The organism is Paenibacillus illinoisensis NBRC 15959 (genome assembly GCF_004000925.1).
GTDB classification, from domain to species: Bacteria; Bacillota; Bacilli; order Paenibacillales; family Paenibacillaceae; genus Paenibacillus; species Paenibacillus illinoisensis.
The window spans coordinates 1-57,671 of record NZ_BIME01000010.1 but is presented as its reverse complement, the minus strand read 5'-3'; the positions used below and the strand labels follow the sequence as shown (position 1 = coordinate 57,671).

54 protein-coding genes, 2 tRNA genes and 1 pseudogene (1 of these 57 running past the window's edge) are annotated in these 57,671 nt (G+C 47.4%); 5 read left to right on the top strand and 52 right to left on the bottom strand.

All coding sequences use genetic code 11. The annotated features are described in order from the left end of the window. The 8 genes from PIL01S_RS21505 to PIL01S_RS21470 all read right to left on the bottom strand — a co-directional run. Positions 1 to 480, bottom strand: the start of a protein-coding gene (locus PIL01S_RS21505) for a rhamnogalacturonan lyase family protein (protein ID WP_127539303.1). It extends 1,410 nt beyond the left edge of the window; only the first 480 of its 1,890 coding nucleotides appear in the window; its start codon is at positions 478 to 480; its stop codon lies beyond the left edge, outside the window. Positions 481 to 716: 236 nt separating this feature from the next. After that, positions 717 to 2,234: a sulfatase family protein gene (locus PIL01S_RS21500; RefSeq protein WP_127539302.1), complete on the bottom strand. Its 1,518-nt coding sequence runs from the start codon at positions 2,232 to 2,234 to the stop codon at positions 717 to 719. Between the two features lie 30 nt (positions 2,235 to 2,264). Beyond that, complete coding sequence (locus PIL01S_RS21495; protein WP_127539301.1) at positions 2,265 to 4,670, bottom strand: AraC family transcriptional regulator; 2,406 nt, start codon at positions 4,668 to 4,670, stop codon at positions 2,265 to 2,267. A 43-nt stretch (positions 4,671 to 4,713) separates the two neighbouring features. Further along, entirely contained in the window at positions 4,714 to 5,586 is an 873-nt protein-coding gene (locus PIL01S_RS21490; RefSeq protein WP_127539300.1) for a carbohydrate ABC transporter permease, read from the bottom strand. A gap of 55 nt (positions 5,587 to 5,641) precedes the next feature. Next, positions 5,642 to 6,613, bottom strand: coding sequence for an ABC transporter permease (locus PIL01S_RS21485; protein ID WP_127539299.1), 972 nt, complete (start codon positions 6,611 to 6,613; stop codon positions 5,642 to 5,644). Positions 6,614 to 6,637: 24 nt separating this feature from the next. Next, complete coding sequence (locus PIL01S_RS21480; RefSeq protein ID WP_246058511.1) at positions 6,638 to 8,221, bottom strand: extracellular solute-binding protein; 1,584 nt, start codon at positions 8,219 to 8,221, stop codon at positions 6,638 to 6,640. A 190-nt stretch (positions 8,222 to 8,411) separates the two neighbouring features. Next, a complete protein-coding gene (locus PIL01S_RS21475) occupies positions 8,412 to 8,594 on the bottom strand; it encodes a hypothetical protein (protein WP_218029846.1) in 183 nt (60 codons plus the stop codon). A gap of 88 nt (positions 8,595 to 8,682) precedes the next feature. Continuing rightward, positions 8,683 to 9,210, bottom strand: coding sequence for a GrpB family protein (locus tag PIL01S_RS21470; RefSeq protein ID WP_127539297.1), 528 nt, complete (start codon positions 9,208 to 9,210; stop codon positions 8,683 to 8,685). Positions 9,211 to 9,423: 213 nt separating this feature from the next. Between PIL01S_RS21470 and PIL01S_RS21465 the strand changes: the two genes are divergently transcribed. Further along, entirely contained in the window at positions 9,424 to 9,705 is a 282-nt protein-coding gene (locus PIL01S_RS21465) for a SunI/YnzG family protein (RefSeq protein ID WP_127539296.1), read from the top strand. 111 nt (positions 9,706 to 9,816) lie between these two features. Here the strand turns inward: PIL01S_RS21465 and PIL01S_RS21460 are convergent, their stop codons facing one another. From PIL01S_RS21460 to PIL01S_RS21415, 10 genes are all read right to left on the bottom strand, one after another. Further along, positions 9,817 to 10,779 (bottom strand): glycosyl hydrolase, encoded by a 963-nt coding sequence (locus PIL01S_RS21460; protein WP_127539295.1) that lies wholly within the window; start codon positions 10,777 to 10,779, stop codon positions 9,817 to 9,819. Positions 10,780 to 10,870: 91 nt separating this feature from the next. Next, on the bottom strand, positions 10,871 to 11,881 hold the full coding sequence (locus PIL01S_RS21455; protein WP_127539294.1) for a carbohydrate ABC transporter permease: 1,011 nt from the start codon (positions 11,879 to 11,881) through the stop codon (positions 10,871 to 10,873). 29 nt (positions 11,882 to 11,910) lie between these two features. Beyond that, complete coding sequence (locus PIL01S_RS21450; protein WP_127539293.1) at positions 11,911 to 12,810, bottom strand: carbohydrate ABC transporter permease; 900 nt, start codon at positions 12,808 to 12,810, stop codon at positions 11,911 to 11,913. Then, entirely contained in the window at positions 12,807 to 15,392 is a 2,586-nt protein-coding gene (locus PIL01S_RS21445; protein ID WP_127539292.1) for a DUF5696 domain-containing protein, read from the bottom strand. The genes PIL01S_RS21450 and PIL01S_RS21445 overlap by 4 nt, the downstream gene beginning before the upstream one ends. A 14-nt stretch (positions 15,393 to 15,406) precedes the next feature. Then, the gene (locus PIL01S_RS21440) at positions 15,407 to 16,027 is read right to left on the bottom strand and encodes a YIP1 family protein (protein ID WP_095359181.1); all 621 of its coding nucleotides are present in this window, start codon (positions 16,025 to 16,027) and stop codon (positions 15,407 to 15,409) included. Then, positions 16,008 to 17,474, bottom strand: coding sequence for an NHL repeat-containing protein (locus tag PIL01S_RS21435; RefSeq protein WP_127539291.1), 1,467 nt, complete (start codon positions 17,472 to 17,474; stop codon positions 16,008 to 16,010). The genes PIL01S_RS21440 and PIL01S_RS21435 overlap by 20 nt, the downstream gene beginning before the upstream one ends. An 11-nt stretch (positions 17,475 to 17,485) precedes the next feature. Then, positions 17,486 to 18,349, bottom strand: coding sequence for a carbohydrate ABC transporter permease (locus PIL01S_RS21430; protein ID WP_017689719.1), 864 nt, complete (start codon positions 18,347 to 18,349; stop codon positions 17,486 to 17,488). A gap of 2 nt (positions 18,350 to 18,351) precedes the next feature. Then, complete coding sequence (locus PIL01S_RS21425) at positions 18,352 to 19,263, bottom strand: carbohydrate ABC transporter permease (RefSeq protein ID WP_127539290.1); 912 nt, start codon at positions 19,261 to 19,263, stop codon at positions 18,352 to 18,354. Positions 19,264 to 19,338: 75 nt separating this feature from the next. Next, positions 19,339 to 22,266 carry an extracellular solute-binding protein gene (locus tag PIL01S_RS21420; protein WP_127539289.1) on the bottom strand — a complete coding sequence of 976 codons (2,928 nt, stop codon included), beginning with the start codon at positions 22,264 to 22,266 and terminating at the stop codon, positions 19,339 to 19,341. A gap of 118 nt (positions 22,267 to 22,384) precedes the next feature. Further along, positions 22,385 to 23,767 (bottom strand): ABC transporter substrate-binding protein, encoded by a 1,383-nt coding sequence (locus tag PIL01S_RS21415; protein ID WP_371859979.1) that lies wholly within the window; start codon positions 23,765 to 23,767, stop codon positions 22,385 to 22,387. 520 nt (positions 23,768 to 24,287) lie between these two features. Here PIL01S_RS21415 and PIL01S_RS21410 point away from each other — a divergent pair. Then, on the top strand, positions 24,288 to 25,325 hold the full coding sequence (locus PIL01S_RS21410; RefSeq protein WP_127539288.1) for a LacI family DNA-binding transcriptional regulator: 1,038 nt from the start codon (positions 24,288 to 24,290) through the stop codon (positions 25,323 to 25,325). A 90-nt stretch (positions 25,326 to 25,415) separates the two neighbouring features. On the opposite strand, the gene PIL01S_RS21405 is transcribed toward PIL01S_RS21410, so the two are convergent. From PIL01S_RS21405 to PIL01S_RS21305, 21 genes and pseudogenes are all read right to left on the bottom strand, one after another. After that, entirely contained in the window at positions 25,416 to 26,594 is a 1,179-nt protein-coding gene (locus PIL01S_RS21405; protein WP_127539287.1) for a DUF4272 domain-containing protein, read from the bottom strand. Between the two features lie 73 nt (positions 26,595 to 26,667). Then, complete coding sequence (locus PIL01S_RS21400) at positions 26,668 to 27,888, bottom strand: RtcB family protein (protein WP_127539286.1); 1,221 nt, start codon at positions 27,886 to 27,888, stop codon at positions 26,668 to 26,670. A gap of 186 nt (positions 27,889 to 28,074) precedes the next feature. Beyond that, the gene (locus PIL01S_RS21395) at positions 28,075 to 28,497 is read right to left on the bottom strand and encodes a hypothetical protein (RefSeq protein WP_246058510.1); all 423 of its coding nucleotides are present in this window, start codon (positions 28,495 to 28,497) and stop codon (positions 28,075 to 28,077) included. A gap of 76 nt (positions 28,498 to 28,573) precedes the next feature. Continuing rightward, a complete protein-coding gene (locus tag PIL01S_RS21390; protein ID WP_127539285.1) occupies positions 28,574 to 29,011 on the bottom strand; it encodes a GNAT family N-acetyltransferase in 438 nt (145 codons plus the stop codon). Positions 29,012 to 29,063: 52 nt separating this feature from the next. Then, the gene (locus tag PIL01S_RS21385; RefSeq protein ID WP_127539284.1) at positions 29,064 to 29,489 is read right to left on the bottom strand and encodes a GNAT family N-acetyltransferase; all 426 of its coding nucleotides are present in this window, start codon (positions 29,487 to 29,489) and stop codon (positions 29,064 to 29,066) included. Positions 29,490 to 29,657: 168 nt separating this feature from the next. Further along, complete coding sequence (locus PIL01S_RS21380) at positions 29,658 to 30,791, bottom strand: leucine-rich repeat domain-containing protein (protein WP_127539283.1); 1,134 nt, start codon at positions 30,789 to 30,791, stop codon at positions 29,658 to 29,660. Continuing rightward, positions 30,785 to 31,765 (bottom strand): S-layer homology domain-containing protein, encoded by a 981-nt coding sequence (locus tag PIL01S_RS21375; protein ID WP_127539282.1) that lies wholly within the window; start codon positions 31,763 to 31,765, stop codon positions 30,785 to 30,787. The genes PIL01S_RS21380 and PIL01S_RS21375 overlap by 7 nt, the downstream gene beginning before the upstream one ends. A gap of 131 nt (positions 31,766 to 31,896) precedes the next feature. After that, positions 31,897 to 34,524, bottom strand: coding sequence for a LuxR C-terminal-related transcriptional regulator (locus tag PIL01S_RS21370; protein ID WP_127539281.1), 2,628 nt, complete (start codon positions 34,522 to 34,524; stop codon positions 31,897 to 31,899). Between the two features lie 178 nt (positions 34,525 to 34,702). Further along, positions 34,703 to 35,227, bottom strand: a complete 525-nt coding sequence (locus PIL01S_RS21365; protein WP_127539280.1) for a hypothetical protein — start codon at positions 35,225 to 35,227, stop codon at positions 34,703 to 34,705. 553 nt (positions 35,228 to 35,780) lie between these two features. After that, positions 35,781 to 37,706 (bottom strand): FtsX-like permease family protein, encoded by a 1,926-nt coding sequence (locus tag PIL01S_RS21360; RefSeq protein ID WP_127539279.1) that lies wholly within the window; start codon positions 37,704 to 37,706, stop codon positions 35,781 to 35,783. Continuing rightward, positions 37,703 to 38,458, bottom strand: a complete 756-nt coding sequence (locus tag PIL01S_RS21355) for an ABC transporter ATP-binding protein (protein WP_127539278.1) — start codon at positions 38,456 to 38,458, stop codon at positions 37,703 to 37,705. Before PIL01S_RS21355 ends, PIL01S_RS21360 begins: the two co-directional genes overlap by 4 nt. Positions 38,459 to 38,558: 100 nt before the next feature. Further along, complete coding sequence (locus PIL01S_RS21350) at positions 38,559 to 39,563, bottom strand: sensor histidine kinase (protein ID WP_127539277.1); 1,005 nt, start codon at positions 39,561 to 39,563, stop codon at positions 38,559 to 38,561. After that, complete coding sequence (locus tag PIL01S_RS21345; protein ID WP_127539276.1) at positions 39,560 to 40,249, bottom strand: response regulator transcription factor; 690 nt, start codon at positions 40,247 to 40,249, stop codon at positions 39,560 to 39,562. The genes PIL01S_RS21350 and PIL01S_RS21345 overlap by 4 nt, the downstream gene beginning before the upstream one ends. A gap of 159 nt (positions 40,250 to 40,408) precedes the next feature. Then, complete coding sequence (locus tag PIL01S_RS21340; RefSeq protein WP_127539275.1) at positions 40,409 to 41,149, bottom strand: SDR family NAD(P)-dependent oxidoreductase; 741 nt, start codon at positions 41,147 to 41,149, stop codon at positions 40,409 to 40,411. 2 nt (positions 41,150 to 41,151) lie between these two features. Further along, a complete protein-coding gene (locus PIL01S_RS21335; protein ID WP_127539274.1) occupies positions 41,152 to 41,889 on the bottom strand; it encodes a class I SAM-dependent methyltransferase in 738 nt (245 codons plus the stop codon). 300 nt (positions 41,890 to 42,189) lie between these two features. After that, a complete protein-coding gene (locus PIL01S_RS21330) occupies positions 42,190 to 42,702 on the bottom strand; it encodes a GNAT family N-acetyltransferase (protein ID WP_127539273.1) in 513 nt (170 codons plus the stop codon). Between the two features lie 12 nt (positions 42,703 to 42,714). Continuing rightward, on the bottom strand, positions 42,715 to 43,239 hold the full coding sequence (locus PIL01S_RS21325; protein ID WP_127539463.1) for a YfiT family bacillithiol transferase: 525 nt from the start codon (positions 43,237 to 43,239) through the stop codon (positions 42,715 to 42,717). A gap of 90 nt (positions 43,240 to 43,329) precedes the next feature. After that, positions 43,330 to 43,758: pseudogene (locus PIL01S_RS21320) on the bottom strand (GNAT family N-acetyltransferase); the annotation flags it as partial. A 29-nt stretch (positions 43,759 to 43,787) separates the two neighbouring features. Further along, entirely contained in the window at positions 43,788 to 44,339 is a 552-nt protein-coding gene (locus PIL01S_RS21315; protein WP_127539272.1) for a hypothetical protein, read from the bottom strand. 20 nt (positions 44,340 to 44,359) lie between these two features. Next, complete coding sequence (locus tag PIL01S_RS21310) at positions 44,360 to 44,800, bottom strand: hypothetical protein (RefSeq protein WP_127539271.1); 441 nt, start codon at positions 44,798 to 44,800, stop codon at positions 44,360 to 44,362. Between the two features lie 30 nt (positions 44,801 to 44,830). Continuing rightward, positions 44,831 to 45,517 (bottom strand): class I SAM-dependent methyltransferase, encoded by a 687-nt coding sequence (locus PIL01S_RS21305; RefSeq protein ID WP_127539270.1) that lies wholly within the window; start codon positions 45,515 to 45,517, stop codon positions 44,831 to 44,833. Positions 45,518 to 45,743: 226 nt separating this feature from the next. Here PIL01S_RS21305 and PIL01S_RS21300 point away from each other — a divergent pair, with 226 nt between their 5' ends. Further along, positions 45,744 to 46,517: a sporulation protein gene (locus tag PIL01S_RS21300; protein WP_127539269.1), complete on the top strand. Its 774-nt coding sequence runs from the start codon at positions 45,744 to 45,746 to the stop codon at positions 46,515 to 46,517. Between the two features lie 169 nt (positions 46,518 to 46,686). Beyond that, positions 46,687 to 48,060, top strand: coding sequence for a hydroxysqualene dehydroxylase (locus PIL01S_RS21295; RefSeq protein ID WP_246058509.1), 1,374 nt, complete (start codon positions 46,687 to 46,689; stop codon positions 48,058 to 48,060). A gap of 109 nt (positions 48,061 to 48,169) precedes the next feature. On the opposite strand, the gene PIL01S_RS21290 is transcribed toward PIL01S_RS21295, so the two are convergent. The 3 genes from PIL01S_RS21290 to PIL01S_RS21280 are packed head-to-tail and all read right to left on the bottom strand — an operon-like array spanning position 48,170 to position 49,608. Next, positions 48,170 to 48,460 (bottom strand): hypothetical protein, encoded by a 291-nt coding sequence (locus tag PIL01S_RS21290; RefSeq protein ID WP_127539268.1) that lies wholly within the window; start codon positions 48,458 to 48,460, stop codon positions 48,170 to 48,172. Then, positions 48,460 to 49,014, bottom strand: coding sequence for an AAA family ATPase (locus tag PIL01S_RS21285; RefSeq protein WP_127539267.1), 555 nt, complete (start codon positions 49,012 to 49,014; stop codon positions 48,460 to 48,462). Before PIL01S_RS21285 ends, PIL01S_RS21290 begins: the two co-directional genes overlap by 1 nt. A gap of 24 nt (positions 49,015 to 49,038) precedes the next feature. Next, on the bottom strand, positions 49,039 to 49,608 hold the full coding sequence (locus tag PIL01S_RS21280; protein ID WP_127539266.1) for a DMP19 family protein: 570 nt from the start codon (positions 49,606 to 49,608) through the stop codon (positions 49,039 to 49,041). 230 nt (positions 49,609 to 49,838) lie between these two features. Here PIL01S_RS21280 and PIL01S_RS21275 point away from each other — a divergent pair, with 230 nt between their 5' ends. Then, entirely contained in the window at positions 49,839 to 50,996 is a 1,158-nt protein-coding gene (locus PIL01S_RS21275) for a glycosyltransferase family 4 protein (protein WP_127539265.1), read from the top strand. Positions 50,997 to 51,092: 96 nt separating this feature from the next. Here PIL01S_RS21275 and PIL01S_RS21270 read toward each other — a convergent pair whose 3' ends face one another. The 10 genes from PIL01S_RS21270 to PIL01S_RS21230 all read right to left on the bottom strand — a co-directional run bounded on the left by PIL01S_RS21270 (position 51,093) and on the right by PIL01S_RS21230 (position 57,658). Continuing rightward, complete coding sequence (locus PIL01S_RS21270) at positions 51,093 to 51,755, bottom strand: HAD family hydrolase (protein WP_127539264.1); 663 nt, start codon at positions 51,753 to 51,755, stop codon at positions 51,093 to 51,095. Between the two features lie 51 nt (positions 51,756 to 51,806). Next, on the bottom strand, positions 51,807 to 51,938 hold the full coding sequence (locus PIL01S_RS30070) for a hypothetical protein (RefSeq protein ID WP_281280815.1): 132 nt from the start codon (positions 51,936 to 51,938) through the stop codon (positions 51,807 to 51,809). A gap of 84 nt (positions 51,939 to 52,022) precedes the next feature. Next, on the bottom strand, positions 52,023 to 52,799 hold the full coding sequence (locus PIL01S_RS21265; RefSeq protein WP_127539263.1) for a Cof-type HAD-IIB family hydrolase: 777 nt from the start codon (positions 52,797 to 52,799) through the stop codon (positions 52,023 to 52,025). 144 nt (positions 52,800 to 52,943) lie between these two features. Then, positions 52,944 to 53,513, bottom strand: coding sequence for a GNAT family N-acetyltransferase (locus tag PIL01S_RS21260; protein ID WP_127539262.1), 570 nt, complete (start codon positions 53,511 to 53,513; stop codon positions 52,944 to 52,946). A 32-nt stretch (positions 53,514 to 53,545) separates the two neighbouring features. Next, positions 53,546 to 53,962, bottom strand: a complete 417-nt coding sequence (locus PIL01S_RS21255; protein ID WP_127539261.1) for a hypothetical protein — start codon at positions 53,960 to 53,962, stop codon at positions 53,546 to 53,548. A 15-nt stretch (positions 53,963 to 53,977) separates the two neighbouring features. Beyond that, positions 53,978 to 54,679 (bottom strand): hypothetical protein, encoded by a 702-nt coding sequence (locus tag PIL01S_RS21250; RefSeq protein WP_127539260.1) that lies wholly within the window; start codon positions 54,677 to 54,679, stop codon positions 53,978 to 53,980. 80 nt (positions 54,680 to 54,759) lie between these two features. Further along, positions 54,760 to 55,539 carry a hypothetical protein gene (locus PIL01S_RS21245; protein ID WP_127539259.1) on the bottom strand — a complete coding sequence of 260 codons (780 nt, stop codon included), beginning with the start codon at positions 55,537 to 55,539 and terminating at the stop codon, positions 54,760 to 54,762. A gap of 658 nt (positions 55,540 to 56,197) precedes the next feature. Beyond that, positions 56,198 to 56,806 carry a transglutaminase-like domain-containing protein gene (locus tag PIL01S_RS21240; RefSeq protein WP_127539258.1) on the bottom strand — a complete coding sequence of 203 codons (609 nt, stop codon included), beginning with the start codon at positions 56,804 to 56,806 and terminating at the stop codon, positions 56,198 to 56,200. 696 nt (positions 56,807 to 57,502) lie between these two features. Then, positions 57,503 to 57,575 (bottom strand) — tRNA-Lys (locus tag PIL01S_RS21235). 9 nt (positions 57,576 to 57,584) lie between these two features. Then, positions 57,585 to 57,658: transfer RNA gene (locus PIL01S_RS21230), tRNA-Trp, on the bottom strand. Between the last annotated feature and the right edge of the window lie 13 nt (positions 57,659 to 57,671).

The following is a 57,671-nucleotide window of genomic DNA, read 5'->3' as shown; positions in this document are numbered from 1 at the left end:
TGATGGATTGGACGTTATGTCTTGCAACGGAATGCGGAAGTAATTTCGAATCTCAGGGTCGGCTGCGAGCTCCACTTCGGCAATTTTCCCCTGCAACGTCCCATTCACGTAAGATTTCACAACATACGTATGACTCTGGGTTACATCTACATCCTCATCTGTGTAGTTCGTTCCTTGGGCAAGTGGGTGATCATTCAGCTTGATCTCTTCGGACCCTGTACGGCGATAAATATCAAATGTAACCTGCTGTGGTTCGGTACCTAGCAGACGCCAGCTAAGATATACTTTGTTCTCACCCAGATATACGGCAGTAAGACCTCTTCCCAGATCTTCAACCAGGCGCGGCGCAGACCCTCCTGCAGCATGTGCCCGAGGTATACTGCCTTCCGGTGAAGTTATACCAGACAACACTATCAATCCGCCCAAAAGCCAGGTTAACCATACTCTATTTTTTCTTACTGCAGTCGTTATAGATTTCATCAACGGTTCCCCTCCATGATTTGGATTAACCTAACACTATGCATATCAAAAAAGGCAAAGCCTGCTATCTCCGCCCCATGTCTCAGTCGAGTGAGATCGACTGATCTGGTTTAGTGATAATTGCTTTGCCTCCGGCTGCCCGGTCAACAGCTATTTCTATCCAACCTGTTTTTACGTGTACAATGATATGAGTTTTCATTAGGAAATGTCAGTGAGTATTAGAGCAACGATTGCTCTCACGACTCTAACGGCTTGGTTCCTCCACGATCGTAGAAAAAAGGGCCCTTCGCCCAGCTAACCGCCAGATGCATCAGCAGCTCCGTCTTCAACTGCTCCCTGATGCTGGCATGCTGCTGTTCTTCATACAGATTCGTCCATTCATGCGGATCAGCAGTCAGATGATATAATTCGCCTCTGGTTTCATGCACTCTGGAGGCAGACTCCGCAACAGAACCTTCAATGTACAGAATAAGTTTCCACTCCGCTGTCCGCCACATATAGGCTGGCGCTGAATGGGGCGCCGTTACACCTTTGCCATGAAATTCGCAAAATGTTCCGCGGTGCCGGAGATTGCCCAGCAAATCCACTCCGGGTAACATCGGGTTCGCGTCAAGTCCGGCTGCACGCGTTAACGTCGGTACCAGATCCACCAGCTCCGCGGGCCTCCGGTCCATTGTTCCCCGCTTGTCAGTCGGGATATAGGTACCCGCCAGGATGAGCGGCACTCTTACGCTACTGTCATACAGATTATATTTGGTGAAGCGGTACTGCCTCTCCCCCAGCATTTCTCCATGATCCGATACAAATACAATCAGTGCATGGTCCAGCCTTCCCCGTTTCTCCAGCTTCTCAAGAGCCTGTCCAAAATAATGGTCCAGCCAGGAGCAATTCGCCCAATACCTCAGCGTGGTCCTCCGCCGCTCTTCCGGACTTCGTTTCTCCCATACTCTCTTCTTGTCGAGATACGCCTCACGACTATTCTCGTTCAGATCATCCGAAGCTGCCAGATGCGTAGAAGCTTCATCTTCCCATGGCGGCTGAGGAATGTCCGGAATATCTTCCAGATTGTAAAGTTCTTCAAACTCCCCAGGTACATTAAATCCGGCATGCGGTTTCAGGAAGGACAGATAAAAAAACAACGGCCTCTCCGGGTCTATACCCTCTTCCAAAAACTGCAGTGCCTGCTCGGCTACCCATCCGTCACGATGCTGATTCATGGGAATCTGGCTCGTAAGACCTGTGTAACCGTTGACGTTTTCCTCCCCGCCGCCAAAGTCCTTCGTCTCCTGATGGTATGCTTCAAGCGCCTCAGGATGAGAATCCCCCATCATCGTAGCCCCTTGCTCGTAATGACCACTCTGCCGGGAGAGGCCGATGGCTCTCACTTCGAACCCTCGCGTAGAGGGTTCATCCACGCCTTCGCCATGATTCCAATGGGTTTTCCCGAATCCGGCGGTTTGATACCCTGCACGCTGCATTAATGCTGGCAGCGGCTCGGACGGCAGTTTGTCTTCCTCAAAGAGACCACCGTAATTCGTGCGAACTCCAAGCTGTGATGGATAATATCCCATCATCATCGAACTACGGCTTGGTGCACACATGGGGGATTGGCATACCGCTTCACGGAACGTAATCCCTTCGGAAGCAAGTCGGTCCAGATTCGGCGTATGAATATGTTCGTTAAATGTTCCAATGCAGTCCCATCGCTGTTGATCCGTCATCAGAAAAATAATGTCGGGCTTGGCCTGTGACACGTTACATTCCACTCTCCTTCGTCCGGAAGATTAAACGGAGCAGTTGCCCCGAGTATGCTCACTCTGCTTACGAACGTCCTCCCGATATCGACTGGGCGTCGTTCCCTCGCTTTTCTTGAACAATCGGTTAAAATAACTGGGCTGATAACCAACCTGCTCTGCAACTTCATTGATTTTGACGTCTGTGGATTCGAGCAGTACCTTTGCCCGACCTAGTCTCACCTCTGTCAGATAGTCCACAAAGTTCTGTCCGAATGCCTGTTTGAATGCCCGGCTTAACGTGTAGGAGTGAATTCCGTGAATGTCTGCGAGTTCATCCAGCGATAACGCTTCTGCATACTGTTGTTCGGCATGCTCCTTGATCTGATGCACAGCCATCTGTATCTGCTTCTCCTCCTTGCCGGTGAATTCCTCCACGCATACATGCACGATTCGTTCCTTGAACCATGAGAATAACTCATCCAGGTCACGCAGCTGCAGCACCTCTTCATACAACGCCAAACCGAATAGTTGAACCGGATCTTCGCCTAACTGCAAAAGGGTGTGTTGGATCCGGGCGAGCAGTTGAAGAACTGCCTGTCTGGCCTGATTCTCTGTCGCTTCTACATGGGCGTAGCTGCCAATGAACAATCGGAAGCGCTCCATGGCTGTTCCCTGATCGCCGTTACGTAAGGCCGAGATGATGTCCTGTTCCAATTCAAGCGGATACGTTCCCTGTTCCTTCCGATCCTGTTCTTCCTTTTCATTCATATTGATGATGCCTGCACCTGAAGAAAACTGCCTTTGCCTCAAAACAGCTCTCGATTCTCTGACAAGCTGCGGTATATGAGAGGCATCGGACGTGATCTTGCTGATGGAGATCGTCATACGTGCATCCAATTCAGACTGCACGATCTCCAACCATCGCTGCCCTACTGCAATGAATTGTTCCCGGAATGCAAGAGCCTCCGGTTGGTCATCAGGAGAAATGGCGAGCAGCAGAGCGATCGACATGTCGTGATAATTGAGTATTTCTGTGGGGTAGGGGAAATCTTCGAGCTGCGTTCCCAAAATCTCGGCTGCAGCCAAGCTAATCCATTCTGGTGATTCATTCCGATTGAGGTAGCTGCCCTCTTGAAGGGTAACAGCACTCGGACGTATATGAGCCAGCATAATCATGAACTGCTCGTCGTGGAGATTCCATCCCACTTGGGACAGACGTTCCCGCCATTCACGGTCACTGGGTAACAGCAGATGACCTAGCGTCAGCTGGATCAGCAGACTCTCTCTCGCGAGTGGCAGATGTTCCTCCAGCCGCCGCTGGAGGGATTCACGTTCCCGATTCACGCCAATCCAGTGCTGTTCGATATGCTTGATTTCATCCAGCTGCACGGACGAGCTAGACGCTGCCACCTCATTTGGCCATGAAGTCCGAGCAGGAACAGCAGCTTCTTCAGCCTCACCGTTTGCAGTAAATATTCGCAGCAATCTCGTGAATGGCTTGTAGAGCTGAAGCGAACCAATCCATGATAGGAGCAGGGCCAGTAACAACCCACCTCCGTTAATGAGCAGGACGATTCGGGGTACTGACACAATCGGAGCTACAATTTCATTCAACGGAGCCGCAGATACGTAAGTCCAATCTGTACCCAATCTGCGAAAAGTGCCGGACTGAATCGAATAGGTCATACCCTCGTATTCCATCAAGAAGGAGCTGGGCTTCTCTTCAAGCTTGAGCACATGTTCACGGACAGCTTGCTGTAATCCACCCAGATTTTGGTCCTGTGGAAGCAAGGGTACTCCCTGTTCATTCAGCAAAAAGGTCGTCCCGCCCTCATATGGAGACAAGGTCTGCAGCATGCTGCCAAGCTGTTTGTTATCCAAAGTAATGGTTAACGCACCCAGAGCATCATCACTTCCACTCGGAAGCCGGTTCACCATCATCATGGAGGAGCCATCCATGGAACGTGACCAATAGGTGGCCCGCGGCTGTTCAGTCAGGCTGTTGTACGTTTGAATTTCCTTAGGGTCGCTCATAAAATCATACCGCTCCGAATCCATCTTTACCGCTCTGGGTTCTTCAAGATACAGTTGAACCTTGCCAATCAGCGTATTGGAATTCTGAATCATCAGCAGCAATCGATAGAGCTCATGAACCTGCTTGTACTTGTAGACAAAATCAAGCTCCTTCAGACGGTTATCGAACACCGGATCGAAGGCCCACTGTGAGAAAGTCAGTTCAAGCGCATCCAATTGTTCGCCGACCCATGCGGTGCGTTGTTCAAATTGCCGCAAATGCGTTTGCTGCAAAATATGTTCCATTTTGATAGTAATCCATCCATACAGCAGCACTCCCGTAATGACCCCCGGAATGCAAGCGATCAGCAGAATCATCATCAGGCTGCGCCTGAAATATCGCCCTTTGGGCAGAGGATCTCGTGTACGCTTGAATAACACTCTCTGTACCTCCTTTCCGGGAATACCCGCCTTGAATGCAGATTTATCCTTTCACTGAGCCAACCATGGCTCCTTTCGCAAAATGCTTCTGAATAAATGGGTACACCACCAGCACCGGCATAATGGCTACAATGATGGCGGCCATCTTCAACATCTCTGTCGGTGGTGTCTCTACCTGCTGTCCAGGTGCGACCAGATCAATATTGGACGCGTTCAACAGCATGTTTTGCAGCAGCACCTGTATAGGCCACTTCGCAGAATCATTCAAATACAATAGTGCCGCGAAAAATTGGTTCCAATATCCTACTGCAAAGAATAAGCCAAATGCCGCAAGTGCAGGCATCGACAAGGGGAGCACAATGGTGTACCAGGTCCGGATCGCACTGCAACCATCGATGGAGGCCGCTTCACTGATCTCCGCAGGCAGGCTGTCGAAGAAATTTTTCATGAGCAGCACCGTCCAGCCATTGGCAAGCGCAGGCAGTATCAATGCCCAGATGTTATTGATTAGCCCGAGCTCCCGGACCAGCAAGTAATTCGGAATAATTCCCGGGCTGAACAAAATGGTCAGTACGATCAGGAACATCAGTACTTTTCGGAAATAAAACCTCTTCTGGGACAAGGCATAGGCCAGGGAAGAGGATACGGCCAGACTGCACACTGTACCTACAGTTGCTAGAAAGGCACTGTTCCCCAGCGAGCGTGCGAAGGCAGGCGTAGACAGCAGATAAGCATAAGCTTCCGCAGACCAGCGCTGCGGGAAGAGTACAATTTTCTTTTGCAGATACTCTCCCGGATCGGTGAACGAAACGACAAAAACATAATACAGCGGAAAAAACATCGCCACCGCCAGCAGCCCAAGAACGATTGCATTCAGAGACTGACCGATCCTCTCACTCCATTTCAAACGATGCATCCAAAACCTCCTCCCTCCCACTAGTTTTTATTGACACGGACCGGAATCACAGGCACTAATAGACCCCTTCTTGACCCATGCGCTTCACCAAACGGTTTGCAATCACTACGAGCACTAGGCCGACCACTGACTTGAAAAGTCCAACCGCTGTACTATAGCTGAAATCTCCCTGTTCAATCCCCGTACGGTATACATAAGTGTCAAACACTTCAGCCACTTCAGATACAGCGCCGTTGTACATCAGGAAGATTTGCTCAAATCCTACCTCCATGATGTCCCCCAGTCTTAAAATGAGAAGCACGACGATGACACTCCGGATGGCAGGGAGCGTAATGTGCCAGATCTGACGCAGCCGTCCCGCCCCATCCATTCGTGCTGCCTCATACAGCTGGGTATCCACACTTGCCATGGCAGCGAGAAACACGATCGTACCCCAGCCGGCTTCCTTCCACATCGCCTGCAACGTGACCATGATCCAGAAGCTGTCCGGGTTCGTCAGAAAGTCCACCCTCGGCCAGCCCCATAAGGTAAATAGCTCGTTGACCAGTCCCGTCCCCTTGGCGAACAGAAGGAGTGTTAGTCCCGCAATAATGACCCAGGAGAGGAAATGCGGCATATAGATCACCGTCTGAATCAATCGCTTGTACGTCACGTTACGCAGCTCATTGAGCCCCAGCGAGATCAGAATCGGAAATGGAAAGAACAAGATCAGATTCAGCAGGCTGATTGCCAGTGTATTTCGAAACAGCAAGGCAAAGTCTGGATTGGCAAACAAGGTGGTAAAGTGCTGTAACCCAACCCACTCACTGCCCAGAATTCCCCGGAAGGGGGAATAGTCCTGGAACGCAATGACGATGCCCCACATCGGGATATACTTAAAAACGAGAAAGAACAGGATGCCCGGTAGAGCAAGCAAATATAACGATCGATCACGCCGCAGCGCGGAGAGCCATTTCGTCCGTCTGTTTCTTTTGGATGAAGTCTGCTTTCCCTTGTGTGTGCTAAGGTGCTGCTCGGTTACGCTCATGGGCTGCAGCTCCTCCTCTCAGATTCATTGTCCGTTTCTTTTCTTGTAAGCCTCCGTCATCTCATCACTCATGGCCTGGACATTTGGATCACTCCGCAAAGATTCCACAAAGGTATCCCAAGCTTCGATGGGCTCGCGGCCCAAAATGATTTTAGCCTTGAGATCCTGTATCTTCTTGTTTAATTCGGGCAGAATCTTCTGTCCAGTTTCCGATTGAAGTCCGGCGGATAGATCGGCTACACTCGTTTTGTCCCGTTCGGCCTCCACTTTTTTGAATAGTTCATTCGCCTGGGTCTCTTCTTCTGTTTCACCCGTGGTATCCCAGGGCAGATCAATAACGTTAACGATATGATTAAAATCCGAGGCGTTGTCCGCCGTTAATTTCTCGGTACTTGCTACTTTTTTGCCATCGACCATTTCATAATGGGTACCTTCAATCCCAAACTGCTGAATTTCAAACACTTCCGGGTTCATCCAGGTATCGACGAGTTGGAGAATCCGTTTCATCTTCTCTTCCGGTACGCTTGCAGGAATCGCCAGAATGCCGTTGTAACCCGAGCCTTTTGGGTTGTAGCCATTCAGATTGGTCAGAGGGTAGAAGTCCGTATACTTGAAGGAAGGATCGACTTTCTTCAGATCATCGGCATAGATTTTGCGCATCGTGCCTGTCTTGTCCACAATAATGCCTGCCTGGTTGCGCTTGAACAATTCCCTTGCCTGCGTCAGCTTGAGCGACAGAAGATCCTCGGGCATCATGCCGCTGCTGTAGGCTTTCGTCAGATATTGAAGGGATTCCCTGACCTCGGGCAGCAGCTCCCTGTATACCAGTTTCCCCTCTGTTTCATCCCACTTCCAACTGCTGTTGCTTCCGATAAAAGAATTCTCAATGGCGCCCAGCACCGGGCCGAGATTGCCACCCCAACCGAGATCATCCGGACTGACATAAGCGGCAAGTGCTGTGGTATCTGCTTGTCCGTTGCCATCAGGATCCTGTTCCACGAATGCCTTCATCACATCGAATAATTCATCTGTTGTCTCCGGCACCTGAAGGTTTAATTTGTCGAGCCAGTCCTTCCGGATAATGAAAAAGGAATCTCCCGTCACCGGCCTAGGGCGCGGTATGCCATAATTGTTGCCGTCTGCTGCCTTGGTTGTTTCCCAGGCAATATCGGGAATGCCCTTGCTCAGGTTCGGATATTCCTGGATATATGGCGTGATATCCCAGAACGCTCCTTGCTTGACCATCTTGGTAAAGGTGCTTCCAAACGGATCGTTAATCATGATGAGATCAGGAATATCGCCAGAAGCGAGCGTCAAGTTCAGCTTGTCGCTATAAATATTGTTCGAAACCCACTGAATGTTCATCTTGGAGTTTGTTGCTTTTTCGATCGCCCGTTTGATTACATTGTCATCCGCCGCTGGAACCGCACTGGGTGTGATCGTCATGATGCTAACTTCCAGTGGATCATTCCCATTGCCGCTGCTGCCACTTTTACTCGTTTGCCCCGCTTCTTGACTTCCGCATGCACTAAGCAAGACAGACATGACCAATACAACGGATATAATCCAGTTCAAATTACGGGTGCTACGGTTCCCCACATTTAACATAGGCTTCCCCATCCTCCTTAGTCTCTTAAACCTATCGTATTAATCGGATTAACGATTAAAAAAAGGGCTTTGACTGACCCTGGAATGAGGTTATTCCCAGTCACCTCAAAGCTTTCACTCACTATAACGAACACCCGTATTTCCTGCAATTGCACTTTTTTGCACTGGTAATCCTGGCAGTAAATAGACCTTAAATACCTTGGTACGGTTGGATGATCAGCTCATCCCACACCTGGACTTCAATATAACGTTCCGGGCCCATTTCACCATTCCGGTTCCATTCCTGAGGCCATCCATAGAACTGAATGACCTGCAGAATTTCATCTTTGGTGTACACCTGCTTACGATACGGCTTATCATCCGAATAACGCATGGTTGGGAAGAGGGCTGATATGCGTTCAGGTCTGTCATACAGATCACGCCTTCGTCAGCGATATAAGTACACACTCTTTATCAAGATACTAGCGTCGTCTATCCTCGTACAGCATGGCCTTCTGAATGATAGATTGAATAAAAGCAGCCTTAGCTGCGGTGTATCCCACACGATCATGTCTGAATTGCTGTTCCAACATTTTCTTCAACGCGTAATACTCTTGCATAACTTCCGAGTCTCTCCTGAGAGCATTGCGAAACAGCAAGTTATCCTTCCATTCCACGCTCTTGTACTTGTAGACATGAAGATGATGCGTACCTGCTCTCCATTGTCCTTTTCGGAAAAACAGACGCTCCGGAAAATCCGGCTTGGGCACATACTCGTACCCCAGTTCTCCCAATGCTTCCATATGTACTGCCTTCACATCGTTCAACTCATGTACTGCTGCCATCATATCGATTAGTGGTTTCGCGCCCAACCCCGGCACAGACGTACTCCCAATATGTTCAAAATCCACGCAGATCTCTGTCAGCACCTTCATGATTTTATTGCGTTCTACGTGATAATCCTCAACCCATCTTGGGTCATATTCCGATACGACCACTTCTTCTCTCATAGCGATTCAGGCCTTCCTGTCCCTTACATTTATTAGTCATAGTGTACATCATGTGAACAATGATGGAAATAACTGTTGTAAATTAATTCGGTCTAGCCTTAAATGGTTTATTTAACATCATTCGTTATTAACAAGGAAATATTAACCATTTAATGATAAACTAATAAAAAGGCGGTTCGATTTAACTTATGACTGATCAGGAGGACATATACAATGTTAGGTGTGCAAGTAGAGAAAGAAAGAGATCAACTGATTATTCGCTGGCAGTTTTCTAAAATTAGAATTCCGATCACAGATATCCAATCTGTTACCCTTGATGAAACTTATGGTGGAAGTGAGCCTTCAGCCATTCGAATCGGTGCAGCGTATGGCGCTTCTGAAACCATCCTAATCCGCACAACCCATCAATCTTACGTCCTGTTCACTTCCAATGAGACTTTATTTCCGAAGATCAATGCTCTGATATCCAGCTCAGCGAGTAATCCTTACATTTGATTCTTATCCAGCACCCATAAAAATCACGATAAAAAAGCGCTGGCATCCGCATAATTTCTTATGCCATGCTAACGCTTTTTAGGTTCACGATACGCTGAACGCCTTGAACGACTATTTCCAACTCCACTCAGGCAACTGATCCAGAGTTATGACATAGTCGCTGTTGTACACTTCTTTTAAGAAATCCACAGTATTATGCTGGCCACCCCTCAGGAATTCACCTGTCCAGGTACAGAACCAGCTCCAATGAATGCCCTGCTCCTCCATCTGCTGTGGATCAGGAATGGAGCCGTTCTCCGCGAGTGCTATCAATTTGCTGTCACTCACCAAATTTCGCAAGTTCTCGTAGCGTTCTGCAAGTGGATCATGGTCCCCTGCCTTCGGATATACATCCACGCTCACAATATCCACGACATCATCGCCCGGATACCATTCCGGTTGTTCCGAGTTCCACACCCAGATGAGATTGCCCAGCTCATGTTGGTTGACCAATCGATCATACAGCAGACGATACAACTGTTTGGCAGGCTCAGGCCCTTTCGCTCCCCACCAGAACCACCCTCCTTCAGCTTCATGAAGTGGGCGGAATAACACGGGTACGCCTGCATCCTTAAGCTCTTGCAGATGCCCGGCGATCACATCGATATCCCGGATCAACAAGGCATACTCATCCGATTCGGGGTGAGCCAGCGCGGAGGCGAGATCGAACGTTGTGGCCTCCGTATAAAATCCCCGCCACCACTCTTTGCCGGGTTCATCAATCAGCTGGGACGGTGCATTCCAGTGCCAACACAAGGTCACGATCCCGCCTTGCTGATGCCATGCAATCATATCTCGTATTTCCTCGGAGGTCGCCCCGCGCTCTGTTCTTGAAGGTGAGTATTCCATCAGATCAAACCCAATCACAGCTGGTTTCCTTCCCGTATTCTCATTAATCCAGTTCAGGTTGCTGTATTCCTGCTGTCCCGAAAGTACTGCCGACCCGTAACTCTTGACCAAGTACCTCATCAATTCCCTGGCCTCGGAAGTCGCATCTTGATTTACCAAGGTACTGCTTATCTTTTGTTCCGTCATTGAACATCCTCCATTCCAAGGCAGGGTACATAGCGACCCAAATATCAAAATCAACCGAATTACGTATCCTATATGACTACGCCAAACCCTCTTAACCAACAACGCCAGAACGCTCAATACTTTCCACGAAATAACGCTGTACAAACAGATACAAAATAATCAGCGGCGCAATCGCCAGCAAAATGCCGGTATCCACGATCATGGCGACATAGTTCGGATCAGCCTTCATGCCGGAACTCGAACCAAAACCCATCAGTTGAGGAATCAACTGATTCGCCTGAGCCGGTAAGGAAGCGACCTTGAGTGAGATTAATGGACTTTCACTCATGAACAACGCGGAATAGAACGTATCATTGTACTGCCACACAAAAGAAAACAGGATGACCGTGATCAGTGGTGAAATGGCGTTGGGCAGCATGATTCGGGCAAATGTACGAAATCCGCCCGCACCATCAATTAGCGCAGCTTCTTCGATCTCTTTGGGCATACCCTTGAAGAACTGCCGAAAAATATAAATGAACAGCCCTGCCTTCAGCCCTCCAGCCGTCGCAGCAGTAATCATGGAAGGCCAATAGGTGTTTAACAGATTGACTCCCTCCCTGCCCGTAAACAGCTGTATGATGCCCAGAAAGTCGAAGCTGCGGAAATGCAGATACATCGGCACCATCAGCGTGCTTGTCGGCACTAGAATGGTGAGAATCACCAGCACAAAGAGGACATTGCTGCCTGGAAAAGTAAAGCGGGCAAATCCATATCCGGCAAGCGCACAGGATATTGCCGTCAACAGCGTTGTTATGGTAACAAACAGCAAGGTGTTCGCGAGCAAGGGCAGGTAATCCATTACCTGTGCCGCCAGCCTGATATTGTCCAGCGTAAAATGCTGGGGAATCATATAAATGGTTGGATTATAGATGTCTTGTTTATCCTTGAACGCAACCGAGATCTTAAGAAATAACGGATACAGAATAATAAATGAAATGCCGATGATCAATGCATATCTGAATATGGAATACAGGAGGTCCGATGTTTTATTTCGAACTCGCTGCAGTTGATAATTCTGCTTCGGAACCACCACCATGCGATCCGTTCCCGACACAGCCATAGTCTGTAGCCCTCCTTTTACATGATCCGTCAGTTGTAATGAACCCGCCGTGACAATACCCAGCCGACAACGAGCAGCACAAGGCCGATCACCAGCGTATACAGCCAGGACATCGCCGAGCTCAGGCCAAAATTCTGGGTCTTAAATGCCGTTTGGTAGATGGCTTGTGTAACCGGACTTCCGGCAAATGAATCAATAATCGTATAAATGACATTCGTCAATATCAGCGGACTGACCATTGGAAATGTAATTTTCCAGAATGATTCATAGGCCGTTGCCCCTTCGATTTTGGCTACTTCATACATGGAACCGGGTACGGACTGCAGGGCGGCGAGAAAGATCAGAATCTGAACGCCTGAGCGGCTAATGATCTCGTAAATTCGCATGATGGCTTCTACGATGTAATCCACATAGGCCATCGGCAGTCCAACATCAGCCAGCATCCGCACGATGGAAACCACGTTAAACGAAGCTCCTCCATCAGCCGTCGATTCAACGGCGCTGGCGTCGCCCATCAGATTGATCAGACCTGCAGATTCGGCTGCCGCTACCGCACTGGAGGCCAGAATAACGGGCAGGAAGAAGATCGCCCGAGCCATGGTTCTGCCCTTGAACTTCTGATTGAGCAGGGTCGCCGTAAACAGACTGAAAAACAATATCATGGGCACATTCAGCAGCATCGCCCCAACCGAATCAATCAGGATTCGATTAAAGGTGGCATCTACGAGAAGTGCATCCTTAAAATTTTTCAGACCAACAAAGTCAAGGACGTATCCTCCTGGAGCCACTGACAAATTGCTGAAGCTGAACCGAATCGATTGCAGGAGCGGCGTGGCAAAAAGGAAGATGAAACCAATGAGCCACGGCGAGATAAACGCAATACCGAGCAGCGCTCTCCGTGATTTCAACGATAAACGCAGGGTTCTCATCGGCCCACTCCTTCCACGGCATAGTCGGCTTCCCCAACCGACACTCCGTCTACAGTTACCCGATCGTCAGTGTAGTTTATAAGGATAGACGTACCGCCGCTGTACGTGACCCGGACCACGCCTTCCTGAATTCGTTCATGCCCGGTAATCTGCTGATTCCCCAACCCTTTCAACACCTCATCTGCTTCCTTGTACAGATCAACCGCATCATCTATCCAGTCTTCGTACGCGGTAGCATAAGCCGAATCATAATTCGTCAACTTCAGCCTGGATGATGGTTCATGCGTCCATTGGAAATGGGGGGCTGCACCAAGTTCAAGACTTCGCAGCAGCTGCTTGCGCAGGTCCTGATCTCCTGATGTATTCATGGGAGATGCTGCGTAGTTCATATAACCATGAATGACCATTTCATAAAAAGGAACTTCCTCATCGGTAATGTTGAACCAACTGGAGCCTTGAGGCACATCCACTACATGCTCCGCATATCCCCATGCATAGGCATTAGCCGATGATAACATCATGCTCGGATACGCCTGCTGCAGCTTGCCAAGCTGCTCCTTCACAATGTTCTTGGCCGTCTCGCGGTGAATTACACGGCTATCCCGATAATCGGAAGTAAGGACCTGCCCGAGATCACGGAGTGACAATCCGCCGAGCGCAAGTTTTGTAATTTTCCCGGCAAATTCGCTGATTACATAAGGAAGCTTGGCAGCGGAGAGCAGATAATAGCTGTCCTTGCTCTGATCCATTCGGTTGAGAGCAGGACTGTAAGGATACAATTCTGCGGTCTCCTTGGTTACAAACCGGGCCGCATCAGAAGACGGCGCAAAACGCGAGTCATCATGATAGATCCGCTGGAATGCCACATCAGGGAATAGCGCTCCACCAGACTGCTGCAATTGGGCAGACAATTCCTGCAGCTCAGAACGACTGCCTACCTCACGATCCAGCTTCACTTGGGTCGGTGTATGGTGGCTGAACCCGCCACCGAACCAACCCTGATACCGCATCTGTATGCGGCTTACACCTTCCTGCTGTAACGTTGCTGCCATGTGAGCTGCCTGTTCATACGTCGTCATGGCTAGTGTGGTCCGATAAGGCACACCCAGAAAAGAGGCCTTTTGGTCGACTGCACCGAGTACACTCACATAGAACGGCAGCTCCGTCTGTTCTTCCAGCGGTTTCAGCACACCCCCATCCACCAACTGCTGCTGATAAAGGCGAGCCATACCGGAATAACTGGCATCTTCTCCATGCAGGAAATGATATCGGACCTGGATATCTCCGCGAAAAGGATCTTCACTCAGCAGTTGAATCTCCTGCATGTTCTGCGAGGTATACATCTCCAGTTCATCCTCCCCACGCAGGGAGAAGGTCGCATATACATGGTTGTAACTGTTCTGCCTGCCTCCGATATCGGCAGAGATGCTGGCCATTGCGTCTCCTTTTTCAATCACGGCAAACCAGGCATGCTCCCCATTCTTGAGGCCAAATACAGGCATATGTGCTGATTCGCTGACCTGGGGCCGACTGAGCGAATTGTCGTTAGGGTCTGCACCGTATACACGCTGTACATACTGCTCTTCCTTGACCTTTCCGTTATTCAGATGGATTAAACTGCCTGACCCGTCCGGCACGAACATATACCCTTCGCCTTTGGTATCCGCGGCACCAAAGTATGCGAGCAAATCCATGTTACGAATACGATATTGACCACTCTCTTCCACTTGACTCAGAGGTACGGTCACTACCAGCGAGCCTTGATCCAGCCGATATTCCACCGGGATGACGAAGCTGGGCTTATCCGAAGCACCACCGCCTTCAACCCCATTTTCCTGATTGTCATAAGCAAGATCGTCTGCGGTGTAACCCGCTGTTTCAAAGGCATCCAGCATCTTGTTCAGGACAAGCTGCTTCGAGATCTGTCCATCCAGCCTTTCCAGAACATCCGGATTGTCCTTGGTTGGATAGTAACGGGCAGAAGCATACCTTGCGGCGGTGGCATCCAGTTTCGAAAGAACCTTCTCCTCCAGGCGCTGTTTGCTAATCAATCTGGGCAATGCATCGATACCGAGCGAGGTATCTCCAAGTGTGTAAGTAATCCGGATTCCCCCATCCACATTGGCAGCAACAAATTGTTTGTTGGTAATACTGGTGCTGAAATTCGGAAAGTTCTCCAGTGTACCTATCGCATCCCGGAAGGAGATGTTTAGTTGGGACGACAGGACTTCTTTCTCATAAGCCGAAGCCAGACCATCTTGCGTGCGTCCTTTCGGATTGCTGTACCAGATCTCTCCGCTAGCCCCGTCACGCACGGCGATCTCGGTTGTCTCCTCGTTATAATAAAGCGCCAATTCCTGGTCCTCAGCGACCAATTGCATGCCTGGCACACCCTGCGAGGTATCCGCTAGATACTTCAGTGTCTCTGCTTCGGCTGGCATCGTCTCTGTTGTTGCTTCCAGATAAGCTGCTACTTCTATAGCGGGTACTCCCCTGTTGTTGATATACAGCAGTCCGGCTGTCATCAGAATCACAGCTGTGCCACTGGCCAGCACCGTATATAATCGTTGCCTTTTGATCACGGATGCCGCCTCCTTTAGGTCCGAAAAATCAACTCGCGGTATATGTTATAACCGAATTCATATAATTGCTGCAGCATACTGAACACGAGTGCTCCGAGGAAAACGATAATCCCCATCACAATGAGCGTCAGCAGCATCGTAATGATCGTTTTGAACACCGTATATTGGTGCACCGTCATCGTGCCAATGAACAGGAGCAGCAGAAACCAGAAGAATGCAATGCTGTTAAACAGGTAATAAAAAGCAGTTTCCTCCTGCACCATGAACCGGCTGATGACGATCATTGGGGCATAGATCAGAATAACCGGTATGAGCGAGTATCCTGTCGCGAGAAAGATTTCCCTGAACTTGCCTTCCCCTTCCATCAGCGTCGTCACCGACCAATTGGCAATGCACCATAGGAAGAACGGCACCGCAACCGTCGCGATCTCCACAATACTGTTGATGGTGCGAGGATCCGTAAAATTGACGAGAAATCCCGCGTATTGCTTTTGCAAAGTCATCATGATGATGGTGAGCGCGAGTGCCAAAAAGGCAACAAGCATCCGTCCCCGGTTATCCGACTTGAGGTCCCAGTATGCATCGATAGGGTGAAAAATGAGATGCAGCGGAAACTTAATGTAATCCTGCTTCACGGTCAATCTGCCTCCTCCGTTTCCATTTAACCGCCACCCGGGCCAGGATCAGAATGAAAATCAGTACCATACCTGCGGTCAGGAACGTGCCGAAATGTTCCTTCATCATCTCCCGCCGGTACCTTTTGAACGCCACCGAATAACTCTTGCGGTCCATCCCAAGCTCGAAGTAGCCGAGAGCCTCCTTATTTTTCTTCTCCATGAGCAAGGATTTGCCGATACCGATATAGGCAATATCATAATTGGCGTTCAGCTTCAGTACTTCTTGCCAAATATGCACAGCTTCCGTATCCTCACCCTGATAATGAAGGGCAACCGCCTCATTCACGTTGGTTCCAAACCGAGTCGGCTCATAGACCACCAGGTTGCTCTTCCCCCGGTCAAGAACCAGCTGGTGATCGCCGGATTGCTCAATGGCAACGGGTGTTTTGAGCGTGCCTACCTGATTTCCTTTGCCACCATAGATGTAGAGCAGATGACCCTCATCGTCGTAAGTGAACACCCGATTCTGTGTCGCGTCCAGCACACTGTACATGCCGTTGCCCAGCACTTTCACATCAATAAGCTTGGATGGCCCCGTATTGTTGCGGAACCGGATATCCCCCTTGACGTCAAAATAACCAAACCGCTTCAGCACATCTTCTCCGGACGGATTGAGTCGTTTGATCGGCTCATTCGAACCAGGATCGATATTGGTTGCGTAGACAAACCCTTTATGGTCGATATCCGCGTTAGAAAACTCCGTCGGTACAAACAGGACCATCTGTGCCCGCTGGGCCTTGGTGGAGAACATGCGCCAGATATATTCGCCGTAGTCCCGCTCCACCTTATTGGTGCCGACGTATCCGATAAACTTCCCCGTCTCGTCAAACTGCATAATTCCTTCGTAAACGCCTTGAGCTACTACATAAACCCGGCCCACATGGTCAACCGTCAACTTCAGCGGCTGGAATTGAAAATTCGTCGCCAGAACATCCGACTCGGGCGCCTTGATTATATGATCCAATTGCCCCTCTGCATCCAGGATCACGACCCGATTGTTCCCTGTATCTGCGATATAGATTCGCTCCTCTTCATCCACAAACAGTCCACCAGGAGCATTAAATGTTTCCTTGCTGCCTTCTCCCGTGAACCCGTCCATGACCCGAAGAAGCTTATACTCTGCATCCAATATAACAATCCGGCTGTTGCCGCTATCCAAAATATAGATCTGACCGGATGGAGATACATTCACATCACCGGGATCCTTGAACTCCCCGATGCCCAAATCGCTGCCCGAGATGGTTCGCTTGGGCAGATAGGCGTCCGGGGAAGGAACGGCTTCTCTCCAGGAGTTGTAGTTATAACTCTCATACGGCGCCGAAGAAGCTGCCGCAGGCACCGCATTCGCCAGGAGCAGAGATACTGCCGCCAGGAGAACAAGCCATCTTTTCACTGTGCGTGCCATATCGCTCCCCCTCAATCCTTCATGCCCGAGCTCGCCATCGTCTCAATAATGCGGCTCTGCGAGAAAATAAACAGTGTGATCGGCACACTCATCAGAATAAGTGCCACCGCAGCACCTGCTCCTGCCCGGGATATTCCGCCTTGAATAATCTGTCCTGCTGCGTAATGCAGTGTCTTGAGCTGCTCGCTGTATATGTAGCCGTTGCCGTCACTACCCCATAACATCTGGAACAGCAGGATGATCAAGGTCAGCCAGGCGGGCTTCACATTTGGCATCACAATCGACCAGAAGATCCGGTATTCACTCGCACCATCAATCTTCGCCGCTTCCAGCAGGGCATCCGGAATCTGCTCCATGAACTGTTTCATCAGATACAGACCAAGTGAATAGGCGAATGCCGGAATGATAACGGCCCAATACGTGTCTATCCAGCCGAGCCAGGACATGATCATATAATTGGGAATTGCTGTTACGGCAGGGGTGAACATGAGCGATAGCACAACCACCTGGAACATGAACACTTTGCCCGGAAATTTATGCTTGGCAAGCGGATAGGCCGCTGCTGAAGCCAAGAGCACATGGCCTACAATGCCAATGCCCGTAATAAAAACGGTATTGAATATATATCGTGAGAAGGGCACCCACGAGTCGCTCAGCAAATTCAGCAAATCCGTAAAGTTGCTGAACGTTGGATTTTTGACAAACAAGGTCGGCGGAAAGGTAAAAATCTCATCCAGCGGTTTGAATGCATTGTTGATCGCATAGATCAGCGGCAGTACCATGAAGGCACCAAATACGAGCAGAAGGGCAAACAGGGAGAGACTGCCTGATAACGAGCGATTCACCCGCTTTTTGCCTGTCGCAATTGCAGCCATAGCTATTCTCCCACCCTTCGCAGCAATTTCTGTACCAACAGGTTAGTGCCTACCATAATCATGAAGAGTACGGTTGCAATCGCCGAAGCATAACCCATCTCAAACCGTGTTGTACCAAAGTCGATCAGGTGAGTGACCACCGTCTCTGCCGCATAGTTCACGCTCGGAAATCCAGCTAGTGCGATGGAAACGTCCGCCACGGCAAACGAGGTCGTGAGTTGAATGACCGCACCGAACATCAGCTGCGGCCGCATCGAAGGCAATGTAATATACCAGAGCTCCTGCCAGCGATTTTTGATCCCGTCCACCGCGCCTGCTTCATACAGCGTCCGGTCAACCGTCTGCAAACCAGCGATGAACGCCAGAAACCCTGTGCCCAGGCTCAGCCACAGCTGTACCAGAATGAGGATGGGCATGATGTACGCCTCCGACTTCAGCCACTGGATCGGCTCCAGCAGGAAGCCCCATCGGATCAATAACCCATTGGCAATACCGTAGCGATCGCCCGAGAAAATCATCAGCCAGATAAAGTAAACATTCCCCGAAATGGATGGCGCGTAGAAGATCAGCGTCATGAACGCTCTCCATTTGGGAGTTAATTCGTTAATAATCCATGCAAACACAAAACAGGCAATGTAACTGATCGGTCCGGTAATAATGGCAAACAGCAGCGTATTCTTGATGGCAATCAGGAATACGTCATCCTCCAAAAACAGCCGAGTATAATTCTGCCAGCCAATAAATCGCGGAAACTCCAGCATGTTGAAATAGGTGAAGCTGAGTATGATAGAGATAACAACCGGGATCACGGTAAACATGGTGAACAGAATCATGTAGGGAGCCAGCAGGACATAGGAATGCTTGCTGGCTTTCATCTCCTGGAGCTTCCAGCTCCACCATGATTTCATGCCCATCCTTGAAGCCTTCTCAGGAGGACTATGTTGACCGTCTCGGAGTGATATTTGTGACACTGTTAACCCTCCCTCTGCTTACGGAAGACCAAATTCATTACGTTTGATCCGAATCTCGTCCTGAATATACTGGGTGTAGTCCATGATGGATTCTCTGGCTTCTACTTGACCAACCACCGTTTTGTAAAAGGCATTGAACAGATGGCGTCCGGTAAAATAACCGCCTGGCACTTCGGGAATTCCCTTCACCGTTTCAAATTGTGCCTTAAGATTGGCATAATCCTCAGCTGGCCACGGCAATGAATCAAGCGCTTTGATGTTGGCCGTTGGATAACGCGCAGCAGCGCCCATCAGTCCTTCCATCTCGCGGCCGAATTCAGCCTGTACCGGTGTGCTGGTCCACCATTTCATGAACTCCCACGCGGCTTCCTTATCCTTGGCGCTCTCCAGCATCATGACTGCGCTGCCTCCGCCTGGCACATCGCGATTCAATGTTCCATCCGCCTGTACCGTACCCGGGACAGGAACGAAGCCCCATAGTCCGCGAATCTCCGGTGCAAATACGGATAGCTGGTTATACATCGTGTAATCCGTCAAGCCGATCGGCATCTGCCCTGTTCTGAAGCGGTTCGCAAAATCATATTCCCGCTCCAGCTTGTAATCGGTATAGAACTCTGTCCACTGCTTGAATGTCTCTATCCCGATGCGGGAGTCCAGATCGGATTCCTTGCCATCGTTGCGGTAGAAGGATCCTCCATTCTGTAGAAGCATCGTTGCGTACTGCGAGTTGGGCGGAATGTTGACACCCTGCATATTGGCCTGAGTCACAACCGGCATGCCGAATTCCATATGGTTTTTGCTCAGAATAGCCAGCAGGCTCTCGACGTCTTCCCACGTTTGAGGGACTTCAAGTCCCAGTTCTGCGAGCACGTCTTTCCGGTAAAAGAGCATATTAAAAGTCTGTGTCTCGGGTAGGGCATACACACCTGAATCATAGACGTAGGGGATGATGGCACTTTCCCTGAACTCCTGTTCTACCGAGGTATAGTCAGCGAACTTGGTCAGATCCACTGCCGAGTTCCGCATGGCAAAGTTTACCGGTAGATCATTGCCGATCTGCATCGCTACATCCGGTCCTTCACCAGACAAGGTAGCCGGCAATAACGTCCCCATGTTGACCAGCTTCAGATTGACGTTAATGCCGCTCTCCGGCGTAAAGGTCTCATCAATCATTGCCTTCATCGTATTGGCCTGGTCACGTCCACTGCCGATCCAAACCGTCACCGTACGCTGGTCTTCCGAAGTGGCAACATTGCCGATTTGGTTATAGTCAATGAAGAACGAATGATAGAATGTCTTCGCTTCATGACTGACCTTCGCCAGCGCTCCCATCCCTTTATGAGGGATACTGCTGTCGATGGACGCGACATACAGGGCATCAATTTCAAGCGGCTGCTCCCGTGCCTGCTGCACCCATGTTCCGAGCCCACCCGTATTCGTTTTGTAAGCTGCAAGCCTTCTTGGGATGGTATCCGGCTTGTCAATCATCTCGTCCAGCTGCTGCGCCATCGTCTTGATCAACGCTTCCTGATCACTCGACTGGCCGGATAGAAGGCGAAGCTGCGCTGCCACGTCCTTGAGTCGTTTACTCTCCCCGGCAAATACCTCCAGCAGGTTCGGAATTTGCTTCTCCACCCGGTAATCCCGGAATTCATCCGGCTTGGTGCCTGTGATCATCAGAATTCGCCGGTACATGGAGTTCAGGTTATACAGACTATCCTCTACATTGCGGATCAACGGTGCGAAGTCACCCAGGCTGTTCTCCAGCCGTATGACATGTTTGCCTTTTTCCAGCTGAAATTTGTAGGGTTCCTTCCCGCCCATCACATCCACGCGATAGTCGCTTTGGTAACGGAAAGGTGCTTTCGCCATCTCGGCAAATGGGACCTCACCATCGATGGTCAGCTTGCGCGTGGAATAGATGCCTTTGACGAAATTCTGCTGTGCAGTAAAGCCGATATGATAAAGTCCACTCTCCGGCACATCGACCTCCCACTCAATCCACTGTCCCGGCAGACGCCAGTTGTAACCACCAATCGTATTGACGCGCACCTGGGAAGCACTATACGGGAATACCGCTGAACTGGATCTCTCGCTGGTCGGGTACAACGTTGGTGAGGATTTGGCAATCGCCGCTTCTCCTTCAATCCGAATGAGTACATCTTTTGGCTGTCCGGAAGAATCCGTCTGCTGTGCCCCTGCGGTTTCCGCATAAGGAAGGACATTCTTCTCGTTGAAGAGCCGCAAGGATCGTAAGACCATCGGTTCACGCGTAGATTTCAGCGTTAGGGTGTGTTCCCCTTTTTCCAGAAAAAACTTGAATGGTGCCTGCTCGTATCCATCTGAATCCTGGAACGTCTCTTCCATCCAGCGTGGTTTCTCCACCTGTTTCGGACGAAGATCATTTCCCTGATTATCCTGCTCAGCGGTTTCTTTCTCACTGCCCCATACGCGGTCAAATTGCAAATAGGCTGCTTCCGCAAATGGAAGTTGACCGTCAATATAGAGTGCACGCTCAATCGCGGAACTTTTGCCTTCTACAGGAAAATAAACTGCCGAGAGATTATACATTCCGGTTTCCGGCACATCGACAACCCAATCAACCTCTCCTGTCTCACCGGTATACAAGGAAACCCCTTCCTTGCCTTCATAATCGATCAGTTTGCGGACCTCTTCACCCTCAGCTCGTATGTAGTCCCCTACTTCAATGGTGATATCCACCTCTGGCCGCAATGCTTCACCTGCTTGGATTACATATTGTTCGTATCCCTTCTTCTGCCTCGTCTGCTGCAAGATTGCATCCACCTCAATAGCTGGCAGACTGCCAGGCGGGACATCTGCACTCTCCACATCCGTACCGGAGGCGAAATACAGCAAAATGCCAGCTGCAGCCGCTACGAGTACAGTAGGCAGGATCCATCGGTTTCGTTGTAGAATTCCAGCCATTCTACGAGTCCTCCTCATTTAGGCTGATGCCAGCAACACCCTGATTGGAATTCAGAGAAACGGGGTTTCGTGCATAATTACAGGCACCGGAAACCCCTCTCTGAATCACTTGCTGGTGTTATTGCTTGCCAAGTTTATCAACTGCAGCCTGTGCCTGAGCCTTATATTTCTCGGCTGTCGCTGTAACGGACGCGTTGTTTTTAATGATGTCGTTCACATAATCTCCGATGGGATACCCTGCGTAGGCATCATCGAGCAGGATACGTCCCGTTCCGGCAATATGCTCACGAATCATGGCAATGTCCTTCTCGTCGGTATAACGGCTCTCCAGGTAATCCTGACCCGGATACTCTTCAATCTGCGGTATGTCATAGGTCTCTTCATAAATCTGGTAGACAATCTTCGGATCTTCCACACCTTTCGGGATGAATTTCGCTGAGGCTGCATTGTTGGCGTACGTTACATCCTTGCTGCCCTGAGGTCCGTTCGGAATGGGAACTACACCAGCGGCAAAGGTGATATCGCCCAGCTGCCATTCAGCGGCTGTGAATAAGGCAACGTCTCCATCCTTGAATGTATTGCTTTCCTCCCAGTTGGTTTTGTCGCCCGTTTTGACCTTCACGACATTCTCCACGTTATAGAGGCGTTTAACGAATTCGGCAGCCTCAATGGTTTTGGGATCGGACAATCCTTCTTTTGCATTTTCGTCATCTACGATCGTGCCGCCATTGGCAGCGGTAAAGTGACGAAGCACGTCAATCGGCCAGCCGGAGAATCCGTATACGTCAATTTTGCCGTCGTTATCCGTATCTTTTGTTGCCTGTTTGGCCAGTTCCATGAATTTGTCCCAATTCCACTCACCCTGGTTATAGAGCTCCTGTGGATCAGGCAGCGACATTTTTTTGAACAGGTCGCGGTTATAGTGAAGTCCCAGACCAATGCTGATTGGATTATCGAATGAGTAGTAATCACCGGCGATAGCTGGATATTTAGTAATCAAATTGGCTTCTTGATTGATGTTGTTCTCGGCTGTGGTGAATTCGGAGATCGGCAGCAGCTGCCCTTTGAGGATGGCGGGAAGAGCGGACTTGTATTCCATCTGGACGATGTCTGCGAATGGCTCGCCAGCCAGCGCAGTCGTGGTGAATTTATTCATGTATTCTTCGAATGGGACATTGACAAACTCGATTTTCACGTTATATTTTTTTTCGACTTCAGCAATCTTATCGAGACGGGCCTTATCCGATGCTGTCTCCCCCGCTGGCGTCAGATCCCACCAGGCAGCAACCTTGATGACACGTCCACCGAGATCCGGTACATTTGCTGCCACCTCTTCTGTCCCGCCTTCTGTCTCTGTTCCGGCGGTTTCGGTTGTCGTGCCCGAATTGGCGGTCCCCTCTGGCTCTGTGCCATTTTGCACTGTCCCACCTCCACTGCAAGCGGATACAAAAAGGATCACAGCCAGTAACATCAACGGCAGAACGTTCCATTTTCTAATCATGTTTTTTACAACCTCCCCGAATGTGTATGCCTGAAATGGTCATGTCAAATCGCTAGCACTCACTCACCTAATGAAATCAGCACACCACCACCATTTGTTATTTTAACGTTTGGTTTGAACAAACAAAATTTAACATAGCAAAATGTAAGCGTCAACATTTTATTGTTAACATTTTCTAATTTATCTGATATTATGCTGATATAACCCATAATAACGCTGATAACAAGCATGGTTGAAAGTTTTTTCCTGTCCTAATCTTCGCTTCACGATTTCCACTTCGTTAAAATTTGTTATTATATAAAAATAACAAATAGATAATAACGAATGACATATTATGATCTTTTCTCTCACCAAACTTCATCATTCCAGTTTCATCTCCAACTCAAAACGATAGAAACACTAACATTTTTCATTCTGCATCCGTTATTAGATTAGAGGAAATATATCATGATATACTGGAATCAGTTTCATGCTACATGGTCAAGAAGACGGCAGAACTAAGAAATGTAAGGATGGTATGATGAAGACGAAGGTAACAATTCAGGAAATTGCACATTTTACGGGTCTGTCAAAATTTGCGGTCTCACGTGCGCTCTCGGGTAAATCCGGTGTGAGTGATCAGACACGGGACATTATCCTTAAGGCCGCTGGCAAACTTGGATATTTCAAAGATAACAGCCTGTTATCTGGCGATATGAACAACAGCAATGAACTTCACGATCCACAACACATGCGTTGGAGCGGAACGATCCTCATTTTGTTTCCAAATGTTCGTTACCAAAACCAGGATTCTGTTTACTGGGGACCCGTCTTTAATGGGATATCATCCAGACTGAACCAGAAAGGGATCAATATTCTTACCCTGACGGAGCCTTCTGCAGACCAATTATTTACACTGCTAAATCCCGATGCCATTCGGGGCATTATTACGGTGGGTTCGATTACCACCCCCATTTTGCTTGAAATTAAGCGCCTGGGGATTCCCGTCGTTATGGTTGATCATCTCGATCCGGTCTTCCACAGTGACAGCATTTTTACGGACAACTTTACTTCGATGCGTGAAATCATGCTATATCTGCTTCGCAAGGGTTTCAAGAGCTTTCAATTTGTCGGAAATATCAGCGATGCTCACAGCTTCTATGAGCGATGGATCGCGTACACTTCTGTGCTCATGGGCAACGGTATAGACCTGAATCAGATACCGGAGTTGTGCAGTCCAGCCGTCGATGATTTCCGCCAAACGTTTACGTCGGTGGTTCATGAGGCCAACTTGCCAGAGGTGTTTGTATGTGCCAATGACTTTTCCGCGCTCTACACGATAGAAGCACTGGAGAGCATGGGAATAACCGTACCTGATCAATGTGTTGTCACCGGTTTTGATAATTTGTACGACAATATTCCAGTGCTTGCTACGGTCAATGTAAACAAGGAATTGCTTGGTGCGCGTGCAGTGGACCAGATGTTGTGGCGCATTGTAAACCCCGAGAGTAATGTGGAGAAAAAATTGATCTTGGCAGACGTCATCATTCGGGAGCAATATAACCGGCATAGCGGGTAACACCCAAACGACAAAAAAATCCCCCACGCAGTGTTTAACTGGTTGGGGGATTTTGGAATTATGCCTACATATCAAAGTCCGCTATGCGTATTACGTATCCGTCCGTACCTCGTCCCATTCCTGATCCATATAACAAATGAGCCAATTCAGTGCACGGTGACGCTCATAGGCTACTCCACCATTCAAGCCTGCAGGAGGGGTCTGCTCATTAATCCGACTGTTCACACATACCCAGTTGTAACGGTAGATCAGGTCGGCCGCATCGAGAATTTCACTTTTGCTCCGCAGGGATGCACCCGCGAGGAAGTCCTCGAAGCTGTCCTTTTGCTGCAAATAACCTACGGCCTGTCCAACGTTACATAGATCTACTGGAGCTCCCAATTCATCGACATAACCAAGCGCCCACAGCATGACATGGTAAGCTTCGTATCCCCACGAAAAGGTGATGACTTCCTGCTGCTTCGCTCCATGCTGCTCGATAAATCTTTTCTCCGCTGGGGAGAAAAATGAGGCTGCATCGTACTTGTCGATGACCTCCTGAACGAGTGCTGCCGTGTCCTCTGCACTCTCTCCTGCACCGAGGCATTCACCCTTGAGTGCTGCGATACATAAGGCTACCGCTCGTTGTGCCACTTCTTCAACGCTTCGGATCGTTGTATGCTCATCTCCAGCCCTTGCGGGTAAATGCACATTGAATGGAATCCCCTGCGCTGCCATAATGGACTCGGAATTTTCCTTGCGGCGAGTGCCTGACTCGGACGGTGGTCTGACATCATCCAAAAGACTGGTGTGTGCTGTCACGTGGTAATCCTCTACCTCGGATTCCCCATTCACGTCCAGCAGCAGCTGTCCTTGTGCGTTCAGCAAGGAGCCGCCTCCCCAAAAAATAACCGCATCCAGCCCTTGAGCAAGCTTCAATAATTCCTGGAAAAACTCCTCCGATATGTCCTCTTCGGTCTCAATGCCAACGACCATGTTCAGGGTCGAGCATTTGATCAACACTTTTTCCTGCACTGCCGGATTACGTCCTTCAATCTGACTCAGAAACCCCATCATACCTTGAATCATCGAGGTGAATTCTTCGGGGTGTGTCTGACTTGTCATGATATTGAAGCCCTTGGTTTTCTTGCTGAGCCACTTTTTGCGGATAACCTGAATATGCGTCTTGTCTTCCTTACGTACGATCTGATCCTGTGGATAGATGGATTGAATAATTTCAAACAGCTGATCCAGGTCAAACTGGGAGCTGTATAATGCGCAGTTTCTCATGGTGCTCACCTTCTTCTATTAAGTTCAAGTAATTCATAATTAAACAAGTACTCCGGGAAAAGAACCTATTTCACTAGTCCTTATATGGATCGAATTCATTGCCACCAGCCATGGCAACACCGACAGGGCGCAGAATATGATTGATTTTCAGAGTGTCTGCATGAGCATTCAGGACATCCTGCAGCTTTTTATACACAAACGGGCTTTCGTCTGTGCCTGCACCCCTCAGCTCGACACCATATGCACGAATGGCCGCATGCATCTGTTCTTCACTGATCTCTCCGCCCATGCGAGTGCGCAGCTTGTAGTTCATTTTCCCGGCAGCCTGGGTACGACTCATGATCCGTCCAGCCCCATGCACCGTGCTGCGGTAGGATTCCGTGTTCTCCTCGCTGTGGATGCCCTCCACAATCACTGAGATATCTCCCATGCTGCCTCCGACAAAACCTAGCTGTGCGGGTGCCAACGGGGTTGCTCCCTTACGGACGACGACCACGTCTTCGCCCATATGCTGTTCTTTCCAGGCAAAGTTATGATGGTTATGCACCGAGTACTCCGCACTCGCTCCAAGAATACCAAGGACCTGTTCTATAACATAATCTCGTCCTGCATAGGCATACCGGCCTGCGAGTGTCATTCCGTCCCAATACATTTCGCCCATTTCGCTGTTCAAGTCAAACAACGTTGGTGGCTGATCCATGGATTCTCCAGGTGCTTTACCGCTGAACTCACGACCTGCAGCCAGATTGAGGAAACCGCTCGCGACTTTATGACCAAACCCCCGACTGCCGAAATGATTGGCAACCCATACTTTACCCGTTGATTCCTCTACGAAAATATCCACAAAGTGATTGCCGCTGCCCACCGTACCAAGCTGGTTCCGTGCGAGCGTTTTTAATTTGTGCTGCAGCCCAGGCTCAATCGAATCGAACAGCTTCCAACTCGCATCATCAAACAGCTCGTGATCAACCGGGGTTGGATTATTGCGACCCACCCCGAACGATACGTTAGCATTGATATCATCCATAATAACGGCAATATGGTCCTTGATATCCTCCCACATGAGATTCGTACGTACCGCCTTGTTTCCGCAGGCAATATCGTATCCAACGCCCGAAGGACTAATCATGTTACGGTAGGCGACAACACCTCCGATCGGTTGCGAATACCCTTTGTGATGGTCAGCCATCAGTGCAACGCCAAGCACATCTCCATGCAGCGAACACGTCACCGCCTGACTCACTGCATTCTCCAGCGGCTCCCCCCATACTTTGATGTTATCCACGATTCTCATGTTAGGTATGACCTCCTCATCTAACTTATATCAACTCAACTGATACACGTTCGGTTTCCAAAGCTTTCTTCATTTTACCAAAGTGAGTATCCTGCCGATACTATCAATTCCTTCAGTACCGCCCTGCAAATATAAATAAAAAAGGGAGCTTAAGCTCCCTTTTCTTCTGAATAATTCCAATTCGAATTACTTTTTGCTGATTTTGAATTTGAACTCCCATGTTGCCGTGTTACCCGAATAACGGCCTCTGTTCTCTTTTACAACAACGGAAAGAGTCTTATTCGTTGATTTGGAGAATGAAGATACCTTGACATTCGCACTCTTGCTTCCGATATCCGGAATCTTATCCTGTTCTTCGGCTTCCGCTTTTAATTTCAGCGTATCGGTTGATTTCAGATTTAATGTAACCGATGAACCTTCCTTCAGGTTTTTGCCGTTCACGCTTGCGCCTATCGCCCAATCGTTGCCGACGGAGTTGTTCTCTACCAGCTCCGCGCTCACCAGCGTCACCGTTACCTTAAGCGTTTTGGCAGCGGCGTAGGATGTAGGGGAACATACGGCGAAGATCAAACTCACAATCATCAAGACATTAGCCCATTTTTTGAACACGAGAGTGCCTCCCTCAGATCCATGGTTTTATTTTGACTATGCCTTATTCGCCTTGCTCCTTAAGTAATCCTCCTGGTCAGTTAAAATGCTTCCGGTACCCTTGAACTTTCTCATCCTTGAATCCAAGCTTTTCATAGAAAAGATGTGCTTCCTTGCGCTGATCTCCAGATACCAGAATCATGTACTCGCACCCGAGGTCTCTCGCAATCCGTTCAATCTGGAGCATCAGCTTCTGACCGATTCCCTGTCTCCGCACATGATCAGATACGATCACATTCTCCACAACCATGAAAGGCTTGCATTGTCCCACGAGGTCCATGCATTCGATCCCCATAACAGATCCGGCCAGCTCGCCATTGTAAAATGCACCAAGCACATGATAATGACCATTTTGCTGTATGTACTTAAACATTTTCTGCATCTGCTCCTCATTGGTGGGGGCCCCCATCAACTCATTGTACAATTGGCTTAAGGCAGGCAAATCCTGAAGTTCAATGGCTTTGATTGTAACCATAGATCGCTCCTCCTAAATTCCTATCATGTTGTTCCGTACTCTATATCTTACCCTACGTTAGATCCTTCTTAAAGTAATAATGACGATGCCCTGTTGGCGCGTTCTCAAGGGTTGTCATCAATTGGTATCCATGCTTCTTGTAGAAGCCCGGTGCCTGGAACGAAAATGTATTCAGCATAATAAAATCACAGCTTTTCTCACGCGCAATACGTTCAATCTCGAGCAGCAATTGGGAACCAAAGCCCTGGTGCCGCTGCTTCTCATCTACCCATAAGATATCGAGTTCCAACCAGTTCCAGCACAGCGTGCTGAGGACGCCGGCAACGATATTCCCTGCCTCATTTTTGATATTAAAATTCAATTCCTCATACCGATGCTTCAGATCCTCGCTCAGATGAGCCGCATTAAATGCAATCAGTTGATTACGCACATAGGCTGATTCTTCCGCATTACTTGGATTCAACGTACCTTCGGACATTTTTCATTCTCCTCCCTGTCACTCTCGCCGTTATAAACGGAATCATTCGTATACATTCCTTGAATATTCTAACATTATTGGACTGCATGCAGCATAAAAAACGCACCTCCAGAGGAGATGCGCAGCACCTGGTATTATTTGATTGCTTGAATTTAAAAGCGACTAATTTTAGAGCAATTCTTCTCTCGTTTTAAGCATGACCTCTACGTATCCTGTGTCCATTTTGCCCAGCACGTCTCTAGCCTGCACGTGGATTTGAATCGGGATTTCACTTGATGCAAGAGCTCTGACGTACAGCTTCTGTCCATCCATTCTGACCTCAGCTAGCTGCGGGTCCGGTGACTCTGCTGTAAGAATCAGTGTTGAACGGTCATCATCTTCATCTTCAAACATGTATTCCAGATCAATCTCGGTCTCTTCTTCACCGACATAAACCATATTCCCAGCGGGGGCCTCCACCAAAACTGGTGAAGCATCATCGAAATCGTACATCGGTAAATGTTCAATCAGACCCATATGCAAAGTAAAGTCAGGCTCGTCTCTGAGCATAATGGAATTGTAACGGATATTTAAGTTTTGCAGTAAAGACAGGTCAGCAACTCCGGTAGGGAAATGATTCAGTTGGTTATCGCCAACGTCCAACACTTGAAGGGAACTCAGGCCACTTACATCAAGTGATGTCAACTGATTGTAGGACAATACCAGTTCCTCAAGATTTGAAAGTCCTGACACATGGACCTCTGTAAGTTGATTGCTGAATAAATTCAGCTTCTTCAATTGCGTAAATCCTTCAGCATTCACAAGGCTGATGTTGTTCCCGGATAGGTCAATTTCCGTAACGTTCATGCCTTTGAAAATTTCGTATCCTGTCAGGTCAGAGATGCCCGCATCTCGCGCATACAGTCCTCCGTCCGTCTGTACCAGTGCTTCCACCAGTTCCTGCTTGGTTAACGGATCATTCACATCCTTCTCAAGCCAATAGGCAACAGCTCGCGCTAAGTTAGGATCAGGGAATTGCCTGCTGATCGTATTCGCAAGGACCGTGATCTTGAGCTGTGCAGTAACACTGGCACCCTGGTTATCGACAGCCTTGACTGTCAGTACAGCTTCTCCTTCTGCCACTGCTGTGAGCTTGATTGTCTGACCATCTACCGCAGTAGAAACAACCGCTTCATCTCCATCTATAATACTAAATTGCAGGACTTCTCCATCCGGATCGCTGAAGTATGAGGAGGCCTGGAACTCCAGAGACGCATGATCCAGAATAAGTTCCTGATCGGGTAACCCATCGTTGATCACCACTGGGACTTGATTCTCAGGTTCAGGGTTGGAAGGAGTCTCTGGATTGGTTGGGTTGGTTGGGTTGGGTTGGTTGGGTTGGTTGGGTTGGTTGGCGTTGATCCGCTGCCTCCTCCTGCATTTCCACTTCCACTGCCGGAATTGTTTCCACTCCCATTCGTTGTGTTTCCACCAGAATTCCCTGTAACTCCATTACCTGTAGTCGTCCCCTCAACTTCCGTCACTTGATCTGGCTTATCCGAATCAGAATCTGATGCAGCGTCATCCAGTTCCGATGATTCTTCAAGCGTCTTGATCACGTCGCTTCCGCGCAAAGCAATCACAGCCATTTCTTGTCTAGTCGTAGGACGTTTCGGAGCAAACTGGCCATTCTCGCCCTTTAACAAACCCAGTCTAACTGCCTGCTTCACGCTCTCTGCAGCCCATGGACTGATGCTGGAAGCATCCTTGAAAGATAGCATGGAATTCGTACCACCTGCTTCAGTAAATCCTCTAAAATGAATCAAACGCATCAGAGTCACTGCGAGTTGTTCTCGGGTGACCAATTCGTCCGGACGAAATGTGCCATCAGGAAACCCCTTCATGATTCCTGCAGAGCTTATCAATTTAATAAAAGCAATGTTATCCGTGCCTGAATTCAGATCCTTGAAAGCTTCGGATGAATTCTGAACTTCAGAGTCCTGATTCAAACCCGCAATGCGAACCAAGGTATACGCCAGATCACCGCGTGTAAGACTCCCTCTCGGATGAAACAATCCATCCTGCTTACCTGGGAACATCTGTTGTTCTGTTACGATCTCAATGGCCTGTCTCGCCCAAGGCGAGGCTTGCTGTAAGTCATTTGCGCTCCCGGTTCCCGCAGCCGCCCCGACGGTACCAGGAACAGTAAGTGATGAGACGGACAATAGAACTGCCAGATAAGGTAGAATTCTGTTATTTTTGTTTCGTGTTTTCCCTTTGGATAGACGTGTTGACATTGTTAAGCTTTACCTCCCACATGACTCTAACCGTGCTTTTTCTTAAACAGCAAAGTTATTAATTGTCTTTATTGTAGGAGAGACTTCCATGAGAAAATAGTCTACAAAACGATAGACAGCTTGCTGCACATTCACAGCCAGCCCTGCTGTTCAGCAATCTGTACGGCATGCGCACGACTACTCGCGCCTAGCTTCGCAAACACCCGCCTGATATGCGTATTAACCGTTCCTGCTGAAATTCCAAACTCAGCTGCGATTTGTTTGCTGGTTAACCCCTCAGCAATGTAGCCAAATACTCTTTGCTCCATGGGACTAAGCCGCACGGAGGGAATACCATCCCGGTTTTCTTTTGCAAATGCAGATAGCAGTTCCTTTACATAGGCCAGTTTAATGCCCAAATCTGGTATGGAATGCGTACGACGCAAATGCAGATAGTGCTGCAAAAGGCTCTTGACGGGTTGGCCTTCGTTTATAAAAGAACGAATGTAGCCCTCGGAACTGCCAATCGCTATAGCGCGCAGCAGCGGAGCCATACACTCCTCCTGACGCCCTTGGCGTTGAAGAATCTGAGCCTCAAGCAGTCCACATTCGACTTGTTCCGTTAACCAGTTCCGTTCTTCAGCAAGTGTACGTATGCGTTTCAGCTCATTTAAGGACTCTTCATCATCCCCTAACAAGAGTTTAGCCCGCACACGTACAAGCGAGCTGAATACCTGATCACAGCTAATCTCAGGGTTCACCATTTCGATAATGGAGTCATCAACCACGAGCTGTGCTGTTGCTGTAGGTTGAATCTCGAGTTGCAACCGGTATTGATGTGCCTGAATGATCGGCTGCCAGTATTCCAGATCCTTGACAGATAACAGAACGCAGAGCTGCTGCAGCAGCTTCACCCCTTCATTCGGTCTACCTTGAGCCATTTCTATTCTTGCTTTGAGAACGTAGGCTGGTACTAGAAGTGCAGCGACTTTGATCTGGAGTGCAATTTCAAGAGCACGATCCGCATAATGAATCGCTTCGGACAAGCGATTTTGCTCCAGCTTTATTTCAGCGTAGCCAGTACCATAATAGGAGGTCGCATAAGAACTCTCTGCAAACCAGCGATTCGTGATTGCACCGAAGCATTGTTCGCCTCGTTGCAGGGAACCGTTCACACCGTGGAAGCTGCGAAGACGCATGCTTTCCCTCCGGTCATAATCCATATACTGAAACGCAATATCATCCGGATAACCTTGATCGATATAGAATATCAGATGGTCAGACAGCCCTTGTAAATCCCTGTTTAGATAAGCCATATAAGCCCTCATCACACAAACGACCTGCAGCAAGTAACTGCTTATCTCGGGTGGCAATTGGTCCTGTAAATGGACCTGAATCATATGCTCCAGTCCATCAAGCTCTTTCATCATCTCACCATATGGCCGTTCACGAGCAATAAGAAATAAATAGGACATATACAATTTGGGACGAGCCTTCACTACCTCCTGTGGCAGAACATCGAAGTACCTTCGAAGTGTCCACCATTCACCCATAATAAAATGTGCAAATAACTCCTCCAGCAGCCGGGCCGCATCCTGCACATGCTGTCCGTGAATATAATGATCCAGTGCTTCAGCTGCATATCCTTGCTGTTCGTACCACCGTGCAGCCTTCGCATGAAGTGCGTTCACCTGTTCCGTTCCGGAACGAGCAAGCTCACGCCGCAAAAAGGATGAGAACATATGATGATAACGGAACCAGTACGCTCCCCGATCCATTGTAATTAGAAACAGATGCTCCTTCTCCAGATGTCTGAGCAATTGCGGAGCTTCACTTATATCGGTCAGTGCTCTGCATAGATCTCCATTCATCCGCTGTACGACAGAGGTGCTGAGCAAGAAATGCTGCATTTCCGGGGATTGCCGCTGAAACACTTCCTCCAGCAAATATTCGGAAACTGACCGATCGCCGTAGTGATGCTGATCATCCTGAGAAGTTGGAGCCCGTCGATTGGCACTGCGCGATCTTACTTGTTCTGTGCTATCGGTATAGGACAGAGCCAGCAGCTTAAGCCCGGCCACCCACCCTTCCGTCTGCTGCACCCAGTCATGGACATCGGAACTGGTAACGTTGAGCTTCAGGGCATCCTGACAGAACTTTACTCCTTCTTCGGCGGTGAACGCCAGATCCTGAAGCATAACCTGCCTGAGTTCCCCGCGAAGCTTCAGCTTCTCCAGCTTGAGCGGCGGAGATGTCCGACTCGATAATACGAGATGAACGGACGGAGGCATATTCTCAACAAAATACTCCATTTGGTCATGAATCTCTGCTTGGGTTACAGCATGGTAATCATCCAAAATAAGTAATACCGGACTCTCTGCCAAGGCAAGGTGATTCATTAACAACACCAGTGCTGATCGCGGATCCATGCTGTATCCTCGCAAAAAATGCGCTAAGATTTCACGGCAGAAATCCGGCTTAACCCGATCAAGCGCGTGAATAACATACAACCAAAATTGAAGCGGGTCCTGATCTTTGTCATCCAGACAAACACAGGCTGCTTGCTCGTGCTGCACCCAGCTGCCTAACAATGTGGATTTCCCAGAGCCCGCCGGAGCAGTAAGCAGCGTGACTTTAAAGTTGTATAATTGTTCTCTGGTTGAACTGAGCCTTGGACGATCCAACGTATTTGGAGGCAAGGGAGGCAGTTCCAGTTTGGTCTTTAATATCATGAATTGAATCCAGTTTTCCTCTAGACCCACGGTATGCTCTTGGTGCATTAAAATCCTCCTGAATCAGCACACTTGTGCCATTTTCCGATATGTATCATGTGGTTTCAGCTACTACTACAAGTATACTCGGGAACGCTGCTAAGGCCCTATATTTTTTTGATTGCTGCTTTGTTATAGAAAAACGGAACCTGCATTTTTTCATCAAGGTTCCGTTTCTTGCAGTATACTATTCGGGTAACTCTGATACCCATTTACGCAATGCCTTAATTTCTATAAATAGCTCTTCACCGTCATCTTCCGGTCTGGATATATCGAGCCCACTTGGTGGATGGTACTCATGCAACATCTTGCTCCATAGGAATTCAATAGATCTCAAAATTTCCAGCAGAAACGTGCGGGCATGTATGGTGAACTGTGTGAGTATATGCTGGGGAACTAGCTCCAAACGTATAGCAAACCTTATTTGTCCGTTTGCATACTGCTCCATTTCAAGCAAGAGCGGATCAATGCCGTAACTCACACAGACTTTGCCCTTCTCCATCAACATACGAATCGCTTTCAGATAATCGTGCCAAATATTCAAGCCACTTGGGACTTCATATCCAATTAAAGGTTGTCCGCTAGCATCGAATACGTGAATAGCCATCTGAAGAGCGTCAAGTCCAAACTTTCTACTCCTCATCAATCGATTTATCTGATTACGATCATTTACATCGGCATACTGAACTTCCGGCTGTTGTGTCACAGCCATCAGCCAGTTATCCGTCCCCGTTTCCTCTTCTATTAACGAACCTGGTTTGACAAGCAAAATTTTAGCTTTAATCAGTGCTATTAACCTCCTTCATCTGAACAGGTAAACCGTATTCCCCTAATCTATTTTCCTAATTGAAGCATCTTATAGTTCATCCGTATGTAATTCATCCCGGAGAAAAGCCATCCTAGCGAGCGTGATTCGATTAGCCCAATTCAACATATCTACCCCTTTCATGATAACTCATCCGAAAGTTCTCTTACTTCTAATGATTTCGTCCATCATCCATTTATCACCTGTTTTTCCAAGAGGTATTTTTTGAACGTGATATCTAAACCTACACAAAAAGACTAGCCAGCAGGCGATTTGAACCTGCAAAACATGTTTATATTGTCAGGTTCAGAACAGAGTCGGATTTTCATGGTTGATGGAGTGGAGCAACTGCTGGATAAAGGCGGAATCAATTCCTTGATCGTGATAACAAAAAGGCCAGGGCTGCAGAGAGACAGCCTGACCTTTTTACGTGATATTTTTCCATATCATTCATTACGATCTACAACGCTTCCTTGATAACCCGCTTGTAATACCACACCGATAACAGTCCAAAGATAGAATATAGCAGTGTGTACAGAATCATGACAATGATTGTTGGTGTCACCAGTTCCGTACCGAAGAAGAACCACCCGGATTTCACCGCAAAATAACTATGACTCAATCCCACCACCAGCGGAATTCCGAAATTGAAGACCTGCTTGAGTTGAATGCCGTGCAGCAGATTGCCCTGTGTGAATCCAAGTTTACGCAGGATGGTATAGCTCGGTTTTTCTTCTTCACTTTCATTCATTTGTTTAAAGTAAAGGATACATCCAGAAGTAATCAGGAAGGTCAGACCAAGGAAACCCACAATAAACATGATCAGCCCCATACTAGTGCGTTGGTTATTTCTGAACTCGATCTGCGAGAAGCTTGGGGCGGTAAGCTGTTCTTCTTGGAAAACGCCATAAGCCTCTTCTGCTTGCTTATCGTTCACAATGCGCACACCATAATAGTCCGTCGGCTCGTCTTCCTGAAGCTTGGGATCGAGATCCTTCTGAAGCTGCTGATAAACTGTTTCATCTACAACAGCTACGGGCGTACCCCCGGTGTAGTATACAGGAAGAACTCCCTGTTTGGTTGTACCGACCAACTGTTGATCGATGGTTTGCTTCAAGCCATGCAGAACGACTGAACCCTTTTCCTGAATGGAAATCATCTGCTTAACAACATTGCCATAACCCATAAAGATCACTTCACCAGGCTTCAGATCCATATCATCGACCATGCTGTCACTGACCACGCTGCTGAATAGAAGCTCTCCTTTCAATGAATCGTCCATTACTTCGCTTGCATCGATTTCAATATAAATGGGCTGTCTGTGCTTCACCTCATATGGAATCTGTTTCTCTTCAAGCTCCGCTACAAACCGATTTTTTACACTCGCCTGAGCAAAAGAGAAATCTTCCGGCAAGCTTTCTTTCGCTTGGGCTTCAGCCGAATAGTATGAAATGTAACTCAGTGACAGCATGCCGATGGCAAGCGCGGACACCGTCGTAATAATCGTAAGCAGCAGGGCATTCGACTTCATACGGAACATGATGGAGGATAGCGACAAGACTTCATGGATGGAAAGGTAGCCGTTTTTGCTTTTGCGAATCAGATTAAATATAAAACTAACTGAACCCTTGTAGAACAGATACGTGCCCAGGATGACCGAAAATAGGATCAGGAGCATCATATACATCAGCTGCTGCATATCCAGTGCATGGCCGCTGAACATCCTTGCGGATAATACGTATCCGAACACAATCAGGACAATACCCAGGATGCCGATGATGATCTGTGCGATAGACATCTTCTGCACCTGCTGCTCAGCCTTAGCCGTTACCCGAAAAAGCGAGAGAATACTCTGTGCCTTGATAAAGGTATAATTCATCAGCATGATGAGCAAGTACAGCACCGCAAACACAATCAGGGTCTGGACCAAAGCCATCGGAGAGAAATACAGTTTCGTCATCGCATCAACGCCAAGGATCTTGAACAAAATCATCAGCACCAGCTTGGAACCAAGGAAACCGATCAGAACACCTACCGCCATGGAGCCAAAATAGAGAACGAAATTTTCCGTACTCAGAATGCCAAAAATTTTCCCTTTCGTCAGCCCAATTGACTGAAATAAACCAATCTCCTTGCTGCGTCTCTTAATAAAGATGGTGTTGGCGTAGAGCAGGAAAATGCCCACAATGACGATCAATAATACGGAAGACGTACCGATCGCCGCCGCTCCTTTGGTTGAGGCCGCCACTTCATCCATGGAAGGATCATACTGCAGCGTCACAAATGAAAAATATAAGGCCACGCTAAAAATAAGCGCAAATACATATAAATAATAGCTTTTCAGGTTCTTTCTCAGATTGCGGAAGATGATGTAACGCAAGCTCATTGCTGCACACCACCCAACACGCCTTGGGTTTTGATAATGTCGTTGAAGAAGGACTGACGGGACTCGTCTCCTTTATTCAATTGAGTATAGATCTGCCCGTCCCGGATGAAAATCACCCTGCTGCAATAACTCGCGGCAACCGGATCGTGAGTGACCATTACAATGGTAGCCTGATGCTTGACATTCATTTCGCTTAATTTGCCAAGTAGATCCGAAGCTGATTTGGAGTCCAGTGCGCCTGTCGGCTCATCGGCAAATATGATGCTCGGATCATGAACAAAGGCTCGCGCAGCCGAGGTCCGCTGTTTCTGACCACCCGAAATTTCGGATGGGTATTTGTCTTTTAGTTCATAAATGCCCAGTTCACGGGCAATTTGTTCGAACTTCCGATGTGCTTCCTGCTTCGGCACGCTCGTGATGGAAAGCGGCAGCAGCACATTTTCCTTCACGGTAAGCGTATCAAGCAAGTTATATTCCTGAAAAATAAAACCAAGATGATGTTTGCGAAATTCAGCAAGCTGCTTCTCCTTCATCCCGGTGAACTCCTTGCCTTCGATCTCAATGGTACCCTGACTTACCCGGTCTATCGAAGAGAGCACATTAAGTAATGTTGTTTTTCCTGAACCCGACGGTCCCATGATGCCTACAAATTCTCCTCTGCCAACCCCGAGATCTATCCCTTTCAGAACTTCCTGCTTATTCAGTTTATTGCCATATACTTTGCTAATTTTTTTGGCTTCCAGTATCCACATATCCCACACACTCTCCTTTGGTATGTCTCTATCATAGGCGGGATCTGCCAACTTATCGTGCGATTCACCGAACAAAACGAAAAAGCATGTGACATTGTTGTCACACGCCCGCAAGATGCACCATGTCGTTTTTCCGGGGGAAGGTTAGTTTGACGGTTGTGCCTTCGCCGGGAGCAGACTCGACGTGAATGTCCATATGAAGCGTCTGTGCCACCTGCCGGGTCAGGTACAGCCCCATTCCGGTTGCCGCACCTTCCAGCCTGCCTCGAGTTGACGTGAAGCCTTTATCGAAGATACGGGGTAAATCCTGCGCTTCAATTCCTCGCCCGTGATCCTGAATTGAGAGAACGTGATGTCCTTCCTGCTCCCAGCTTCCAATGATAATATCCGAGGATTCACTGTATTTCACCGCATTGCTCAGCAGCTGCCGGATCATAAAACTCAGCCATTTGCTGTCGGTCAGAACACGTGTAACACTGAGAGACACATCGAAACCGATGCCTTTGGAAATGCACCAGGATTTCAAGGCTCGAATCTCCGCATTCAAAATCGGTTCAAGCTCCGTCTCTTCGATAAACAGATCGTTATGCATAAATGGAATTCGCTTCTGATGCAGCTGCTGATCGAGCAGTTGATGAATTCGCAGCCACTCGTACGTCATCTGATTCCGCAGCTTCTCATCTGGGGTACGTTCGATCATTAACTGTAGCGCCGTGAGCGGTGTCTTCACCTCATGGATCCAAGATAACATCTGGTCCTTCTCCTGCTCGAGCAGAATCAGACTAGATGAGGATTCCTTCCGATAGCGCTCGGTCTGAGAGGTTACGGCATCCTGCACGATAAGCTCGTAGGGACTTTCGGCTGTATCCAGATCTGCCAGATCATAGGTATGGTCCCAGGTCGTTAGTTTTTTATAAAAACGGGTTTCCCTCGGATATCTCGCCCAGATAAACACCATGCAAATCATCACATTCAGGATAACAACGTATGCCAAGGATTGAAGGGGTATGGAAGAGTCCATATAGGCAACAAACAAAATGATGAGCTGCATGGCTACCAGCAGCAAGATCCAGCTGAGCTTTTCTCTGATGTATTTGCCGATCATGCTTCGGCCTCTTCCGTTGCCATATATCCCTGTCCCACTTTGGTTTCGATATACGCATCCAGTCCAAGTGGCTCGAGCTTCTTGCGAAGCCGATTGACGTTGACCGTCAGCGTGTTATCACTCACAAAGTGTTCATGATCCCACAAGCTTCGAATCATTTCCTCACGGGTGACAATCTGATTTTTGTGCTCTACCAGCACTTTGAGAATATACATCTCGTTTTTGGTCAAAAGAACCGCTTCTGAACCCAGCGTCAGTGTATTTTTCACATACTCTATCGCAGCCCCGCGCCAGGTTCGAAGTTCGATGCGTTCCGTGTTGTAGTTGTATACTCTACGCAAAGTGGCCTGGATTTTGGCGATCAAGACGTCGAAATGAAAGGGCTTCTGGATAAAATCATCCGCGCCCAGGTGCATGGACATGACCATATCCGTAGGATGATCCCGTGAGGACAAAAAGATAATGGGCACGTTCGAGTGAGCTCGAATCATGCGGCACCAGTGAAAACCGTCATATTTGGGCAATTGTATATCAATGATGACCAGCTGCGGCTGAACGTCACTATACTCCTGCATGACTTTGCCGAAATCCTGTATGCCATATATGTCATAAGACCATTGGGACAGCCTTTCCTTGATCTCGCTGAATAAGGATTCATCGTCTTCAATGAGCATAATTTTAAACAAGGTCCTTCACCACATTTCCGTTCTTCTAAGGCTGGAATACGTTAAATTACAAATGAACTAATCCCATCTCAGTATGTTGTCAGTTTACAGCGAAGTTGAAGTTAGATCAAAGGGAACTTAACATGGAGCAGTAAAATCGAGAAAACGTACTGAATATTGCTAGCTCTCCATGGTATGTATGACTTTGTTTGTATCACTGATCTCTTCGATCCGTTCAATGAGCTGCTTGGCTACCTCCCGTGGCGATCTTAATTGCTTGGCTTCATATACTTGATTAAATAGACCAGATAGCACAAATTCATCTGCACTCTTGCCTCTTGCCACAGCCTGTAATTCTGTATCTACCATGCCAGGATCGAACGCCATGACCTCTACAGGGTTCATCCTCTGAGACTGTTCCATCGCCACACTCGCCGAAAACATGTTAATTCCAGCTTTTGAAGAACAGTATGCAGACATGGAGGGCGCCGGATAACTACCTGAACCCGAGGTCAGATTCACAATTTTCCGCCGTGCAGCAAGATGATTAGTTTGCCGTATAAAAGAAGAACTCAACATCATCGGGGCTCCCAAACTAATATTCAAATTTGTGCTTATCTCTTCTGTGCTGCACTGATCTATCGGCTTCAAGGGTTCCAGCATTGCTGCATTATTAATAAGTCCTATGAACTCGGTTTCCTGCAAAGGAATATGCTCCAGTATTCGTGTCACCAACATTTCTATACCCATCAGATCACTCAGATCATACTTAAAATGCTTATACAAGTCATAGCCATGCAGAAGCTCAGCAGTCTCCCGTGAAACTCCATAGACCCGATCTCCCTGTTCCAGTAACAACTGAGCCAGTTGCAGGCCAATCCCCTTGGACGTACCAGTAACAATAAAACCCCTGTTTCCCATACCTAGTCCCCCCTTTTTTCCACAGACAGTGGTTTTCTCCATAAGGTCACCCACAGGATCGGCAGGCCGAAACGATGATCTTCCTTACCCATCGCCTGCATCGGGCGCAGCTCCACGCATTCAAACGGATCTTCCAGCAAATAACGAAGCTTCTCCTCTGTAAAAGCCAGTCCACCCTTCATTGATCTCTCTTGATACACTTCCCAGTCATTCATCACGGTCTCAGGTCCGCCCAACCCTCCAAAACCGGGAGCAAAACACGTCATGCCAAAATAACCCCCAGGCTTGAGTGCATCGGTAATCATCTGAATATACGGGATACGCTGATGTGGCAGCAAGTGGTGCAAGCAGCCGGAATCATAGACAAGGTCATACTCCTGCTGCGGTTCTAGTTCAAATACGGATCGGCATTCAAAGTTCACATCCAACTGCACTTCTGCAGCTCGTTCCTTTGCCCATGCAATCGCTGTTTCGGAAAGGTCGTACGCATCCACGCTGTACCCTACCTTTGTCAAATAGAGTGCATTCCGCCCGGGTCCACAGCCAAGCTCCATCGCTTTCCCTCCGGTAAGCAAGCCCGAATTCACTTGGTCAACCAGATTCTCATCAGGCTTGTTAGGGAAAAAGGGAATTGGACGATCCCGATCTTCATAGAATGGCTCCCAGAATTGCTTCGCTGACCTAAACTTTGCATCCAGCATATCATACAGATCCTGTACATTTTTAATTGTCTTCTCCAACGCAATACCCCTCCTTAATTTCCTCCAAAAAGGTGCTCCTGCCTGATCTCTCTTATGTATGAAACTAATCGTTAGTTATCCATGCAAAACCCCTTGATATCTAGCCGTTTCAGCTTGTCATATTGCTTCAAAACTTCACACTATATTATACCATTTTTGCCGAATATATCTCTATTTTCTTGTACGTTTCCATAGATAAAACCTAGTTAATAAGGATCAAAAAAACAGGACTTATCGCAGGAGATTAACCTCTGCTTAAGCCCTGTTTTTACTGCAACGCTCAAATGCATATTATTAATTTTAAACCGTCCTCAATTTCTTCGTTAAATAAAGTACGACGTCATCATCAATGATGGTTTCATCCCCTGGCATAAGGTAGCGATCATGCTTGTGAATTCCCTTGCCATCCGGGATATATCCGCGTCGGACATATAGAATCTGGGCTTTGCCATAATCGGTGAATACGCCAACCCCAATCCCTGCAGTATCCGTGCGTTCTTGAATCAATTCCTCCGCGCGATCCATTAATCGTGAACCTACGCCTTGACGCTGATATTGGATCAGCACATTGAAATCATTAATTTCAGGGATTCCCTGCTCCTTGAACGACGGGTATGGTGAATTCCATAGGACATTGACGTATCCCGCAAATGCTCCGTCCAGCTCGGCGATCAATGTGACGCGTTCACCCTTTTCCTGTTCTGCCAGGTAGTGAAGGTACTGTTCCACAGGTTTGACCCAGCCTTGTTCCTGAAATGCCCGAGAGATTAAGGCTGGATCATGCTCATTCAACGTTCGAATATGTATGTTCATGTTCCACCCTCCTTAGATCCCCAGCCTTTTTCTGAGCGAAGTGATATGGGCAACATGGTGTCTGCCATGCCAGGAGTAAACCCCCAGGTTGTAATCCAGTCTCGTCGTTTCCTGCGAACCCGGATGATAGAATTGTTTAGCATAATCCTCATCGGATAATGTATGCAGCAGTGCAACCCAGCGTCGATGGAGCGCATCCAGTATTTGTAGGGAGAACTCAATATCCAAATCCCTTGAATCGTTTAGCTCTGCCCATCGCTCTTCATAATAAGGTCTTATCGTTGGTGTATCCTCGGTGAGAGCCAATTTGAAACGGATCATGCTGTTCATGTGACTGTCTGCCATATGGTGTATAACCTGCTTGAGCATCCATCCACCTTCCCGATAGGGCAGACTTAATTGCTCGTCACTTAATCCTTTTACAGCTTCTCTCGCACGTTCTGGAAGCTCGGCAATATCCTGAATCCACTGCTCCCTCTGTGCGGCTGTAATTTCGCCGGTATGTTCAAATGTGCCTATCGGGTAACGCAAATCCATTCTCCAATCCTCCTTGTCATATTCCATCAACCAGCAGTCTCTCATCTGGCCCTCGTGCAGCTCATGTTCCCTCAACAGCCTGATTTTTCTGAACCCACATTTCTCATAACAAGCGATGGCCCGTACGTTCCATGTCTGGGGATCCATGACCACTTTCTGAGCCTGCTTCTCATCTGTTAAATAGGCTACCATAGATTGCACAAGTTTTGTGCCCATACCTTTATTCCAGTACGCTACATCGCCTATGAATTGATCTGTTCCATAGATCGTCTCATCCGTATCTCCATAGCCATATTCATTTCGTTCATCTTCCTCAAGCTCATAGAATTGAATATAGCCTATAGGCTTACCTTCCACCTCAATCAGGCAACGACTCGTGGCATCCTTCTGTCTGTAAAAATGTTCTCTTACCCGCTCCAGATCATGCGGCTGATCACGACCCTCGTAATATTGCAGTACTGCCGGGTCAGACAGCCACTGAACCAGATGAACTTCGTCTGCTTTTTCCAACAATCGCACAGTAATCTCATTGGATCGGTATATTGACTTCACTCCATATTCTCCTTAATCATCACCATGTGCTCTTTCTTGACCCAATTTAGATTTTTTCCGAGTACCTTCTCTTGATGCACATAATAAATCTTGGGATCATTTAGTGAATGAACATTTTCACTCAAAGGAGAGATCGTGAAGCGCACTCTGTAAGTACCTGCTTCATCAGGTATGGAGAATCCCGCAACATTCCCATTTTCGTTACTCGTATTAATCCCCTCATCCTGCAATGCTTGATGAACGAGCTGTTCCAATTCGCCTGATGTACCCACGGAAGAAGGCCTGAAATATGAATCGTCCAGTTCCTCATTGAAAGACAGATTACCCCAACCGAAAATCACGGGGTATACCATGTGATTATCATTGTCTTCTTTGATACGAGTGATCTGCATATCCACCTCATACTTATGCGTATCGACCTGACGAATGGTGCCTTTCATGCGGACATCCTGCTCCTTCAGACTGGGGAGCAAGTTATTGTAGGTAAGCAGGACCACAACAACTACAATAGCAATCCCCGTGATCCAAAATATGGTTTGTTTTCGCATTCGTCCAACCCCCTGACTGCTTAGCTGCCTCTTTGCAAAATTTCATACTCCGATAAGGACTGTGTCAACCGATCCAATTCGGGAGATGCCGTCCAGTCACTTCGGGTGTTTATCCCGTATTTGATGGTATGTATTACACTGCCCGCAGACATGTACAGGTTGTGATGAACCCCCGGTTGAACAACAATGTGTTGTCCTTCTGTAACAATCCGAAGGTGTAAAATGGATTGGCCTTCATATGATGCGTAAGCAATCCAGCCAGCTTGAACGAGATAATGCTCGGTCACATGCAGATGAAGATGGCTGTTCTGCCAGGCTCCTTCGCGAGAGGCAACCGTTCTACAATAATAGCTCCCGTCATCTGCTATCATCTTATATTTACATTCTCCATTGTCCATCTGCTCATAAAGTGCTCTAACATCGTCCCCAAGCAGCAGTTCCTTCGTTTTGTTTCGATTCATATCGTTGCACCTCAAACTGATAAATTGTTGTTATATGGCGGTTTTTACCGCCTTCCAGATGTACTTGTGCTCTCGCACAGCAATTCTTCCGTTCATGTGATGCTCATGGATTTTCACCTGTAATTGTTCCCGATACTCGGGCAGTGTGTAATCTGGATTGCCTGGAACATCGGAGAGAAAAAGTGCAAATTCTTGTTCATTCGGGAAAATCATGAACGCCTCATTGAACTCTTCAATCTCGATCTGCTCGTATCGGTTGCGCAGCAATCGTTCCTTCACCTTGTTTACGTCAGTATGTATGCCGAAGATGATGCCGCCACTTCGCAGCACTCTTCCATGTTCAATGATGGAAGTAGGCCCTCTGCGGTCATAGATCAGATCAAACTGTTCATTTTCAAAAGAGACTTCGGTCTTCGTTGTGGCGTACACAAACTCAACATTGTTCACTTCGCTTGCCGCTTCAAGCGCAGCTTGTGCGATATGCAGCAGCTCCTTAGAGTTATCAAAACCCGTAATATGACGGGTATGTGCAGACATTCTCAGTGTAAAATCACCATCACCACAGCCCGCATCGAGCACGGATTGATGCTGAGAGAGCAACCGGATCAACCGCTCTTCAAAAATGTCCTCCGCCGATTGACCTTCCCAGTTATATATAGATCTCCCCTTATATCCTCCGTTTCGCAGGGCGATCATATCGTACCAATCCATTCCCATCGTTACATCTCCTTCCAGAAGGAAATCCCTAATTAAACATTATTCGACAACTGGAGTTCATTTCTCCTGTCTTTTCACTATCTTATTTTTTGACTAAGCAAGTGCTTTGTTCGTTCTCAACAACCATTCACAACAAATTTGAAACGACTATCTCATCGATTCCGTATTAAGGTCGAAGTCGAATTATTTTCCATGTATAAACCATTATGATCTGGAGGTTGAACGGATGTCTTTTTTTAAGAAAATGTTAGCTAGTGTAGGTGTTGGAGCAGCGAAGGTCAACACGGAACTCGATACACCAGAGGTCGAGCCAGGAGGAGTCCTTTCGGGAACCGTCTATATTCAAGCTGGAGATGTGGAACAAAACGTGGACCGGATCTATCTGACCATCAACACGCATTACATAAGGGAACGTGATGATCGCAAAGTAAAGGAAACAGCCGTGGTGGCCAAATACTTGCTAACCGAAGGATTTACACTTCAACCTGGGACGAAGCTTGAAAAGAAGTTCTCTTTCGACCTGCCAGAAAACCTTCCAATCACGCTCCATAGCGCAGAGGTTTGGGTAGAGACGGGCCTGGATATCTCAAGTGCTGTTGACCCTTCAGATCGGGACAGACTTCGCGTTGTACCCACTCAAAATATGCGTACTGTGCTAGATGCCATCGACATCCTTGGTTTCCGGCTGCGCGAAGTGACCAATGATTATGCTCCAAAACTTGGCGGCAATCTGCCCTTTGTACAGGAGTTTGAGTTTGTGCCAACGAACAAGTTCCGTGGATATCTAGATGAACTGGAAGTGCTGTTCTATCCGATGGGCGATTCCATGGAATTGCTGCTGCAGATCGACCGAAGAGCACGTGGTCTTGGCGGCATTTTTGCAGAAGCCATGGGTACGGACGAAAGCTTCGTTCGTCTGCATCTGTATGACAGACATTTGGAGCGAGGAGCACACTCTGTGGCCCAAGGTCTTGAAGAAGTCATTTCCAAGCATCTATAAAATTCAATTCTTGTCGTAAATCAACAGCTCTCAGGCTGCATTTTCATGCGGTCAGAGGGCTGTTTTTTCATTTGTTGATTAATTAATAGCCTCTTACGGGATCTTCTTAACCAGCTTGCCTGCTGGAAATAATGGGTATATTAAATAAAACAGAGGAGGCGAATTTCACTTGAGTGCACAACGTGAGAATCAGGAAAAGAACGAAGATTCAACGATTATCATTGGCGCAGGCCTGGCTGGTTTAAGCTGTGCCTTTGAACTTGTGGACCACGGAAAGCCCGTACTGATCCTCGAAGCAGCCCCATATGTTGGGGGACGCACAGGCAATTGGGAAGAGCGCGGGATGGAAGTGGAATCGGGATTTCATAAATTCATTGGATATTATAAAGAATTGCCAAAATTACTTGAACGGGCAGGCATAGATCTGGATCAGATGCTGGCGTGGGAAACAACCATGCAAGTCCGCCATCCTGATGCAGAGGAGTACGGTGATTTTGGACTGGACATTATCCATGCTCCACTTAAAACATTATCAGGCGTACTAGGCAACAATGATTTTATTACACCTGGCGATAAGGCTTCCCTTGTCCCGTTTCTGGCTGCAGGGTTCAAGGACTGTGTCTCTATGCCTGAGGAACTGGATGAGATATCGCTACTTGATTATGCTAAGCAGCACGGAGTAAATGAGCAGGCTCTGGAGCGCATCGTTGAACCGTTATCTTCCGGCATTTTCTTCATGCCTCTTGAGCAATATTCGGCATACGCCTTCTTCGGCCTCTTTCTTCCGGGCATCCCGCGTATTCATAAAATGCGGATTGGTGCCTTCACCGGGGGCATGACGGATGTGATGTGCGCCCCTCTTGCAGCAGCAATCGAGCAAAAAGGAGGACACATTCGTACCAACGCCCCTGTAACGCGATTGTTAGTCGGAGCGAATGGTTTGGAAGGTGTGGAATTAAAAGATGGAGAACGAATTAAAGCGAATCGTATCGTTGTTGCGGCCAATATTCGTCGTTCCCAGCAATTACTTGAGGAGCATTTCAGTGAGCATGAATGGTTCCAACCTTTCCTGACCCTGGATGCGATGCCGCATGTTACCGTACAATTCGAATCGGCACTTCCTCTTCTACCGGAAGATCGGACAACATTTGGACCGGGTACTGATGTTGGTTCGTTCGGAGAACAATCCCGCACTACGTTTCGTGGACGACCTGGCAGAGCTTCTATCATTATGGTAAACCCGGATGAGCTAATTGATCTCCCAGATGAGGAAGTCTGGCATCGGGCTCGGAGAGGCCTTGCTGCCATCGGACTTCATGAAGGGGTTTCATCCGTAACCGAGTATCGTATTGTCCGAGGGAATGAAAACTTTTATCGAATCGCCCCAGGCAATGAACGCAAGCGTCCCGAACAGGTGACTCCAATCCGTGGACTTTATCTTGCTGGTGATTATACCAAACAGCCCATGTTTACCACGATGGAAGGTGCCGTGTTATCCGGGCAGAAGGCAGCAGCCGGCATTCTTGAGGAAGCGACTGAATAGTCATCTGACCTCGCTAATGCCGGTGTAGCAAAATGGGCAGCCTGCGCCGTCATGACCTGACGAGCAGAGCTGCCCTTTGGTGTACAAAAAATATGAGGTAACATGATTTCTAAGAACGTTGCTTTCTCTTCATGAGACCTGACCGGATTCCATAATAAGCGGCGGCAAACAGGATAAAACCAACTCCATAGAGAAAAATCAACCCGGCATCCCATCGAACGACAGCTCCAAATGTAACTTGGGATTGCAAATTAGCAACAGATGAATAGCTATGTGACATTTCAGGTACGTAAGTCGCTGTCATCCACATTCCTCGAGCTACCTTCCAACCGATTATACCCAAAGTCATGAACAGTGTAACCAGTAATGATTCAACGCACAAACGCCTATTGATCCTCATCAGTTGGCCCCCTTATACACGGTGTTTTCATTAATCAGTCTGGATAATATATGATCCACCACATCACCTGTGGTCAAGCTGTCTGTCATCACATATTCTTCAAATCGAGATCCGTGAAAAGCTTCAGCACACTTCTCCCCTTGTCTGAATGTCCAACCGCCGGGCGAATCCCCGCGTTTTAGCAATCTCTCGTGTAACGTGTCCATTGAAGTCATCAGTGTAAAGTGAAGCAGCTCGGAATCGATCTCTCGCAGGCCACGATGGATGTACTCGAATGGTTCGGTTTTATAGATTGTCATTGGCACGATCAGGTGTTTGCCATACTTCTGCTTGATTTCACGGGCGACTTGCACGGTAAGGACTTTCCATAGCTCTAGATCCTGAAAATCGTCCGTTTTCTCATGTTCCAGCTTCACATCGTCCACTATCACGTTTCTCAGCATATAACCGACCTCTTCCGGATCGAAAATCATACTGCCCGGCAAGAATGATTGCAGCTTGTGCGCAGCCGATGTTTTACCTGATCCAAACGCTCCGTTAATCATCACAATCATGGTAGCTCTCCCCGTGAACTGAATTTAATCCATCAAGATGTGCTCGATTTCCTGTCTTAAGCTGTCTTTGTTATTATCCACATATTGATACAAGAGATCGAATACCTCTTCATTATCTTCCTGCATGCTCAAGCTTCCGGCTTGCAATTCTACCCGCTGCAGGACTTCATGAATGCGCGGCCCATGTGTTTTCAGCGATGTGGCTACGTCGTGCTCAGACAATGCATTCACATTCTGCCTCAGTTGCTCGGAAGTTACGCCACTTCCGGATAACTCGTGCTGGATACTCTTCAGGATCTCGGCATCAGCCTCATTCCCGATCCGCTGCATCGCGGTTATGGTTTCCTGCAGGAATCCTCTGCTTGCATTTTCCAAAAATCCGGTCATGCCGTTCATGGACAGCTCGGTATCCAGATCAATAATTAGGATCACGTCACGCAGAACCTGCGGAAGTTCAGGCCCACATTCACGAATGGTTGCAAACTCCGCACGGTATAAATCCATGGCCACACTCCCCACCACTTCTTCCCCAGACATGGCTTCTAGCTGATCCAAAGGCAATAATTGTTGTAATTCTTCCTGTAAGGTATTCATCCATTTCCTCCTATATACACTAGACCCATTTGCGGTCAAAACAACCTCTCAGTCGCTTGAACTTTTATATCATAGCAGAATAACCTATTTTAATTGAATACATTCATCATTTCTCCTGGACAGGCTATCTTCAAATTTACTTAGAGCGTCTTGAAGTTAACCTTCATTTGACCTGCGGAAAACGATCCATTGTTATGATCTTCACATCAAGAGTCATGGGAGGGGTAATGATGCGCCTGGCCTTGTTTACTGACACCTACATTCCCGAAACCAATGGTGTTGCCGGTACACTGCACCGCCTGAGTAACCACATGAACCGCAGAGGTATCGAACATCTGCTGTTTACTCCGATGTCTGTCATTGATGGCAGTGACTCCGCTTCGGTACGAGCGGTCGCGAATATCCCCTTTTTTCTGTATCCGGAATGTCGGATCGCCTTACCTAACCGGAACTCCATCCATCAACAGCTGCAAGCCTTTGAGCCAGATCTGCTGCACATCGCCACACCTTTCAATATGGGACTTCTCGGTCTCAAGTATGCACTCAAGCATCGACTGCCGCATGTGGTCTCCTACCATACCCACTTTGATCGCTACCTCGAATATTACCGATTAAAAAGCATGATTCCTCTCTATTGGAAGTACATCAAATGGTTCCATCGATCCGCCGATGCCACTCTGACCCCGTCCGTGGAAACACTTAACACACTTCAGTCGCAAGGTATTCCGCGTCTTAAGCTCTGGTCACGCGGAATTGACTGCGATCTGTATTCACCATATAAGCGAAGAGATGCGATTCGTACTCGCTACAATATAACAGCCCCTCTTATTTTACTCTACGTTGGACGAATTGCCCCAGAAAAGGATATCGCTACGCTGACGTCTGCCATGCAGAACCTGCCTGAACACATGCAATTCCGTGTACATTGGCTCATTGTAGGGGACGGACCCCTGCTTCCCAAAATGCGTTCGCAATGCCCACCGAATGTGACCTTTACTGGTTATGTGCATGGCGAAGAGCTTGCTGCTATGTATGCTTCGTCGGATTGGTTTGTGTTTCCTTCCTGCACAGAGACCTTCGGAAATGTGGTGCTGGAAGCTATGGCTTCCGGACTGCCTGTTCTTGCTGCAAATGCTGGAGGTGTGAAGGATTTGGTAGCACATCACCGCAGTGGTGTTTTGTTTGAGCCGGGCAATCCCGAAGCCTTGATTCGTGAGATATGTTTCTGGGGCGATCACGTGGATCAGCTTCAGATGATGGGTCTGGAAGGCAGGAAGCTGGCTCTCCAGCGATCCTGGGAACATATATTTGACGGATTGATCAAGGACTATGAAGAAGCCATTGAAAACCGCAACAGACGCTCGAAGTCTCGAATGATAACTGCCTGAACCGTGTTAGAAAGACAAATGCTTGAGTTAAGCTAGGTAATACTACAAAAAAGTGGGGATGCAGCCAACATCCTCACTCTTTCAACTATTCCTCCCTTATAGCAAGGGCAGCAATTCACGCAGATGCGTGATGGAATGCAGAGGACGGGCCGTGATGCTATCCTGCCAAGGCTGGTTGACTTTCATCCAGATGGTGTTCATGCCTACATTGGCAGCTCCCTCAACATCGTTCGTCGGATGATCTCCTATGTAAATGCACTGCTCGGGAGACAGACCGAAATGATCGAGTGCCAGTCGAAATATCTGCGGATCGGGCTTTTTCACCCCTGCTTCTTCCGAAACAATAATCAGGTCAAAATCATCCCGAATTCCAAGCTGATCGATTTTGCCATACTGTATATCTGTTTTTCCATTGGTAATTAATCCTGTTTGGTATTTGCTTCGGAGTTGCTGCACCACTTCCCGTGCCTCCTCCATCAGCACCGCGCTTCTTACATACTCCTTGCCATAGAACTCCATCAGCTCTGCATGCGGCGGGTACACGGACCAAGGCAGTTCCTGCAGCAATTCATTGAATAGAAGCGGTTTATCCTTATAACCATCCTGATCAAGTTCAATAATTCGTTGGCTAATATCGTCGGTAGTCTCCAAATGACTGAAGTATGTCTTCAACAGACTTTGGGTAAATCCCTCGAAAGTTCGTGTCCTGTTCAAAATGGTATTATCCAAGTCAAAAATAATGGCTTTAATCTGGTCCATTTTACTTATGCCCCCTTAACTTTATCTTAAATTACGTGGATCTGTTCCTCGTTAGGAGTCTTTCTCCAGAAATTGCTCCAGCTTCTGATTTATTCGGGCTTGCTCCTGCATTATTTTTTTGGTTTTCACTTCGATGCTAAGTAATGTGACTGTCATCATCAAGATACACACCAAAAAAATCAATTCTTCGATCTCCCTCACCTCTTTATCTACCATTTTATATTAAAATCCATATTAAGGATATATTTTACATTAAATCCTTCTTGCTCATATCAACTTAAATTTCTTCAATGCATGGGTAACCCCCTCCTCACTCGCTTTTAGAGTAACGTAATCTGCGCTTTGTTTAAGACGTTCTCCCCCGTTTCCCATTGCGATCCCGAGGCCCACAAACTCTAGCAGATCAATATCATTCTCCCCATCACCGAAGGCCATGGCTTCCTCTCTGGTCAGATGGAGATAGTCAAGGACTCTCGCAGCAGCTGCAGATTTGGATACTTCGTTTTCTTCCAGCACATTGGACACATACGGATGAAATCTCACAAAGCGCAATGAAGAAAATCTGGCTTGAAATTTCTCTGCCTCAGTCTCATCCGCATATAAGCAAATGCAAACCACTTCCTGCTCCAAAGAATCCATTTTCTGCGGAGAATGCGTTACGCCAAGTGTTTCCTGCAAGGCGCCTAAGACTCGGACATCCGTGGCACGTGCACCATTCATCGCAAACGACTCTGTAAAATAGGAAATGCTGTGATTGTTCAGCTCGGCAAATTCACTTAATTCCCGGACCGTCTGTCCAGAGAGCACGGACTTATGTATAATCTCTTCCCCGATTTTAATCAATGCCCCGTTGGCTGAAATAATGGTATCGATCCCCAAATCAATGAATTCCTCACACAAACTGTAGGGCCTACCTGTAACAAGCACCACCCGTATGCCTTTATGTATTAATTCGCGAATGGAATCCGCCGTAGCTGATGATAAACCACGGTCTGTTTCGCTCAACAATGTACCGTCTACATCGAAGAATACAATTCGAATCAAACGTTCTTCCCCCTCTTCTGCGTAATTTGGATTGAATCACTGAGAAAGACAATACCTTAGCAAAATAACCCCTCAATATGAAATGTCCCACTTCGTAAAAGAGATGACCCCTGTGCAGTTCAGGTTGTCATCTCTTTTGGGCTTCTAATTTGCTGCAAAATCCTTTACATTGCATAACCACACTATATGGTCCGTTCCCTCGCCCCAGTAATTGCGTGCCACGGTGTAGGGTTCTCCAAACTTTCGCTTCCACTTCTTCTGCGCGGTCCGGTAGCCGCTATCCAGGCAAAATTGCTTAACCCCTCGCTTCTGAAGTTCAGTTGCGAGCGCCCGAATGAGCATCGAGCCCAGTCCTTGACCTTGAACTTCCGGCAGTATGTATAAGCTACCCAATTCTCCGACATCATTAAGTCGATTCTCACTGAGAATTCGGATCTCCTCACCGCAGGGTGCATACGAAATCGTTCCAACTACTCTATTTCCGCGTTTAGCCAGCAGAAAAAAAGACTCGGTATCAGTAGACTCACTAGACTTGTCCGGAAGCAATGTTGATTGAAGCAGGGACTTTTTGTGTTCAATTTCATCTTTAATATCATCTTGAAGCGAACCCAGTCCCTCTTGAGTAAACGCCTGCGTGATGGAACGTTCAAAAACCAGGTAGGCACCCTCCACATCAGTTAAATTTAAGGGTTGAATAATAGTCGGTTGATCCATATATAACGGTCTCTCCATTTCATGATGTCTGATTAATCGGTATGCTTCTGCATTAATGATCTTAGTTGATTTGAATCCTCTAGCGATATGCTATATCCCGTGGTGGTGTCTATCCCGTCTACCAACAGGGCCTTCATTTCAGGATCAGTTCCTATAGAAAAATCATATTTGGTCACGGACCGATCCGTATTTGTTATACTCATCTTGTATTGCGCTGCATAATTAAGATTTCCAGGTAAAAGTTCTGCATTTTCTATCGCATTCATGATCATCCGAACTTCGGTTGGCTCATCGAACTGAATATCTTGGCAAGGTTCAAATGTGTAATCGGGGTTACAGGTTAAAGTGATGAGCGAAGGAAGATTTTCATCTGAACCAGAAGTATCGGTATGTGTGCAGCTCGCAAGGAAAACAGCGAACAAGCATAAGAGGATTGCTCCTTTTTTCATTAGATACTACCCTCCCTAGCTTCCCATGTTCACATTCAGATGCTGCAGCTCAGGGTCCCAAGATTGGAATAACAAGCTCAACCGCTGCACCGTATCTGTCACAAACGCCTGTACTAAATCATCAGTCAAGTATGTGGGCACGATTCCGGGCTCATTGGCCTGCTCGTTAAAAAATGAAATTGTACGATCCCTCCAGCGCCGAATCTCTTCTGCGGTTAAACGACCCTCGACATCATAACTCTGCGTGCTCTTAAGCATATGCCACACGTCCCCACTCCAACTGGCATGATGGTAGAGGTTAAAATCAATCTGATCCGTCTCCTGGTAGTACAAACGGCCAAATTCATCCTTGGTTCGCTTCACATCGTTGGTTTCATCCGTGCTGGTGACTCGCTCCACGAATTCAGGATACAAACTCCGAAACCAGTAATAATCCGTCATGACATGCATGAAATAACCGCGTATAAACCACTTCCAGCCTTCATCTGAACGTTGTTGAATATAGACGGAGTATAGCTCTTGTAAACGTGCGATATATTTCTCATCATCCTTAGGGTTGAAGTGAGTGTATTCCTTGTCCTCCCTCGTTGTACCCTCACGCATATGAATGGAATCCGGTGCGATATTCCCAAGATAGAATGAACCTCGTTCAACACGTTCTGGACTGACATCAGCAAATAGCACAGCGACATGTAAGTGAACCATAGGCAGTGGCATGGAATATTCTCCTTTACACAAGAGTCTGCTGCTCATAGAACCGATAAGAAACATTACTTAACAGCATTTAGCCGAGGAGTTCATCGTTGAACTCGTTCCACCAGAACTGTATTAAACAACTGTTCCAAATCTGTATGAAGAGCCGGCTGTTCGCGAACCAACAGACTTATGTACTCCGATCCGCACTCATAGAAAACCAGACGATTATAAGGGGCAGCATCTCCAAAATGATTCAGTTCCAGCCCAAATTTTTCTCGTATCCGATTCTCGATATATCGCGCATAGCCTTCGTTCCACTCCAGCCAGTTCCAGTACTCCCCTTGTTCCTCTGTTATCGAGCTGAATAACGCTTTTCTTGCTGATTGTACCTGGACTACATCTCCGCTCTTTAAGGCAATCAACAGTGAATTGATCCGCTGGACCACATTCTCATCCTCATAAGGGAATTCGTAATCCAGCTCCCATGTCACACGTTTAATCTTCTCCATCCTATGTTTAATTTGTAGACGATTCCCGATCTCCTCATATTTCTCATAGACATAACAATGAACATACTCGTGAAACAGGTATACTTTCTGCTCAAAATTTTGGAAGGCTGAGTCTGTCACAATTGCACACATTCGTTCGTCCATATGGTGCACTGGCATGGCTGCCAGACACTCGTCAGGGATGTTAAGATCATCCGGAACCGTTTTCACCCATTCATATTGCCCTTTCTCTGTCGAGTAATCATACATATATAATAGGGCATCAAATGCAACAACCACAGGATAATGCTCTGCAAATAAAGGATGTATGCTGACCAAATCTTTTTGAAGCTCGTTCAACTCATTAATTTGTTCTAAAAAAGTATCCACCATGTCATTTGCCCTCTCTTTATTTAATTGATGTATTAATCATACTAAACCAGTAGAAATAAAACACTGAGAGAAAAATGATAATCTTGTGGTTGATTGATTCATGAGAGACTCAGAAGCGTTCCCCACGTTTTTCACTTAGATAGATATCCAGTGCTTGGATTCCACGTTGAGCAAGTTTTATAAACAGGATAAGAGCGTATACGCCCAACCCGTATAATACCAAGTTAAATATAATTGCAAAGGATGACACTATTGAAAACAATACTTTTCCCTCCTAATCAACCTGATCAAAGCAGAAATGTCTAAGCTACAGGTACGTTATTTTTTAGTTATCATTCCTATTCTAGCATATTTTTCCTGAAATCATTTGAGTAGACCAATGAGTAACACTATCAGTTACGGGTTCTGACCAAACAAAAAATCTCCCATTTAAATAATAGTAGAAGGGAGATTTATAGCACTTATTTAATATTTAAGATCTGTTCTTCACCCAAAGTATTCCAAGTATTGGACTTAGGATTCAATACATCACCATGTTGCATTGTTCTAAACAGTACGATATTGCCCACAGCTCCCATGAAAAAAAGCTCAGTACAAGCCCGCCTGCAACCGTCCCATGTATAGCAAACTAACATGGCCTTTCCCCATAGTTCAATAATCACAGTTGTTCAGGCAGTCCGTATAAATACATATTTATGCAGTCAGTATTATTTTTCAAAGCCTCGATAGTCTTAATATTTGGGGACTTAAATATGGTCCTATAATCAGCTTCGTCGTATTCTTTTCGGATAGTAAAAGCAAGTTTTTCTTCTTCCAATGAAAACTCTGCTTGGATTCCAGGCTTGTTCCCTCGTGCATCTAAACGGATCCATGAATTTAAATGTTGAATATAAACAGCATTTAGTGCATGGATACAATAGCCCGTATCTGGAGTATCCCCAATCGTAAGTCGTTGATAACAGAAGCCAGATGGTATTCCCTCTCTACGTAATATTGCACATAGAAGGTTTGCTTTGGCATAGCAAATACCTTCTTTATGAATCAATGTTTCTGAAGCGGAACATGTGACTCTAGAACTCTTGATATCCCAGGAATGGGCTATTCGATCTCGGACATACATATATGACTGTTTGATATACTCTATTTGATCTTTTGATGAAGCTGCTATTTCCGAAGCAAGTCCAGCAACCAGCGGGTGATCATAATTGACTTCCCTAGTCACGGTCAAATAATCCGTAACGACTTGAGTTTCACAGATTAGATTCATTTTATCAACCTTTCAATAATTGTACTTAATATGCAAACCTTCAATTTAGTTTAATAGCATAATTATACACAGTAAAGAATAAAGAATAATAACTCCTGGAATCTTTGTTCTGTTGTACTGCTCGTTAGCTTAATAAACTAATCGGAAGTGAATTATTGTTTAATGCTTAGATAATCCGCAATCGGGTCTTGACCTTGCACCGATAAACTAAAAAAGCCGCTTAAAATAGAGTTTTTCTAAGGATTGTGTTTTCCCCTCGAAACCGCCCTTGTTAACTTTAAAATCCTGATATCTAACCTCATGTCCTTCCTCTTTCTCTTCCTTCTCAACATATTCTATATTTAATGATTTATATACGTTCTTCCAGAATTGAATTGCAGCGGTATTCGTTTTTTTTTATTTAACCATTATCGTACCTGCCAGGACGTTGTTTAACAACAGTCTACAATATAAACGAAAACGAGGAAGCCTTGCTCTATACCAAGGCCTTTTTATGGAACAGTAAATTGTTATAGTTACATGCCATAGAGTTTGAGAAAACACGAAAAAACCCTTGAGTATTCCTCAAGGGTTTCTTATATTGAGTAGACACCGTCGTTAGTGTAGTTTACTCTCAGCTAAACTAACCATGCTCCATTTTGATACTTTTAGAAGTTACACGCCGGATGAATACTCCCCCAACACGTACAAAAACAATGAGCCATGAAGGGCTCGAACCTTCGACACCCTGATTAAAAGTCAGGTGCTCTACCAACTGAGCTAATGGCTCATAATAAAATGGCAGGGGCAGCAGGAATTGAACCCACACCAACGGTTTTGGAGACCGTTGTTCTACCTTTAAACTATGCCCCTAAAATGGTGGAGG

Bases quoted from the DNA above. Each gene is read 5' to 3' on its own strand.
- PIL01S_RS21490 (WP_127539300.1), bottom strand. From the start codon at position 5,586: ATGCATCGTTTGAAATGGAGTGAGAGGATCGGTCAGTCTCTGAATGCA.
- PIL01S_RS21485 (WP_127539299.1), bottom strand. From the start codon at position 6,613: ATGAGCGTAACCGAGCAGCACCTTAGCACACACAAGGGAAAGCAGACT.
- PIL01S_RS21480 (WP_246058511.1), bottom strand. From the start codon at position 8,221: ATGTTAAATGTGGGGAACCGTAGCACCCGTAATTTGAACTGGATTATA.
- PIL01S_RS21475 (WP_218029846.1), bottom strand. From the start codon at position 8,594: ATGCGTTATTCGGATGATAAGCCGTATCGTAAGCAGGTGTACACCAAA.
- PIL01S_RS21470 (WP_127539297.1), bottom strand. From the start codon at position 9,210: ATGAGAGAAGAAGTGGTCGTATCGGAATATGACCCAAGATGGGTTGAG.
- PIL01S_RS21465 (WP_127539296.1), top strand. From the start codon at position 9,424: ATGTTAGGTGTGCAAGTAGAGAAAGAAAGAGATCAACTGATTATTCGC.
- PIL01S_RS21460 (WP_127539295.1), bottom strand. From the start codon at position 10,779: ATGACGGAACAAAAGATAAGCAGTACCTTGGTAAATCAAGATGCGACT.
- PIL01S_RS21455 (WP_127539294.1), bottom strand. From the start codon at position 11,881: ATGGCTGTGTCGGGAACGGATCGCATGGTGGTGGTTCCGAAGCAGAAT.
- PIL01S_RS21450 (WP_127539293.1), bottom strand. From the start codon at position 12,810: ATGAGAACCCTGCGTTTATCGTTGAAATCACGGAGAGCGCTGCTCGGT.
- PIL01S_RS21435 (WP_127539291.1), bottom strand. From the start codon at position 17,474: ATGGCACGCACAGTGAAAAGATGGCTTGTTCTCCTGGCGGCAGTATCT.
- PIL01S_RS21430 (WP_017689719.1), bottom strand. From the start codon at position 18,349: ATGGCTGCAATTGCGACAGGCAAAAAGCGGGTGAATCGCTCGTTATCA.
- PIL01S_RS21425 (WP_127539290.1), bottom strand. From the start codon at position 19,263: ATGGGCATGAAATCATGGTGGAGCTGGAAGCTCCAGGAGATGAAAGCC.
- PIL01S_RS21420 (WP_127539289.1), bottom strand. From the start codon at position 22,266: ATGGCTGGAATTCTACAACGAAACCGATGGATCCTGCCTACTGTACTC.
- PIL01S_RS21415 (WP_371859979.1), bottom strand. From the start codon at position 23,767: ATGATTAGAAAATGGAACGTTCTGCCGTTGATGTTACTGGCTGTGATC.
- PIL01S_RS21410 (WP_127539288.1), top strand. From the start codon at position 24,288: ATGAAGACGAAGGTAACAATTCAGGAAATTGCACATTTTACGGGTCTG.
- PIL01S_RS21405 (WP_127539287.1), bottom strand. From the start codon at position 26,594: ATGAGAAACTGCGCATTATACAGCTCCCAGTTTGACCTGGATCAGCTG.
- PIL01S_RS21400 (WP_127539286.1), bottom strand. From the start codon at position 27,888: ATGAGAATCGTGGATAACATCAAAGTATGGGGGGAGCCGCTGGAGAAT.
- PIL01S_RS21390 (WP_127539285.1), bottom strand. From the start codon at position 29,011: ATGGTTACAATCAAAGCCATTGAACTTCAGGATTTGCCTGCCTTAAGC.
- PIL01S_RS21385 (WP_127539284.1), bottom strand. From the start codon at position 29,489: ATGTCCGAAGGTACGTTGAATCCAAGTAATGCGGAAGAATCAGCCTAT.
- PIL01S_RS21375 (WP_127539282.1), bottom strand. From the start codon at position 31,765: ATGTCAACACGTCTATCCAAAGGGAAAACACGAAACAAAAATAACAGA.
- PIL01S_RS21370 (WP_127539281.1), bottom strand. From the start codon at position 34,524: ATGCACCAAGAGCATACCGTGGGTCTAGAGGAAAACTGGATTCAATTC.
- PIL01S_RS21365 (WP_127539280.1), bottom strand. From the start codon at position 35,227: ATGGCTGTGACACAACAGCCGGAAGTTCAGTATGCCGATGTAAATGAT.
- PIL01S_RS21360 (WP_127539279.1), bottom strand. From the start codon at position 37,706: ATGAGCTTGCGTTACATCATCTTCCGCAATCTGAGAAAGAACCTGAAA.
- PIL01S_RS21355 (WP_127539278.1), bottom strand. From the start codon at position 38,458: ATGTGGATACTGGAAGCCAAAAAAATTAGCAAAGTATATGGCAATAAA.
- PIL01S_RS21350 (WP_127539277.1), bottom strand. From the start codon at position 39,563: ATGATCGGCAAATACATCAGAGAAAAGCTCAGCTGGATCTTGCTGCTG.
- PIL01S_RS21340 (WP_127539275.1), bottom strand. From the start codon at position 41,149: ATGGGAAACAGGGGTTTTATTGTTACTGGTACGTCCAAGGGGATTGGC.
- PIL01S_RS21330 (WP_127539273.1), bottom strand. From the start codon at position 42,702: ATGAACATACATATTCGAACGTTGAATGAGCATGATCCAGCCTTAATC.
- PIL01S_RS21325 (WP_127539463.1), bottom strand. From the start codon at position 43,239: ATGGATTTGCGTTACCCGATAGGCACATTTGAACATACCGGCGAAATT.
- PIL01S_RS21315 (WP_127539272.1), bottom strand. From the start codon at position 44,339: ATGCGAAAACAAACCATATTTTGGATCACGGGGATTGCTATTGTAGTT.
- PIL01S_RS21310 (WP_127539271.1), bottom strand. From the start codon at position 44,800: ATGAATCGAAACAAAACGAAGGAACTGCTGCTTGGGGACGATGTTAGA.
- PIL01S_RS21305 (WP_127539270.1), bottom strand. From the start codon at position 45,517: ATGGGAATGGATTGGTACGATATGATCGCCCTGCGAAACGGAGGATAT.
- PIL01S_RS21300 (WP_127539269.1), top strand. From the start codon at position 45,744: ATGTCTTTTTTTAAGAAAATGTTAGCTAGTGTAGGTGTTGGAGCAGCG.
- PIL01S_RS21290 (WP_127539268.1), bottom strand. From the start codon at position 48,460: ATGAGGATCAATAGGCGTTTGTGCGTTGAATCATTACTGGTTACACTG.
- PIL01S_RS21285 (WP_127539267.1), bottom strand. From the start codon at position 49,014: ATGATTGTGATGATTAACGGAGCGTTTGGATCAGGTAAAACATCGGCT.
- PIL01S_RS21280 (WP_127539266.1), bottom strand. From the start codon at position 49,608: ATGAATACCTTACAGGAAGAATTACAACAATTATTGCCTTTGGATCAG.
- PIL01S_RS21275 (WP_127539265.1), top strand. From the start codon at position 49,839: ATGCGCCTGGCCTTGTTTACTGACACCTACATTCCCGAAACCAATGGT.
- PIL01S_RS21270 (WP_127539264.1), bottom strand. From the start codon at position 51,755: ATGGACCAGATTAAAGCCATTATTTTTGACTTGGATAATACCATTTTG.
- PIL01S_RS21260 (WP_127539262.1), bottom strand. From the start codon at position 53,513: ATGGATCAACCGACTATTATTCAACCCTTAAATTTAACTGATGTGGAG.
- PIL01S_RS21255 (WP_127539261.1), bottom strand. From the start codon at position 53,962: ATGAAAAAAGGAGCAATCCTCTTATGCTTGTTCGCTGTTTTCCTTGCG.
- PIL01S_RS21250 (WP_127539260.1), bottom strand. From the start codon at position 54,679: ATGCCACTGCCTATGGTTCACTTACATGTCGCTGTGCTATTTGCTGAT.
- PIL01S_RS21245 (WP_127539259.1), bottom strand. From the start codon at position 55,539: ATGGTGGATACTTTTTTAGAACAAATTAATGAGTTGAACGAGCTTCAA.
- PIL01S_RS21240 (WP_127539258.1), bottom strand. From the start codon at position 56,806: ATGAATCTAATCTGTGAAACTCAAGTCGTTACGGATTATTTGACCGTG.